The 41466-nt window shown below is 48.5% G+C and carries 42 protein-coding genes, 2 tRNA genes, 1 rRNA gene and 1 pseudogene; 1 reads left to right on the forward strand and 45 read right to left on the reverse strand.

What is annotated here, in order from left to right:
- Positions 1 to 366: 366 nt before the first annotated feature.
- From lysS to metG, 35 genes and pseudogenes are all read right to left on the reverse strand, one after another.
- Entirely contained in the window at positions 367 to 1848 is a 1482-nt protein-coding gene (gene lysS / locus KNQ09_RS16975) for a lysine--tRNA ligase (RefSeq protein ID WP_214772669.1), read from the reverse strand.
- A 162-nt stretch (positions 1849 to 2010) separates the two neighbouring features.
- Positions 2011 to 3003, reverse strand: a complete 993-nt coding sequence (gene dusB / locus KNQ09_RS16980; RefSeq protein ID WP_023466575.1) for a tRNA dihydrouridine synthase DusB — start codon at positions 3001 to 3003, stop codon at positions 2011 to 2013.
- On the reverse strand, positions 3003 to 3518 hold the full coding sequence (gene folK / locus KNQ09_RS16985; protein ID WP_214859119.1) for a 2-amino-4-hydroxy-6-hydroxymethyldihydropteridine diphosphokinase: 516 nt from the start codon (positions 3516 to 3518) through the stop codon (positions 3003 to 3005). The genes dusB and folK overlap by 1 nt, the downstream gene beginning before the upstream one ends.
- Positions 3515 to 3886, reverse strand: a complete 372-nt coding sequence (gene folB, locus KNQ09_RS16990; RefSeq protein WP_023466572.1) for a dihydroneopterin aldolase — start codon at positions 3884 to 3886, stop codon at positions 3515 to 3517. Before folB ends, folK begins: the two co-directional genes overlap by 4 nt.
- Before the next feature lie 2 nt (positions 3887 to 3888).
- The gene (folP, locus tag KNQ09_RS16995; protein WP_214859120.1) at positions 3889 to 4674 is read right to left on the reverse strand and encodes a dihydropteroate synthase; all 786 of its coding nucleotides are present in this window, start codon (positions 4672 to 4674) and stop codon (positions 3889 to 3891) included.
- On the reverse strand, positions 4671 to 5510 hold the full coding sequence (locus KNQ09_RS17000) for an aminotransferase class IV (RefSeq protein WP_214859121.1): 840 nt from the start codon (positions 5508 to 5510) through the stop codon (positions 4671 to 4673). Before KNQ09_RS17000 ends, folP begins: the two co-directional genes overlap by 4 nt.
- Positions 5494 to 6075, reverse strand: a complete 582-nt coding sequence (locus KNQ09_RS17005; RefSeq protein WP_214859122.1) for an anthranilate synthase component II — start codon at positions 6073 to 6075, stop codon at positions 5494 to 5496. The genes KNQ09_RS17000 and KNQ09_RS17005 overlap by 17 nt, the downstream gene beginning before the upstream one ends.
- Positions 6072 to 7457, reverse strand: coding sequence for an anthranilate synthase component I family protein (locus KNQ09_RS17010; protein ID WP_214772659.1), 1386 nt, complete (start codon positions 7455 to 7457; stop codon positions 6072 to 6074). Before KNQ09_RS17010 ends, KNQ09_RS17005 begins: the two co-directional genes overlap by 4 nt.
- 87 nt (positions 7458 to 7544) lie before the next feature.
- Positions 7545 to 8489: a cysteine synthase A gene (gene cysK / locus KNQ09_RS17015; protein ID WP_023466565.1), complete on the reverse strand. Its 945-nt coding sequence runs from the start codon at positions 8487 to 8489 to the stop codon at positions 7545 to 7547.
- A gap of 80 nt (positions 8490 to 8569) precedes the next feature.
- Complete coding sequence (locus tag KNQ09_RS17020; protein ID WP_023466564.1) at positions 8570 to 8881, reverse strand: SurA N-terminal domain-containing protein; 312 nt, start codon at positions 8879 to 8881, stop codon at positions 8570 to 8572.
- A gap of 12 nt (positions 8882 to 8893) precedes the next feature.
- A complete protein-coding gene (gene hslO, locus KNQ09_RS17025; RefSeq protein ID WP_023466563.1) occupies positions 8894 to 9817 on the reverse strand; it encodes an Hsp33 family molecular chaperone HslO in 924 nt (307 codons plus the stop codon).
- A 10-nt stretch (positions 9818 to 9827) separates the two neighbouring features.
- On the reverse strand, positions 9828 to 10589 hold the full coding sequence (locus KNQ09_RS17030; RefSeq protein WP_029343061.1) for a type III pantothenate kinase: 762 nt from the start codon (positions 10587 to 10589) through the stop codon (positions 9828 to 9830).
- Between the two features lie 177 nt (positions 10590 to 10766).
- The gene (ftsH, locus tag KNQ09_RS17035; RefSeq protein WP_050677371.1) at positions 10767 to 12770 is read right to left on the reverse strand and encodes an ATP-dependent zinc metalloprotease FtsH; all 2004 of its coding nucleotides are present in this window, start codon (positions 12768 to 12770) and stop codon (positions 10767 to 10769) included.
- Positions 12771 to 12890: 120 nt separating this feature from the next.
- The gene (hpt, locus tag KNQ09_RS17040; RefSeq protein WP_023466560.1) at positions 12891 to 13436 is read right to left on the reverse strand and encodes a hypoxanthine phosphoribosyltransferase; all 546 of its coding nucleotides are present in this window, start codon (positions 13434 to 13436) and stop codon (positions 12891 to 12893) included.
- 33 nt (positions 13437 to 13469) lie between these two features.
- A complete protein-coding gene (tilS, locus tag KNQ09_RS17045; RefSeq protein WP_214859123.1) occupies positions 13470 to 14702 on the reverse strand; it encodes a tRNA lysidine(34) synthetase TilS in 1233 nt (410 codons plus the stop codon).
- Positions 14703 to 14771: 69 nt separating this feature from the next.
- Positions 14772 to 14843 (reverse strand) — tRNA-Glu (locus KNQ09_RS17050).
- 9 nt (positions 14844 to 14852) lie between these two features.
- A tRNA-Met gene (locus tag KNQ09_RS17055) sits at positions 14853 to 14929 on the reverse strand.
- Between the two features lie 153 nt (positions 14930 to 15082).
- Entirely contained in the window at positions 15083 to 15598 is a 516-nt protein-coding gene (locus KNQ09_RS17060) for a S1 domain-containing RNA-binding protein (protein WP_023466558.1), read from the reverse strand.
- Between the two features lie 83 nt (positions 15599 to 15681).
- Entirely contained in the window at positions 15682 to 16059 is a 378-nt protein-coding gene (locus tag KNQ09_RS17065; protein WP_023466557.1) for an FtsB family cell division protein, read from the reverse strand.
- A 66-nt stretch (positions 16060 to 16125) separates the two neighbouring features.
- Entirely contained in the window at positions 16126 to 16398 is a 273-nt protein-coding gene (locus KNQ09_RS17070; protein ID WP_023466556.1) for an RNA-binding S4 domain-containing protein, read from the reverse strand.
- Positions 16395 to 17825, reverse strand: coding sequence for a bifunctional methyltransferase/pyrophosphohydrolase YabN (gene yabN, locus KNQ09_RS17075; protein WP_214859124.1), 1431 nt, complete (start codon positions 17823 to 17825; stop codon positions 16395 to 16397). The genes KNQ09_RS17070 and yabN overlap by 4 nt, the downstream gene beginning before the upstream one ends.
- Positions 17822 to 19369 carry a putative polysaccharide biosynthesis protein gene (locus tag KNQ09_RS17080; protein WP_214859125.1) on the reverse strand — a complete coding sequence of 516 codons (1548 nt, stop codon included), beginning with the start codon at positions 19367 to 19369 and terminating at the stop codon, positions 17822 to 17824. The genes yabN and KNQ09_RS17080 overlap by 4 nt, the downstream gene beginning before the upstream one ends.
- On the reverse strand, positions 19366 to 22881 hold the full coding sequence (gene mfd / locus KNQ09_RS17085; protein ID WP_214859126.1) for a transcription-repair coupling factor: 3516 nt from the start codon (positions 22879 to 22881) through the stop codon (positions 19366 to 19368). Before mfd ends, KNQ09_RS17080 begins: the two co-directional genes overlap by 4 nt.
- Before the next feature lie 56 nt (positions 22882 to 22937).
- The gene (gene pth / locus KNQ09_RS17090) at positions 22938 to 23495 is read right to left on the reverse strand and encodes an aminoacyl-tRNA hydrolase (RefSeq protein WP_023466549.1); all 558 of its coding nucleotides are present in this window, start codon (positions 23493 to 23495) and stop codon (positions 22938 to 22940) included.
- Between the two features lie 88 nt (positions 23496 to 23583).
- Positions 23584 to 24540 carry a ribose-phosphate diphosphokinase gene (locus KNQ09_RS17095; RefSeq protein ID WP_012368955.1) on the reverse strand — a complete coding sequence of 319 codons (957 nt, stop codon included), beginning with the start codon at positions 24538 to 24540 and terminating at the stop codon, positions 23584 to 23586.
- Positions 24541 to 24595: 55 nt separating this feature from the next.
- A complete protein-coding gene (gene glmU / locus KNQ09_RS17100) occupies positions 24596 to 25945 on the reverse strand; it encodes a bifunctional UDP-N-acetylglucosamine diphosphorylase/glucosamine-1-phosphate N-acetyltransferase GlmU (protein ID WP_214859127.1) in 1350 nt (449 codons plus the stop codon).
- Positions 25946 to 26112: 167 nt separating this feature from the next.
- Positions 26113 to 26424, reverse strand: a complete 312-nt coding sequence (gene spoVG / locus KNQ09_RS17105; RefSeq protein ID WP_064301046.1) for a septation regulator SpoVG — start codon at positions 26422 to 26424, stop codon at positions 26113 to 26115.
- 158 nt (positions 26425 to 26582) lie between these two features.
- Positions 26583 to 27422 (reverse strand): pur operon repressor, encoded by an 840-nt coding sequence (gene purR / locus KNQ09_RS17110; RefSeq protein ID WP_023466544.1) that lies wholly within the window; start codon positions 27420 to 27422, stop codon positions 26583 to 26585.
- Between the two features lie 69 nt (positions 27423 to 27491).
- The gene (ispE, locus tag KNQ09_RS17115; RefSeq protein ID WP_023466542.1) at positions 27492 to 28352 is read right to left on the reverse strand and encodes a 4-(cytidine 5'-diphospho)-2-C-methyl-D-erythritol kinase; all 861 of its coding nucleotides are present in this window, start codon (positions 28350 to 28352) and stop codon (positions 27492 to 27494) included.
- A gap of 95 nt (positions 28353 to 28447) precedes the next feature.
- Positions 28448 to 28687, reverse strand: coding sequence for a Veg family protein (locus KNQ09_RS17120; protein ID WP_012368950.1), 240 nt, complete (start codon positions 28685 to 28687; stop codon positions 28448 to 28450).
- 84 nt (positions 28688 to 28771) lie between these two features.
- Positions 28772 to 29505 (reverse strand): annotated as a pseudogene (gene rsmA / locus KNQ09_RS17125) (16S rRNA (adenine(1518)-N(6)/adenine(1519)-N(6))-dimethyltransferase RsmA).
- Positions 29502 to 30059 carry a ribonuclease M5 gene (rnmV, locus tag KNQ09_RS17130; RefSeq protein WP_064301045.1) on the reverse strand — a complete coding sequence of 186 codons (558 nt, stop codon included), beginning with the start codon at positions 30057 to 30059 and terminating at the stop codon, positions 29502 to 29504. Before rnmV ends, rsmA begins: the two are co-directional and overlap by 4 nt.
- 66 nt (positions 30060 to 30125) lie before the next feature.
- Complete coding sequence (locus KNQ09_RS17575) at positions 30126 to 31397, reverse strand: 3D domain-containing protein (RefSeq protein WP_214859128.1); 1272 nt, start codon at positions 31395 to 31397, stop codon at positions 30126 to 30128.
- Positions 31394 to 32161, reverse strand: a complete 768-nt coding sequence (locus tag KNQ09_RS17140) for a TatD family hydrolase (protein ID WP_023466535.1) — start codon at positions 32159 to 32161, stop codon at positions 31394 to 31396. The genes KNQ09_RS17575 and KNQ09_RS17140 overlap by 4 nt, the downstream gene beginning before the upstream one ends.
- A 59-nt stretch (positions 32162 to 32220) precedes the next feature.
- Entirely contained in the window at positions 32221 to 34200 is a 1980-nt protein-coding gene (metG, locus tag KNQ09_RS17145) for a methionine--tRNA ligase (RefSeq protein WP_285801445.1), read from the reverse strand.
- 324 nt (positions 34201 to 34524) lie between these two features.
- Here metG and KNQ09_RS17150 point away from each other — a divergent pair, with 324 nt between their 5' ends.
- Positions 34525 to 34821, forward strand: coding sequence for a transition state genes transcriptional regulator AbrB (locus KNQ09_RS17150; protein WP_023466531.1), 297 nt, complete (start codon positions 34525 to 34527; stop codon positions 34819 to 34821).
- Positions 34822 to 34856: 35 nt separating this feature from the next.
- On the opposite strand, the gene rsmI is transcribed toward KNQ09_RS17150, so the two are convergent.
- The 10 genes from rsmI to rrf form a co-directional block, all read right to left on the reverse strand.
- Entirely contained in the window at positions 34857 to 35714 is an 858-nt protein-coding gene (gene rsmI, locus KNQ09_RS17155; RefSeq protein ID WP_214859130.1) for a 16S rRNA (cytidine(1402)-2'-O)-methyltransferase, read from the reverse strand.
- Positions 35711 to 35965 carry a GIY-YIG nuclease family protein gene (locus tag KNQ09_RS17160; protein WP_023466528.1) on the reverse strand — a complete coding sequence of 85 codons (255 nt, stop codon included), beginning with the start codon at positions 35963 to 35965 and terminating at the stop codon, positions 35711 to 35713. Before KNQ09_RS17160 ends, rsmI begins: the two co-directional genes overlap by 4 nt.
- A complete protein-coding gene (locus KNQ09_RS17165; protein ID WP_064301041.1) occupies positions 35958 to 36695 on the reverse strand; it encodes a tRNA1(Val) (adenine(37)-N6)-methyltransferase in 738 nt (245 codons plus the stop codon). The genes KNQ09_RS17160 and KNQ09_RS17165 overlap by 8 nt, the downstream gene beginning before the upstream one ends.
- Positions 36696 to 36746: 51 nt before the next feature.
- On the reverse strand, positions 36747 to 37097 hold the full coding sequence (yabA, locus tag KNQ09_RS17170; RefSeq protein ID WP_119182633.1) for a DNA replication initiation control protein YabA: 351 nt from the start codon (positions 37095 to 37097) through the stop codon (positions 36747 to 36749).
- An 8-nt stretch (positions 37098 to 37105) separates the two neighbouring features.
- A complete protein-coding gene (locus KNQ09_RS17175; RefSeq protein WP_029343044.1) occupies positions 37106 to 37936 on the reverse strand; it encodes a PSP1 domain-containing protein in 831 nt (276 codons plus the stop codon).
- A gap of 6 nt (positions 37937 to 37942) precedes the next feature.
- Entirely contained in the window at positions 37943 to 38935 is a 993-nt protein-coding gene (locus tag KNQ09_RS17180) for a DNA polymerase (protein ID WP_050677360.1), read from the reverse strand.
- Positions 38935 to 39264, reverse strand: coding sequence for a cyclic-di-AMP receptor (locus tag KNQ09_RS17185; RefSeq protein ID WP_023466519.1), 330 nt, complete (start codon positions 39262 to 39264; stop codon positions 38935 to 38937). Before KNQ09_RS17185 ends, KNQ09_RS17180 begins: the two co-directional genes overlap by 1 nt.
- On the reverse strand, positions 39261 to 39899 hold the full coding sequence (gene tmk / locus KNQ09_RS17190; protein WP_064301040.1) for a dTMP kinase: 639 nt from the start codon (positions 39897 to 39899) through the stop codon (positions 39261 to 39263). Before tmk ends, KNQ09_RS17185 begins: the two co-directional genes overlap by 4 nt.
- Positions 39896 to 41314, reverse strand: a complete 1419-nt coding sequence (locus KNQ09_RS17195; protein ID WP_214859131.1) for an aminotransferase class I/II-fold pyridoxal phosphate-dependent enzyme — start codon at positions 41312 to 41314, stop codon at positions 39896 to 39898. The genes tmk and KNQ09_RS17195 overlap by 4 nt, the downstream gene beginning before the upstream one ends.
- A gap of 69 nt (positions 41315 to 41383) precedes the next feature.
- Positions 41384 to 41466: ribosomal RNA gene (gene rrf / locus KNQ09_RS17655) — 5S ribosomal RNA — on the reverse strand; the annotation flags it as partial.

Raw genomic sequence — 41466 nt, forward strand, 5'->3', positions numbered from 1 at the left:
GTTTTTGTGACCGAAGTCACGATTGACGAAGCTTGCGCTTCATTCGTTTTTGTATTCCGTAGAATACGATTTTTGCCTCATCGTTCAGTTTTCAAAGTTCGTCGTGTCGTTTTCAGCGACTTTAATATCTTAACAAGTTATCAACCCGATTGTCAACAACTTTTTTGATATTTATTTTTGTGTGTCACGACCATTCGCGGCACAAGAAGTAATATACCATGGCTTTTTGAATCGTACAAGCATTTTATTAGAAAAACATTTAAAAACTTTTAATTACCCGTTTTTCGACTCGTTTATCCCTGTGTTGACTTCAAAAAGAATGCTCCGTTCCTTCTATACAGTATAGAAAGAACGGAGCTCCACTCATTAATTTTGTTGGTGACGCATCGTTGGGAAGAGTAATACATCACGAATCGATGGCGCATTCGTCAACAACATGACGAGACGATCGATCCCGATCCCAAGACCACCCGTTGGCGGCATACCGTACTCGAGTGCTTCAATGAAGTCTGTATCCATTTCATGTGCTTCATCGTTTCCTGCTTCTTTTTCGACGAGTTGTGCTTCGAAGCGTTCACGTTGATCGATTGGATCGTTCAATTCCGTGAAGGCATTCGCATGCTCACGACGGACGATGAATAATTCAAAGCGATCCGTAAAGCGTGGATCCTCTGGATTTTTCTTCGCAAGCGGTGACACTTCAACAGGATGACCATAGACGAATGTTGGTTGAACGAGTGTTTCTTCTACTTTTTGTTCGAAGAACTCATTCAAGATATGCCCCGTCGTCATGTGTGACTGAACTTCAACACCGTGTTCATGTGCTAGTTCGAGGGCACGTTCGTTTGAAATCTGTTCAAAGAAGTCAACACCTGTCGCTTCTTTAACGAGATCGACCATGTGTGCTCGTTTCCAACCGACAGATAGATCAATGACGTCTTCTCCGTAAGTGACTTGTGTCGTACCGAGTACTTCTTGTGCGACGTGAGCGATCAGATTCTCTGTTAAGTTCATGATGTCTTTATAATCCGCATACGCTTCATAGAGTTCGATCATCGTAAACTCTGGGTTATGGCGTGTTGAAATTCCTTCATTACGGAACACACGACCGATTTCGTAGACTTTCTCAAGTCCACCGACGATCAAACGTTTCAAATGGAGCTCGATCGCAATCCGCATGTAAAGCGTCATGTCGAGTGCATTATGATGCGTGATGAACGGACGAGCCGATGCTCCACCCGCAATCGTATGCAACATTGGTGTTTCGACTTCCAAGTATCCGAGGTTATCGAGATATTGACGAATTCCACGAATGACTTTACTCCGCGCGATGAATGTCTCACGTGATTCTTGGTTCGTAATAAGGTCGAGGTAACGCTGACGGTAGCGTTGCTCGATATCTTTTAATCCGTGATATTTATCCGGAAGCGGACGTAATGCTTTCGTTAATAACGTAAATGCTGTGACGTGAACAGAAAGTTCACCAACATTCGTCTTGAACACATATCCTTGAATTCCGACGATGTCGCCTAAGTCACATGTCTTATAGATCTCATACGCCTCTTCGCCGACGTCATCTTTACGGACATACAACTGAATTTGACCTTGCACATCCTGAACGTTCGTAAAGCCGACCTTCCCTTTACGACGTGTCGTCATGACACGCCCCGCGATGGCAACTTCCGGTTTCAGTTCAGCCAATTCTTCTTTTGTATGCTCACCAAATGATGCACGAATGCTCTCAGTATCCGTCGAACGTTCAAAACGTGCGCCGAATGGATCGAGACCTTGTTCACGCATGGCGTTCATCTTACCGAGACGCACCTGCATTTGATCGTTCATTTCCATATCCTGACTCACTGTCTTCACTCCTTTTAATAATGGTTCACGACGATTCTCTCGAATAAAAAGCTGTCGGAATGACCGACAGCCCTTTTAGAAAACCGATACGCTCATCTTCAATGCAACTAGCGTACCACAAAACGACTCTGTCCGACTATACTTTACCTGTTAGGCATATGCTACGTCTTCTTCGAGTGTCTGCAAGTACTGCTGTAACAGTTCGACGAGTCCTGCGTGTGTGTCGATATTGAATAACGCATTGCGAACGCGACCGTTCCCCTTCATTCCTTTCAAATACCAGGCGACGTGTGTCCGCATTTCGCGTACGGCGAGTTCTTCTCCCTTTAGCGCGACTAGTCGTGTGGCGTGCAAGAGACAGATATCAATCTTCTCACGCGCCGTCGGTTCTGCTGGAAGCGTTCCTGATTCGAGATACTGGATCGTCTGATACAACATCCACGGGTTCCCGAGAGCTGCCCGTCCAATCATGACACCGTCGACGCCGATCTCATCAATCATCCGTTTCGCATCTTGCGGCGTCTGAACATCTCCATTTCCGATAATTGGGATGTTGACCGCTTTTTTCGCTTCGCCAATGATGTTCCAGTCTGCGACCCCTTCATACTTTTGCGAACGTGTCCGCCCGTGGATGGCAACGGCTTTCGCACCACCCGCTTCTGCCGCTTTGACATTATCAACACAATAGATGTGATGACTGTCCCAGCCGGTCCGCATCTTAACAGTAACGGGTTTATCGATCGCTTGCGTCACCGCATGGACCATTTCATATACCTTATCCGGATCAAGCAACCATTTCGCTCCAGCATCACTTTTCGTGACTTTTGGGACCGGACAGCCCATGTTGATGTCAATGATATCGGCATTCGTGTTCGCTTCGACATATCGTGCCGCTTGAACGAGTGTCTCTTTTGAACCGCCATAGATTTGAAGGCTGAGCGGTTTTTCCCGCTCATCCACGTACAGCATCTGTAGCGTCCGTTCGTTCTCGTACAAGATCCCTTTATCGCTGACCATCTCCGCACAGACGAGTCCCGCACCGAATTCCTTTGCAATTAACCGAAACGCCGGATTACAGACGCCTGCCATCGGTGCCAAGATGACTTGATTCTTCAGTTTGACATCACCAATGTTAAATTCCATTATTGTTCCTCCGCTTCTAAAAGCCCACCTAACCGTCGTACACCGTTTCGTTCTGTCTCTGGTAACTGCTGATACAACTGCTCGACGCTTTGTCCAAGACCGGGTATGACGCATGTTGCTGCGAGTTCACGTAATGGTGCGAGGACGAATGCCCGCTCTTGCATCCGCGGATGCGGAACGGTTAATCCTTCGAGATCAATGCGTTCTTCCTCATATAGCAAAATATCTAAGTCAAGCGTTCGTGGTCCATTTTTGAACAGACGCTCGCGTCCTTCTAGCTGTTCAATTTCCTGCAGTCGTCTAAGTAAGACAGATGCCTCATCCGTCGTTTGAATTGCGACGACCATATTATAGAATAAATCCTGCTCGAGATACCCGACAGGTACCGTCTCATAAATGGAAGAGGCCTGCACATCATGAACAGACGGTAACGCTCTCAGGCGAGTAATCGCTGCTCTTAAGTGAGCCGCCTTATCGCCGATGTTCGAGCCGAGTGCAATGTAAGCTTCCTTCATGCATAGTCCTCCCGAAGGCGATTGATCTCGACCGCCACATGTTCATAATGACCGGCAATCGGCGGATCCGGTTTGATGACCTTGATCGACGCTTCTTGAATTCGTTCGTCTAACGCAAATACTGCTTTTGCAATACGGTCCGCCAAGGCTTCGACGAGTTGGAGCGGTTCTCCTTCGACGACACGTTTCGTCGCTTCATACAATTCGGCGTAATTGACACTTTTCGTCAAATCATCCGTCCGACCGGCTTCTGCCAATGCAAGTCCGATCGATAAGTCGACATTGAAGCGTTGACCGAGTTTTGTCTCTTCTGCGAATACACCGTGGTACCCATAAAAACGCATTCCTGTTACATGAATTCGATCCACCGTTATTCCCCCTTCGTCGCAGCCAACATGATGTCCATCATCTGCGCTGCCCGTTTGACTTCTTTGACGTCATGCACACGCATCCAGTCACATCCTTGTTGAATCCCATAGCAAACCGTCGCAATCGTTCCTTCGAGTCGTTCTTCTGTCGGTAATCCAAGCGCGAGACCAATCATCGATTTACGGGATGTTCCGAGTAAAACCGGATACCCGAAGTCCGTTACGATCGATAGATGACGCATCAGGTACAAGTTCTCTTCATGCGTCTTCATGAATCCAATCCCCGGGTCGAGCCAAATGTGCTCTTCCGCCACGCCTGCCTGTTTTGCTAACCGAATTGATTCCTCAAGGTCAGCTCGAACTTCTGCCAGCATATCTGTCCCATGCGCCGTCTCCCGGTTATGCATCAAAATGATGGGTACTTTATACTGCGCAGCAACGTTGACCATCGAACGATCGCCCCACTTCGAGCCCCAAACATCGTTGATGATGTCCGCTCCCGCTTCAATAGCAGCTTTTGCGACGACAGGTTTGTACGTATCGATCGACACCAGTACGTTCAGCTCTCGTTTGATGCGCTTGATGATCGGTAAAACACGGGCGAGTTCTTCTTCGACTGATACGAACGCTGCACCCGGCCGTGTCGACTCTCCACCGACATCGATCGCATCTGCTCCATCCGCGACGAGCTGACGCGCTTGCCGCATCGCTTGCTCGACATCGACATATTGTCCACCGTCCGAAAAGGAGTCCGGTGTCACGTTCAAGATACCCATGATGTAAGTCATCGTTGTTCTCTCCTTGTCGTCACATGTTCGACGGATTGATCGAACAGCGTCATGATTTGTGCATATCCTGTTCCGTTGATTCCAGGGAAAGGGCGTCCGTCAAGTGACGAAATCGCGACCGCTTCCTGAACGGAATTCGTATAGATGATCTCATCTGCTTCTTCGAGCTGCGGTAAATAAGCCAAGCGTTCTTCGACCGGTACATGTTGCATGAGAAACTGACGGGTAATCCCGTTCAGTGCACCGGTTTCAAGCGGTGACGTATACCATGTACTTCCGTAACGCCAAAAGATGTTTGACGTAACGCCCTCACAGACATGACCTTCCTTCGTTAAAAACAGCCCTTCTGCTTCCGGATTGAACAATTGTCGTTTCGCCACTAGATTGTTCATGTAATGATGTGACTTCAAGCGGTAAGTCGTCTCCGGCGTACTGCGCGGTAAACGAATCGTCTCGAGTGCACGTTCCGCCCGTTTTCGCGGAGCGATTGGTTTCGCATAGATCAACACGGTCGGCGTGTCGTAAGGATCGATTGATAAACCGATCTCGCGTGGACCGGCAGAGACGTTCAACCGAATGTATAAATCGTTCGCCCCATATGCTGCATATAAATCTTGGATCGCTTGCCGTAAGGCTTCCCGGTCATATGCTAGCTGGATTCCGAGTGCGACACAACTCATCCGTAAGCGTTCAATATGATCATCGAACAAAAACGGATGTCCGTTATAGGTCCGAAACGTCTCGAATACACCCATCCCATAGACGAATCCGTGATCGAGCGGGGAGATGCGTACTTCTTCTTCTCGTTTAATGGTTCCGTCATGCCAGAGATACATAATGCGTCAACTCCAAGAAATTTTTTAACATCTGCTTCCCGTCTCGCGTCAAAATCGCTTCCGGATGGAACTGGACACCGAGAATCGGCAACGTCCGGTGACGGAGTGCCATGATCTCTCCACCGGCTTCCGCCGTCACTTCGAGTACTTCCGGGAATGTCTCGCGTTCAACGACGAGCGAGTGGTAACGTGTCACCGGTGTCGCTTGTGGGATCCGTTCAAAGATACCTTGTCCGTCATGCGTCAGTGGCGAGACTTTTCCGTGCATCAATTCCTTCGCGCGGACGACTTTACCACCGAATACTTGCCCAATCGCTTGATGACCTAAGCAGACCCCTAGTATCGGCACCTTCCCAGCAAAATAAGCAATCGCTTCTAAACTGATCCCCGCTTCATTCGGCGTACAAGGACCCGGCGAGATGACCAGATGAGCCGGTTGCAACGCTTCGATTTCCGCAAGCGTAATCGCGTCGTTGCGAAATACCCGGATGTCTTGTCCAAGTTCGCCAAAATACTGGACTAAGTTATACGTAAAGGAATCATAGTTATCAATCAATACAATCATTGCGTTCCCTCCGCTGTTTCTTTGGTCACCCATAACGCTTTGGCTTTACTAAGTGACTCTTCGTATTCACGTGCTGCGTCCGAGTCCGTGACGACTCCAGCACCTGCTTGGACATATGCCATCCCGTCTTTTGCGACGAGTGTCCGGATCAAGATGTTGAAGATTACATCATCCGCCCAACTGATGAAGCCAAGCGATCCGGTGTAGATTCCGCGCCGGACCGGTTCCAGTTCTTCAATGATTTCCATCGTCCGGATTTTTGGTGCTCCAGTGATCGTACCACCTGGGAACATCGCAGCGAGCACCTGACTCCCCGAGTGTTCCGGAGCTACTTCCCCTCTGACGTTTGAGACGATGTGTTGTACGTGCGAGTATTTCTCGATCACCATCAGCTCATCGACATGAACCGTACCATAACGACTGACGCGCCCTAAATCATTTCGCTCTAAATCAACGAGCATCACATGCTCTGCCCGTTCTTTTTCATTATCGAGTAAGGTTTTCGCAAGTCGTAAATCCTCCGCTTCATCCTTCCCGCGCGGTCGTGTTCCGGCAATCGGACGTGTGGCTAACGCATCGCCGATTTTTTCGACGAGCAACTCGGGTGAGGCGGACACGAGTGTTAAATCTTCATCCGCAAAGTAACCCATGTATGGAGAAGGATTGACTTGTCGTAATACATCATACAAATGTTCCGCTGTCGTCCCAAGCGGTTCTTGTTGGCGGACGGACAAATTAACTTGGAAAACGTCACCGTCCTCAATATAGGATTTAATCCGGTGTGCCGCTGTCATGAACGCTTCCTGCCCGAAAGCCCGTTCTCGCTCACCTGATGAACCAGTCGCTGTAAATTGAGGTGCATCCGTCTCGATGCACCAACGCGCGACTTCCGTTTCAAGAACTCGCTCTGCTTCTTCTGCCGTGTCTCGTGTCACGGCAATGAACAACTGCTTCGTTTCCTCATCAAACACGGCGACTTCATCGTACCAGTAAAATGACAGCTCGGGTGTTTGCAGATCATCCGTCGCTCGCTCCGGTAGTTTTTCTAAATAACGGACGGCATCATAACTGACGTATCCGGCAAACCCACCAAAGAATGGTGGCATTCCATCCGGTCGGATCGATTCACGGTCGACGCGGAGCTGTTCGAGTACATCAAACGGATTCGCCGTCGATGTCTCGACTTTTCCATCTGTCTCAATCGTCGTCGTTCCGTCTTTTGTCCGGACGTATCCGACAGGACGAGTCGCCGCCATCGTATACCGGCCGATTCGACCGCTTTCGAGCCAGACGTGTCCCGTTGTGCCATTCGTCTGTTCAACATATCGATTGTAGAATTGTTCTTTCGTCCATGGTACTGCTTTGTATTTCGTCTGTCGCATACGCGTCCCTCACTTCACACTATTCTGCTCTCATTATACGCAAAAAAGTACACGGAAGCCGAATGACTTCCGTGTACGTCCAGTTGATTACTTCGATTGGTCTGCTTCTTCCTCGATTTGATACAGCGGTGTACTTAAGTACCGCTCTCCATTCGAAGGAATGATTGCGAGAACGTTTTTCCCTTTACCGAGACGTTTCGCTGTCTTGAGCGCCGCTGCAATCGCAGCACCTGACGAGATACCACCTAAGACACCATTCGTCTTCGCTGCTCGGCGTGCGTGATCGAATGCTTCTTCCGTCGTGATTTGCTCGACACCATCATAAATCTCTGTATCGAGAATCGACGGCACGAATCCAGCACCGATTCCTTGCAGTTTGTGCGGTCCCGGTTTACCACCTGATAAGACCGGTGAATCCGTTGGTTCGACGGCAATGATTTCAATACCTTGGAAAGCATCACGTAACACTTTACCAGCACCGGTGATCGTTCCACCCGTTCCAATTCCCGCGATGAACGCATCGAGTTGCATGCCTTCGAACGCTTCGACGATTTCAGGACCTGTCGTTTTTTCATGAACGACTGGATTGGCACCGTTATTGAATTGTTGTGGCATGAAGTAACCGTGTTCTTCTGCTTCCGCTGTCGCGCGAGCGATCGCACCCTTCATTCCTTCAGGTCCCGGTGTCAAAATCAATTCTGCACCATAGGCGCGGAGCAACGTCCGGCGCTCCATGCTCATCGTTTCCGGCATGACGAGGATGGCGCGATATCCTTTCGCCGAAGCGACCATCGCTAGTCCGATCCCTGTGTTCCCACTTGTCGGCTCGATGATCGTGTCTCCTTCTTTGAGTTGACCCGCTTCTTCTGCGGCCTCAATCATGGATAGCGCGATCCGGTCTTTTACGCTTGATCCAGGGTTCATGTACTCCAATTTCAGATACACATCTGCATCCTCAGGACCCGTTAGATGATGTAACTTGACGATCGGGGTGCGACCGACTAAATCTAATACTGAATTCGCAATACGCATGACCATTCCTCCTCATTAGTGAACCGCTTGAATTCCAAGTAATCCGATAAACTAATTATCAGCGGATTGGATGAAATCTGTCAATCAAAGCGTTTGACTTCCGGCTTTTTTCCATCCTTCGTCTGGCGTTCGACCGCTTCTTGAATCAAACGATCAATCGTCTGTTTTTCCTGTTCCGTTCGCATCGTCTGATAGACCATCGCGCGCGTGATTTTCTCATCACCGACTTCGGCGACGACATCCTCGAGCGGACCACCGATGCTGTCTTGAACGATTTTAGGAGAATCGACCTTTGGGAGCTCACCCATGAAAGCGTAAGCACCGGTCATGAAATTCGTCAACATTAAGATGAAGATCAACATCCACAAGTACTTAGGTTGTACATTCCCCATATTAGATCCCTCTTATGCTCTTTCGAGTGATTTTTCGCGAAGTTCCTCTAATTCTGGAACATCATAGTGATAATGCTCTGAACAGAAGTGACAAACAGCTTCCGCACCACCATCTTCATCAATCATCGCTTGAATCTCATCTGGTCCAAGAGCGATGATCGCTGTCGCTAATTTGTCACGGTCACACGTACATTCGAATGATACTGGAATCGTATCAAGATGTTCGTAGTCACCGAGAACGAGTTCTAACATTTCTTCTGGTGTTTTTTCCTCACCGACGAGAATCGAGATCGGTTTTAGGGCTCCAACACGTTTTTCGAGTGCTGCAATCGTCTCTTCCGATGCACCTGGCATCAATTGAACGATCAAGCCACCTGCTGCGATGACTGATTCGTCTTCTGGATAAACGAGAACGCCAGCCCCAACGACCGACGGGCTTTGTTCCGATACAGCGAAGTAATACGTGAAGTCTTCGCTGATCTCACCTGTTTGAATCGGCGATTGACCACCGACGAAGTCACGCAACCCGAGGTCTTTGATGACAGAGATGTTTCCGCGACCGACCGCTTCACCGACTTTTAGTTTCGTCAGACCATCTGCATTGACATACGTATCCATCTCGACGCGGGGACGACTCACATATCCACGTACGACACCTTTTGCGTCGGCATCGACGATGATTTTCCCAATCGGTCCATCGCCTTCGACTTTTAATGTGACACGTGTATCGCCTTTTTGCATCGTACCCATCATTGCACCGATCGTCAGTGTCCGACCGAGCGCTGCTGTGACGACAGGTGTCGTCTGGTGGCGCAGTTGTGCTTCATAGACCGTCTTCGTCGAACGGATTGCAAACGCACGGACTTCTCCATTGAAGCCTAACGCCCGTACTAAATAGTCATCTTTTAATTGTGCTAATAATTCTTCACGTTTCATCTTGATTCCCTCACTTATTTCGTTCGTAGATAATCCGTAATCCATCTAACGTCAAGAATGGATCGACGACCTCAATCATCGTGGATTCCTCGCTGATTAATCGGGCTAAGCCGCCGGTCGCAATGACCTTCGCTTCTCCCATTTCTTCTTTCATCCGGTGAACGAGTCCGTCCACCTGTGCCACATATCCGAAATAGGTCCCCGACTGCATCGCATGGATCGTATTCCGTCCGATGGCTGACTGCGGTTTCGCGATTTCGATTCGCGGCAATTTTGCTGCCTTATTATAGAGTGCCTCGGTTGCAACCATCACACCGGGTGAGATGATGCCGCCGTAATACCGTTTTTGTGCATCGATGTAACAATACGTCGTCGCTGTTCCGAAATCGACGATGATCATCGGTCCCTCGTATTTCGCCGTCGCCGCTACTGCGTTGACGATTCGATCGGCTCCCACTTCCCGTGGATTATCGACTTTTAAATCCAGTCCTGTCTTGATTCCTGGTCCAATCAAGAACGGACGGCGTTTAAAGTAACGCACACACATATTTTCTAGTGGAAACACGACGGGGGGTACGACAGATGATAACACGATTCCCTCGATTTCTTCCACGTTTAGCTCTGCGTCACGGAACAACGCTTTGACGAGCATACCGTATTCGTCCGTCGTCCGTGTCCGGTCTGTCGCAATCCGCCAATGCTCAATCAACTCTTGTCCCTGATAGACACCTAAGACGATATTCGTATTTCCGACATCGATGACTAAAATCATTTGCTTATTTCCCCGCTTCTTCTCGATTTTCATGCTTCTATATTCCGTTGTTTCACGATCGGAATAATATACGTTGTGATTATACCATGCTCATATGGTCACACCTACCGATGTGTATTCGCTCGGTCTGCCACAAAAAAGAACGGATTCGATATCAATCGAATCCGTTCCATCCGTTTACACTTGATCGTCGCGACGCGGCGTGTCTGGTGTATCCGTATCTACATTTTTCCCTTCGTCAACGACTGAACCCATTTGCGTTGGAGACTGCGTCGGTTGATCAACAGTTGCATCTGTCGATTCCGGTGCTTTCTCTTCTGCTTTTGGAGTCGTTGCTTCTGGTTCATGTTTTTTGTATTCGCCCGTCTCTAGGAGATGGTGAATTTGTTTTTGATCAAGTGTTTCGACTTCAAGCAACGTCGTTGCAATCAAGTCGAGCTGATCGCGCTTCTCAGTCAGGATATCTTTCGCTTTTTGGTAACAGCGGTTGATGATCGCTTGGATTTCCGTATCGATCTCGTGTGCGATTGCATCCGAGTAGTTCTGTTCGTTTTGGAAATCACGTCCGAGGAAGACGTTGCCACTTTGACCTGATCCAAATTGAAGTGGTCCGAGTTTTTCACTCATCCCGAACTCCATGACCATTTTCCGTGCAAGACCTGTCGCACGCTGGAAGTCATTGCTTGCCCCAGTCGAGACTTCTCCGAAGACGATATCCTCTGCGACACGACCACCGAGCAATCCAGTAATCTTATCTTCGAGTTCCGGCTTCGTCATGAAGTAACGATCTTCTTTTGGCAACATGACGACATATCCACCCGCGTTACCGCGAGGAACAATCGTTACTTTGTGTACTTCATCCGCATCGTCGAGCGTGACACCAATGATCGTATGTCCTGCTTCGTGCCATGCGACAATCTTTTTCTCTTTCGGCGAGATGATCCGGCTCTTCTTCGCTGGTCCTGCGATGACACGGTCAATCGCTTCTTCGAGATCAACGATCGAGACTTTATCACGGTCTGAACGTGCTGCAACAAGTGCTGCTTCATTCAGAAGGTTCTCAAGATCCGCACCTGAGAATCCAGGTGTCCGCTGTGCGATAGCTTTCAAATCAACCGTTGAATCAAGCGGTTTGTTCCGCGCGTGAACTTTCAAGACTGCTTCACGACCGACGACATCTGGACGGTCAACCGTGATTTGACGGTCAAAACGACCTGGACGGAGTAAGGCCGGGTCAAGAATATCAGCACGGTTCGTTGCTGCGATCATGATGATACCTTCGTTTTCACTAAATCCATCCATCTCAACGAGAAGTTGGTTCAATGTCTGCTCACGCTCATCATGTCCACCACCGAGACCTGCGCCCCGTTGACGACCAACAGCATCGATTTCATCGATGAAGATGATACATGGTGCATTTTTCTTCGCGTTTTCGAACAAGTCACGGACACGTGATGCCCCGACACCAACGAACATCTCAACGAAGTCAGAACCTGAAATCGAGAAGAATGGTACGCCAGCTTCACCAGCTGCGGCACGTGCGAGCAACGTCTTACCTGTACCTGGAGGACCTACGAGGAGGACCCCTTTTGGAATACGGGCACCGAGTTTCGCGAATTTACGCGGATCTTTCAAGAATTCAACGACTTCGACGAGTTCTTGTTTTTCTTCGTCTGCGCCGGCTACATCATCAAACGTGATCTTTTTCTTCTCTGTATCATAGAGGCGTGCCTTCGATTTCCCGAAGTTCATGACGCGACCGCCACCACCGCCACCTTGTGCTTGATTAATCAAGAAGAAGAAGAGGATGAAGATGATGATGAATGGAACGATCGTCGTCAGTAACGCGATCCAACCACCATTCGTTTCTGCTGCCTTGAAGTCCAATTTGACTCCTTGGCTTCTGAGTTGCGTATAGAGATCCGTTAGTTCCGTATCAACAGCCGGTACGACCGTCTCATACGTCGAATCTTTTTCACGCAAATCTCCTGTCACATTATACGTCTGCCCTTCATATTGGAAGGTAGCCGTCTTGATTTCACCTTTTTCAACAGACTCGACAAACTGTGTGTAATTGATTTCTTTGCTTTTGTTCACTGGACTCTGCAAGTATTGCAGAAACAAGATCAAAGCTAGAAAAATGACCCCAAACACGAGGGTATTCTTCACTGCTCGGTTCATCTTATGCCTCCTCTCCGCATCCATCTCGTTTTTCTAGTGGATGAATACGAATCCTGGCGCGACAGGGCGCGCTTTGTAATTGGTTTCATCTTATCATGGGACAGACGAGATTAAAAATAATTAGCCGCCGTAGACTGCAGGTTTCAAGACACCTACATACGGAAGGTTACGGTATTTCTCTTCGTAATCCAGACCATAACCGACGACGAATTCGTGTGGAATGACGAAGCCGCTGTAATCTGCGTGCAAGTCATTCTTCCGTCCTGTTGGTTTGTCGAGCAACGTCACGATCTTAACGGACTTCGCTTTCCGGTACTTGAAGAGGTCGACGAGGTAGCCAAGCGTCAATCCGCTGTCGATGATATCTTCGACAATCAAGATGTCGCGTCCTTCTACCGATGTGTTCAAATCTTTTTCAATCTTGACTTCACCTGTTGATGTTGTCCCACCGTGATACGTTGAAACGTCCATGAAGTCCATTTCAAGGTGCATATCCATCTTTTTGACAAGATCAGACATGAACGGCATTGCGCCTTTTAAGACACACACAAGCAACGGAAAACGATCGTGATAATCCGCTGTCAATTCGCCGGCGAGTTCGCCCACTTTATTTTGGATCTCTTCTTCTGAAATCAGTACTTTTTCCATATCGTTCATCAAGGTCATGCTAGGTATTCCTCCTCCATAATAAACACTACATTACCATTCTATCATTAAATAAGATTTTGCGAGGAGTTCAAATGACCCGAATATTGCAATTCGATGTCCAATGACGGCTAAAATCACTCCATTTGCATCGACGACGACCGGAACCTGTTCTCGGAGATAACGTGGAACCTTAGCATCAATCAGAATTCGACTGACTTTTTTCGAACCCACAGCAAGCTGAATCCGATCTCCTGGACGTGGCGGACGCACCGTCAACGGGAACGTAATCGCGTCCAGCGGGATACCTTGGTTTCCGATTGAGAAGCGAACCATTTGTTCACCATAATGATACGTTCCCAAATTCTCCCCTACTTGAAACGGTAAATCGTCATTCATTGACCGTATCACACGATCCTGCATCAAAAAGCCATATGCACGTCGCATCCTCCAGTTTCCATAATACACTTCGTCCGAGCCCTTATCCACCCGAAGCCACATGATGAAGTGACGAATCGTTTCTGAAGAAAACGTTTCTCCCGTTAGTGTCGGCAAGACAAGCCGCTGTAAATCCGTCGGTAATTCTAAAATACGTGCTACCGGAATTCCGTTCGCTTCCTTACACCGGTCGAGATAGGTCGCGACGAATGTCGCCTGCTCACGCATGATTTGCTGTCGCGCATGTGCTGCCGCTGCTGTTGCTTGTTCAAACTCTGGCCGCATTTCTCGAAGTGGCGGCACAATCGTATGCCGGATTTGATTACGCAAATAAGTAGTTTCTGCATTTGACGCATCTTCTCGCCACGGAACTTCATGTTGCAACGCATACTCGCGTAATGTTTGCTTCGATTCATGTAGCAACGGTCGATGCAACCAACCGTTACCAAACGGACGAACGACGGGAATACCATCAACCTGCGCTTCTCCACGAATGAGCTGAATGAGTAGCGTCTCAATTTGATCGTCTTGATGATGGGCGAGAATCAGACGCGAGCGCCCGGTCTCTTCCATGATTCGTTCAAAAAACGCATATCTCTCTTCGCGACAAGCTGCTTGAGAGCTCGTACGTCCTATCCATTCTAAACGCGTCATGAAAAAAGATATCTTTCGGGCCGTTGCCCACTCCTTAATAAAGCGTGCTTCTTCGTCGGACGCCTCTCGTAATCCATGATGCACATGCGCAATCGCGATATCGTAGCCCTCTTTGTACAACCGATCGACGAGTACCATTGAATCACAACCTCCCGAAACACCTACTAAAAGTGGTTCGAACGGCACACCTTCCATAGCGACTTCCCCCTTTCCGTTAAAACCTAAAAAAAGCTATCTCTATATAATAGAGATAGCTTTTGAGAATGACCCGTACGGGATTCGAACCCGTGTTACCGCCGTGAAAGGGCGGTGTCTTAACCGCTTGACCAACGGGCCAAAAAAATATGGTAGCGGCGGAGGGAGTCGAACCCACGACCTCACGGGTATGAACCGTACGCTCTAGCCAGCTGAGCTACACCGCCATATTTTTAACTCGTGCGTCTTAAGCACATTTTCTATAATACGGGCAGGTCAAATGAAAGTCAACGCTTTTTCTAAAAATAATTTCAAAAAAATAAAAGATGGAATGAACGGCGTCATTCCATCTCTATTCTTATAAAGAACAGGTCAGCAAGTTATTGACGTTTTGCGCCGCGTCCGCCACGTTTTGAATCCGTTTGACGTTTCAATGTAGCAAGACGATCTTCACTATCTTTCAGGAAACTAGACATCAGCGTATCGAACGATTGTTCTTTGCGCGGTGGTGGTGTACCACGGCCGCCTTTGTTGAATCCTCCACGGTTACCGCCTCCACGTGGTCCTTTGTTATCGAACGAACGTGGTCCACGATCTTGTCCTGCTGGACGTGGTCCACGGTCGAACTGACGTGCAGGACGAGGACGTTCGCCTTCTGGACGATCGACGGCTTTTTTGATGGAAAGACCGATCTTACCATCGTTTTCAACACTTAAGACTTTGACGGTGATTTCTTGACCAACCGTCAACACATCATTGATGTCTTTAACGTAAGAATCTGCCACTTCACTGATGTGAACAAGACCAGTTTTCCCTGTTGGTAACTCAACGAACGCTCCGAAATTCGTGATGCCTGTTACTTTCCCTTGCACTTTGCTGCCTACTTCAATCGACATAAATTGTATTGCTCCTTTTTAGTTGATTCGTTTCTTATTATACGAGTGATTCATTCTTTTTTCAATCAATCGGCAACCTTCAATTAGTCTTCCGGTGAAAAGTAGAAGATCGTTTCCCCTTTTTTCGAATAGAGCAACTCGCTCCGAGCTAAGTTCGCTACATACTCTTTATCATTGAGACGATTGATTTCTTCCTTCAGACGGGCGGTCTCTTTTTTTGCTTTCGTCTGCTCCTGTTCAGCGACTTGAAACGACTGTTTTTGTTCAGCGATCAATTGTCGTTTTTCCATGTATGACCACCCCATGAGGGAAAAGATGAGCAAAAAGACGGTCAGACACAAGAAAAAGCGATTTTTGAGGCGTCGACGGTTTTCGATGGCATTCTGACTCAACTGCTTCTTACGGTCATTGAGCGGCTTGATCTTTGGCGCTGGACGCCCTGATTCGAGCGGTGTTGGCATATCATCCCTCCTCTTTCTGAGTGGTCATCCCTGACACTCTTTAGTATACTTCCTTTTTCAGGTAAATTACATCGATTCTTCGGAATTCACCTTTTCTTCACGGATGATCTCATACATATCAGACGCTTCTTCTTTTTTGGCATGTTCTTTAATGCTCGAAATCGCAACTGTGACGATCTTGTTTCCGAACCGGATCGTCATCTCATCACCTGCTGCTACCGTGCTACTTGCTTTCGCCACATTACCATTGATCGTGATGCGACCTTGATCGGCTACTTCTTTGGCAAGCGTCCGTCGTTTGATCAGACGCGATACTTTTAAAAATTTATCAAGTCTCATGACTGTTCCTCCTGCTTCGCTTGATGCCAGAGTGAATCTTGCTCTTCAAGCGTCATCTCAACGAGCGGTCGGTCCGCTAGTTGTTCCATTCGCGTAAAGCGACGGATGAATTTATCATTCGTCTGTTGTAGCCCCTCTTCTGCCGAGAGACCAAGATATTTTCCGACGAGCGTCATCGAAAATAGAACGTCTCCGAATTCACCTAGTCGTTCTTCTGGTGTGGCTTCCTTCAATTCACGTAACTCTTCGATTACTTTTTCAAGTGCACCCTCGACGTCACTCCATTCAAAACCGACTTTCGCCACTTTCTTTTGAATATCTTCTGCGCGCATCAAGGCAGGTGCTCCTTTCGTCACGCCATCGAGCAAGGAAGTCCGCTCCGGTTTTTCTTGTGCTTTGATGTCTTGCCAGTTCGAAACGACGTCTGCTGAAGAATCGACAGTCGCTTCCCCGAAGACATGTGGATGGCGACGAATCATCTTATCACTGACACTTCCGATGACGTCTCGAATATCAAAATACCCTTCATCTAGACCAATTTGTGCGTGGAGCATGACCTGTAAGAGGACGTCTCCTAGCTCTTCTATCATTAAGTTATCGTCCTGAAGGTCGATTGCTTCCAGTAATTCGTAAGATTCTTCGATTAAATGACGTTTTAAGGACTCATGCGTCTGCTCTTGATCCCATGGACAACCACCTTCACCGCGTAATCGCGCGATGATTTCTTTTAACGTCGCGAAGTCACGGTTCAACGTCTGCTCATCCGTGACAGGCGGAACATAAACTGTCGTCAAGTTACTAAGCGTCGTCACATGATCGAGTTCATACAACGGCACGCTTTGGACGGTTTGTTTGCTTGTCCCCGCTGCCGTGACAAGAGTGACCAAATGTTCGTCCGGATAACGTTCCATCAGCTGAACCTTTAAATCACCGGCGACGAGCGCATCATAGACTTGTCCAATCAGCAGATGTTGACGGATCTGTGCTTCATCGACGGCAAACGCCGTCGCATCAAGCAACTGGAATCCTTCAATCGGATCCACGCCAAGCGCCGCGAACATCGGATCAAGAAAACTTTGTCCGCCTACAACGTCGATCGCGTCTGTCCGCTCTAATAACTGTTGGACGGTACTCTCAGCGACCAGTGGATGACCTGGGACGGCATAGATGATGTCCGTCGTCTTTGAGAGGCGAAGCAATTCCTCAACGATTTCTGTGTATACGTCTTCAAACCGACTATGTCGTTCGTAAACCGAGTCAAATGATGTAAAGTTCATTCCCTCTGCTGCGAGTTCTGAAACGACTGGATGATCAATTGTCCGTAAATAGACAGGCTGTGTCGTGTTTTTTAATAATCGATAGATGCCAAACGGCAATTGTTCGAGTTCGCCGACGCCAAGGCCGACGATCGTGATTCGGTGTGTCATATACTCCTCCTACGTTGGTACATCTGATATAACTTATCTCCTAAAGGCAATAGCGCCCACTCTTGTTCTGTTAATGCACGGACGCGTAATGCCATACTGCCATAAATGATGGCACCACCGATGACAAGGACGCCGACTTCGAGTGCCGCACCGATTCGTGTCTCAAGCTTAAACAGCTGGAAGAACGTTTCGATCAGATACAGAAACACACTCATGGCGAACACAGGTAAGACCAGTCGTCGGTAGAACGCGTTTCCTGCCGATACGCGACCGAACTTCCGGTTCAATAAAATCCATTGTGCTGTCGCCATGACGGCAAAACCGCCAAATGTCGCCATACCCGCCCCGATCATACCATATCGGGGAATGAAATAGAGATTCAGAACGAGCTTCGCCCCTAATCCGACAAGAACACCAACGAGCGCATATTTTTCAGCATCGACCGACTGGAGACAAGAGATGATCATCATCGCAATCGAAGCGGCAAATGCCGTCGCCGCGAGCCAAATCAACCCTGCTGTTCCCTGGTCATCTTGATATAACGCAATATTGAGCGGACGCATCACACCCATTAGTCCGATTGTCGCTGCAGCGGCAATCAACAGACCGGAACGGAGTAATGTCTCGAGTTGTTGACGCATCATCTGCGGATCATGCTTTCGATATGCGGTTGATAAGGACGGAACACTCGCAAGACTCATCGATGTCGCAAAGAGAATCGCGAATTGCAGTAACGGATACCCACGGTCTAGCACCCCTTTTTCAATTTTCGTCTCCGTCGTATTACCAAGTAGATTGACGAACGTCAATCCATCGATCAATTGCATCAGCAATAAAGCAAGTGAGGCGATACTGACCGCCACCCCGCTTGTCACGAGCACTTTCCCGACTCGTCGTACGTGAATACCTGAAAACACAGGGCGACCGATCTTCCCTTTCGCAAAACGTAATAGGACGAATAACGAAACGATGCTGCCGCCAATCGCTGTCAGATGGGCACTGGCACCAATCCAGTAAGGGTCCGCCTGCATCGAGACGCCGATATAGGTCACGAGCAACAAGAGTCCGACACGGACGGTATTTTCAGAGACTTGGGATACAGCCGTCGGTCGCATCTCGAGATCTGCTTGAAACATGCCTCTAAGAACGGCAATCACCGGTAGTAAATAAAATGTACACGTGACAGCTCGCAACGGAACAACGAGTTTGTCGTCCCCAAACCAGCCCGCGAGTGTCGGGGCAATCCACCATCCGAGCAGACCAAAAAAGACCGTCATCGCAAGTAAGACATAAAAAATCGACCAAAGGACTTCCCGTTTCTCATCTGGGTGGTGAAGCGTCAACTTCGCCACGATGACGGGCAGCGCATAAATTCCAAGCGCTGCCGCTATCGCGAATAAGGGATAGACCGTCTGATAGACATACAATCCGAAATCACCAGCAAGGTTCTGATACGGAATCCGGTAAAAGAAGCTGAGCAGTTTCGAGATATAACTAGAGATCGCAAGCAGTGCTGCGCCTTGCGCAATCGTTCGTCTATTCATCGTGCGACGAGCCGACGATCAAGCTCTGCTAGCAACTGTTCTGCTTGCATCGTCATCTGTTGCGTCGACTGTTTATTCCGGTTCAGGGTCAAGACGAGTTTCTGTTCTTGTTGTCCCATCCCTAGACCACGTCCAAGCGGAACGGTCCATTTAACGAAGTCCGCCACGTCAAGCTGCTGTGTTGCTTGAAGCGACAAGACGATCTCGATTTTCGGATCAGTTTGTTTGACGCGCTCGACACGCGCTCGTTCAGCAAAAATCCGCATCCGCGTTAATTGGATCAAACGAGCAACCTCATCAGGGAACTCACCGAATCGTTCGAGCATCTCTGTTTCAAGTTGTTCGAGACTATCGACGGTATCGACATATTTCAAACGTTTATAAAACTCGATTTTCAGCTCGGAGTCCGTCATGTAGTGTGATGGAATATACGCATCAAGACTGAACGTGAACTCAGGTACGAATTTCTGGACGCGTTTTTTCCCTTTCATCCGTTCTTTGCGTTCTTCAACCGCTTCTGCGAGCATCTGCGAATAAAGATCGAAACCGACGGAGTCGATGAAGCCCGATTGTTGGGAACCGAGTAAGTTCCCGGCACCACGAATCGATAAGTCGCGCATCGCGATCTTAAAGCCGCTACCGAGCTCCGTGAATTCCTTGATCGCCTGTAGACGACTTTCTGCTACTTCCGTCAATCGTTTTTGCGGACGGTACGTAAAGTACGAATAAGCAACGCGACTTGATCGACCAACACGACCGCGCAATTGATACAGCTGCGATAAGCCCATTTGATCCGCGTCATGAACGATCAACGTATTGACGTTCGGAATGTCGATTCCTGTCTCGATGATCGTCGTACTGACAAGAACATCCGCGTCCCCTTCGAAGAACGCGATCAACTGACTCTCGAGTTCGGTTTCCGTCATCCGACCGTGCGCCGTGACAATCCGTGCTTCCGGTACGAGCGCGCGAATCTCTTCTGCCTTTCGCTCGATGCCTTCGACCCGGTTATACAGGAAGAACGCTTGTCCACCCCGCCCAAGTTCTCGTTCAAGTGCTTCTCGCATGACGATTCCGTCGTATTCCATGACATACGTCTGGACCGGATAGCGGTTTTCAGGTGGGGTCTCAAGGACCGAGAGATCGCGGATCCCAATCATCGACATGTGCAATGTCCGTGGAATCGGTGTCGCCGTCAACGTCAAGACGTCAACGTTCGTCTTCAACTGTTTCAGACGCTCTTTGTGTTTCACGCCGAATCGTTGCTCTTCATCAATGATCAACAATCCGATATCAGCGAACTGAACGTCTTTCGACAGCACACGGTGTGTCCCGACGACGACATCGATCGTTCCCTCTTTCAATCCTTGTTTCGTCGCCTTTAATTCTGCTGGCGAACGGAACCGGCTCATGACCGACACACGAATCGGCCATTCACTGAATCGCTCAAGCATCGTTTCGTAGTGTTGTTGCGCAAGGACGGTCGTCGGTACGAGTAACGCGACTTGTTTTCCAGACATGACCGCTTTGAACGCCGCTCGAATCGCAACTTCCGTTTTCCCATACCCGACGTCGCCACATAATAGACGATCCATCGGACGCGGACGTTCCATATCCTTCTTGATTTCAGCAATCGATCGCAATTGATCGACCGTTTCCTCATACGGGAACGAAGCCTCGAATGCTTGCATGTTATCGTCGTCCTCTGGGAACGCAAAACCGACGGCAGCCTCGCGAGCCGCATAAAGCTTGATTAATTCGTCAGCGATATCCTCGACCGATTTTTGGACCTTCGCTTTGACCTTTTTCCATTCCGTTCCACCGAGTTTATAGATCTTCGGCTCTTTTCCTTCAGCGCCGACATACTTTTGAATCAAGTCGATCTGATCGACAGGAACATACAACGAGTCCTCTCCCGCGTAAACGAGATGGAGATAATCCTGATGATTACCGGCTACATCAATCGTCTTGATGCCGTGGTACCGCCCAATCCCGTGATGAATATGGACGACGTAATCGCCTGTCTTCAATTCTTGGTAACTCTTGATCCGTTCAGCGTTCGTCAGCTTCGTCGTTTGCTTCCGGCGACGCGCCGGTTGCTTGAAGACTTCTTCTTCCGTGATGACGACGAGGCGCGCATTCGTCATCTCGAATCCACCATGGATTCCGCCAATCAGAATCGCGGGTTGACCACGAGTGATGCCTTCTTTTGTTACGATCGACGCTTCGACCCCATAGTCGGACAACGTCTGACGCATCCGCTCGGCACGTTCTCGGTTACTCGCTAAGAAGACCATCCACATGTCCGCGCGACGATATCGCTCGACTTCTTGCTTCAGGCGTTCCATCTGACCATGGAACGGTGCAATCGGTTTGATGCTGAAATGGATTGCCGCACTTTCTGGTACTCCACTCCGGCGAGTCGGTAAGAGCGAGAGGTACAACAAGGGCTGTCCTTCAAAGACATGTGCCATCGGAACGGACAGGACGTAATCACTGACACTTTGTCCGCGTTCAATGAGAGACGCCATCCATTCTGCTTCCTCTGCATCCTGGACTTCCGCCGCTTCTTCGACCCGTGCGACTTCATCGACGACCAAGACGCTTCCCCTCACGTCTTGACGTAGCGTCGACGTGTAGAGGATCGGTGCATACTTCGCGAACTGTTTCGGACGATCGCCGTTTTCTAACAACTCGACGTCATAGGCGATTCCCTCTTCAAGTGCCGCGAGGACCTCCGTACTTTGGACGCGCTCTTTCGTCGCCTCATAAAGACGACGGACTTTTTCACCCGCGTCCTTCAACTGATCCTTCGTCGCGAAGTGTTCCGCTGCTGGCATCAAACATGCTTCTGCGACGACACCGAGCGAACGTTGGGTCTCCGCATCGAATGTATAGATCGAGTCGACTTCCTCGTCGAATAGATCGAGCCGGTACGGGCGTTCGACCGTGAGCGGATAAATATCGATGATACTTCCGCGAACAGCAAACTCACCGGGCGTCGTCACGGTCGCTGTCCGTTCGTACCCCGCATCGACTAAATCTTGGACGAAGTCCGGAATCGATAAGATGTCGCCCGGCTTCACTTGTTTGACGTGTGACAGGAATGTCTGTGCATCCGGAACATATCGACGTAAACCGACGAGCGGAATGATCAAAATTCCGTCATCCGTCGTCAGTAAACGATGACGGGTCTCGATCCGCGTCGCCCGCAGTTCTGGACTTGCGCCATAAGAAAGTTCTGCTGCTAACGTCTCATCGACCGGATAGAGCATGACGTCTTCTTCCGGTACGAGTTCAATCAAATCATCGTACAGTTTTTGTGCTTGGAACATATTATGTGTCACGAGTACGAATCGACGTTTCGTCTCCTGATAAATCCCGGCTACGAACAATGCTTTCCCACTGTTCATCAGACCGGTGATCAACTGAGCGTTGACACCGTCCCGGAAACGTTCCCGAACCGTCTTGATTTCAGGAATCGCTAGTAAGAGTTCTTGTAATTGTTTCATCTTCTTCCTCCTAAAACACGACAGCAAAAACGCTTTGGAACCCCAAAGCGTTGCGTTCAGTTATACCGATTCATCAAAGCGAGAAACGGTGTGTCTATGAAGTCCGTCGCTACATCGACAGACGCATTGAGTACGTGTTGCAGACTTCCTTGCTCCGCCTTCGAAAAATTCATTAACACCCAGTCAATGACTTGGATGGGTGCCGGTGGTCGACCGACGCCGAGCTTAAGGCGCTTGATCTCCTGCGTACCGAGGTGCTGGATCAACGACTTGACGCCGTTATGACCGCCTGCACTACCTTTTGAACGCAACCGTAGTTTCTCAAGCGGCAAGTCCAGATCGTCATAGATGACGAGCACATCTTCGACCGCGATTTTATAGAAATCAAGTAACGGTCGCACCGCTTCACCTGATAAGTTCATATACGTCAATGGCTTGACGAGCACGACACGTTCTCCGTTTATCATTCCCGTTCCGAAGAGGGCTTTAAACTTCGATTCTGAAAGCTTGATCCCGTGCTTCTCCGCTAAGGCATCAATCGCAAGAAAACCGATGTTGTGGCGCGTGTTCGCATACTTCGCTCCAGGATTCCCTAATCCGACGATACATTTCATATCGATTCCTCATTTCTATTTAAAAAAGTAAACGAACAAGGGTCCGATTTCAATAAACCGGACCACGTCGTTCGTATGCATCAAGCAATCAGCTGAAGAGCGGGCTGATTGATTTCTGTTCGTGTACACGGATGATTGCTTCTGCAAGCAAGCGTGCCACAGAGATTTGTTTGATTTTGCTTGCACATTCGCGTTGTGTCAAGTCGATCGTGTTCAAGACGACGAGTTCTTCGATCGCTGAGTTCTCGATTCGCTCCATTGCTGGACCCGAAAGAACAGGGTGTGTACAACATGCATAGACTTGTTTCGCTCCGTTTTCGATCAAAGCGTTCGCTGCAAGTGTGATCGTACCCGCTGTATCGATGATGTCATCGATGATGATGGCAATCTTGCCATCGACTTGACCGACGATATTCATGACTTCTGCGACGTTCGGTTTCGGACGGCGTTTGTCGATGATCGCGATCGGTGCTTTTAATTGTTCTGCTAATTTACGTGCCCGTGTGACACCGCCATGGTCTGGAGAAACGATGACGAGTTCGTTTGGATCGATGTTCTTTTTCTCGAAGTATGAAGCGAGAAGCGGTACACCCATCAATTGATCTACTGGAATATCGAAGAACCCTTGGATTTGTGCTGCATGGAGATCCATCGTCACGACGCGTGTCGCCCCTGCTACTTCAAGCAAGTTCGCAACGAGTTTCGCCGTGATTGGCTCACGTGAACGTGCTTTGCGGTCTTGACGCGCATAACCGTAATATGGAATGACGACGTTGATTGTCCGTGCAGACGCCCGTTTCAGTGCATCGATCATGATGAGAAGTTCCATCAGGTTTTCGTTGACTGGTTGGCTTGTCGATTGAATGATGTAAATATCATCCCCTCGGACACTTTCTTCGATGTTCATCGAAATTTCGCCATCACTGAAGTGTTTGACTGAACTTTCGCTGACCGGGATTCCGATGACTTTAGCGATTTCCTCTGCCAGTGGTTTGTTCGAGTTGAGTGCGAAAATACGAATTTCATGTTCTAAGACAGTAGACATGTGTAGGTGGCCTCCATTTGTTTGGGTTTAGACGAGTAGAGCGACAAGTAATGAATTAACGATAATCGGGTTTCGTCGTTTGACGTTCCCGTGCGATCGCGAGACCGTTTTCCGGCACATCATCCGTGACGGTTGATCCGGCAGCAACAAGGGCATTCTTGCCGACCGTGACCGGTGCGATCAAGTTGACGTTACAGCCGATGAAGGCATCGTCCTCAATGATCGTCTGGAATTTATTTTTCCCATCGTAGTTGACCGTGATTGATCCACAACCGAGGTTGACGTTCTCTCCGATCGTCGCATCTCCGACATAGCTCAGGTGGGCTGATTTGCTACCTTCGCCAAATGTTGATTTTTTGATCTCAACGAAGTTTCCGACGCGTGTGTTCGCACCGAGAACCGCTTGCTGACGTAAATGCGCGAATGGACCGACTTGTGCCGCCGGACCAATCTTGCTATCCGTGACGACGGATTGACGAACAATGGCACCATCTGCCACTTCACTATTGCGGATATCCGAATTCGGACCAATCGTACATTCTGAACCAATGACCGTGTGACCGAGTAATTGCGTTCCCGGATAAAGAACAGTATCTGAACCAATCGTGACGTCCGGTCCGATATACGTCGAAGACGGGTCAACGAATGTGACACCCTGACGCATCCAGTACTCGTTCGTCCGCTTACGCATCGATGTTTCCGCTTGCGCAAGTGCGACGCGATCGTTGACACCGATTGTCTCTTCGAACGTAGGTGCCGCGTACGCTGCGATTGTTTCGCCTGCTGCTTTTGCAATCTCAATCACATCTGGTAAGTAATACTCACCTTGCGCGTTATCGTTCTTGACCTGCTTCAGCGTCGCGAACAACATCTCGTTATCAAATACATACGTACCGGTATTGATTTCCCGAAGTGCAAGCTCTTCTGCATTCGCATCCTTATGCTCAACGATTTTCGAGACGTTTCCATCTTCGCCACGCACGATTCGTCCGTAACCTGTCGGATCGTCAGCGAGTGCCGTCAAGACAGTCACTTTTGCGTTCGTATCCGTATGATGTTGTAACAATGAAGACAGTGTCTCGCTCGTCAAGAGTGGTGTATCGCCACAGACGACGAGTGTTGCTCCCTGTTCGTTCCCGAGTACGGGTTCTGCCATTTGAACAGCATGACCTGTGCCAAGCTGCTCACTTTGAAGTGCGTATTCCACCGATGTGCCAAGCACTTCTTTGACGGATTCCGCACCGTGACCGACGATGACGACCTGTCGCTTGACGCCGAGCGTCGCTAATTGATCGACGACGTGCTGTACCATAGGTTTCCCAGCGACTGGGTGAAGTACTTTGTAAAGCTTCGATTTCATCCGAGTTCCTTTACCCGCTGCTAGAATTACCGCGAAATGATTCATCCTTGTCGCTCCTCCACGTAAATTAGTGTTGATTTCGTTCTGAAATAGTACACTCGTTCCAACTATAACGAAAATGGCATCGTTATTCAATGATGGGACGAAGCGGAATCGAGGAAAAAACGAGAAAAAAGACAGGTTTTCCCAAGAAGAGAAAACCTGTCTTTTTCTTATGCTTGATCTGTAGTTTGGGCAGAAGAGACTTCGTAACCGAGACCTTCTTCTTGATCCTCACGTGCCGCATAGGCTTCGAGTACTGAATCTTCGACCTTTTTTCGCATTAATGCATTGATTGGATGAGCGACATCCCGGAAGATACCTTCTTGCGTTCGTTTGCTTGGCATGGCGACGAAGAGACCACTGTTCCCTTCGATCACACGCAAATCATGTACCACGAATTCGTGGTCGAGCGTAATAGAGGCAAGTGCTTTCATTCGACCCTCTGCCACGACGCGACGAATTTTAACGTCCGTAACGTTCATTTTGTCCGCACCCCTTTAACCGTTGTCACAACTCTTCGTTGTCTACTTCTACTTACGGCTTAAAACAAACAAAGGTTTAGTCTTTCCCAATCTTTTTACGCATAATTTCCAAAAGTTTGATAATTACAGTATAGTTACAATCCATGCGGCTGTCAATTTCAGGTAGTCTCTGCTTCCGAGAAATAGTGATCGACGTTTCCACGCTTGACTTGAATTTGACCAAGATCGACGTCGACGTCCGCTAATTTCATTAAGCTGACGTATTCGTTGACCATCTTCTTCTCGGCACCCTCTGCCTCGATCAAGACACCCACACCTGCGACCTTTGCTTCGAACTCGCTCAAGAGACTCATCATTCCGCGAATCGTTCCGCCGGCTTTCATGAAGTCATCGATCAATAAGACGTTCGCCCCACGTGGTAAACTCCGGCGCGCAAGTGCCATCGTCCGAATCGCTTTTGAAGAACCTGAGACATAGTTGATACTGACCGTTGAACCTTCTGTCACGCGACTATCCGAACGCACGATGACGAACGGCACACCCAGTTGCTCAGCGACCGCATAAGCAAGTGGAATCCCTTTCGTCGCGATTGTCATGACGACATCGACTTTCTTTTGGCTAAAGACAGATGCAAAAACTTGCCCCATTTGTTTGACCATCTTCGGATCCCCGAGTAAGTCCGTCAAATAAAGGTATCCCCCTGGCAACAGTCGATCTGGACGTGCGACACGCTCACATAGATCGTCGATGAACGGTAACGCCTTCTTACTGCTCCACGTCGGGATGAACATGACGCCACCCGCAGCACCTGGTACCGTGACGAGACGACCCGTTCCCTCATGCTCTAACATCTCGCTGACGATATCTAAATCTTCACTGATCGACGATTTCGCCGATTTATAGCGTTCTGCAAAAATCGTCAATGAGACGAGATGATGGGGATGGTCAAGCAAGTACCGCGTCATGTCGACCAATCGACCACTTCTCCGAATTTTCATTTGTTTTGTTCCACCTCTCCGTAATTCCGAATATTCAATAGTGAATATATCATTTTCATACGGATATTATCAATGGTTTTCGCCTAAAAGACGAACGACGTAGACTTCGTTACAAAAGCCGCGTAATCCATTATAGAGACGTTGTGCCCGATTCTCGTGTTCCGTCAACGCAAAGACCGTCGGACCACTTCCGCTCATCAAGACGCCTTCTGCGCCACAACTCGCCATGAATTCCTTGATCTGCTCGACTTCCGGGTGCATCGGCAACGTGACCGATTCGAGAACATTACCGAGTGACTGGCAAATGCCTTGGAAATCTTGCGCCTTCACCGCATCGATCATCGCTTCGACGTTCGGACGTTTTGCCGTGTTCAAGTCAAGGGCACCATAGACGTCAGCCGTCGAGACACCAATCGTCGGTTTAGCAAGAACGACCCAGCATGGGGGTGGTGAGACAAGTTTTTCTAGCTTCTCTCCGCGACCCGTTGCAATCGCCGTTCCTCCCATGACACAAAATGGGACGTCAGAGCCAACCGCTGCCCCGACTTCCGCCAACTCTTCAAGCGTCAAACCGAGTTGCCATAACTCGTTCAAACCACGTAATGTCGCTGCTGCGTCACTAGAACCACCTGCAAGTCCCGCTGCGACCGGGATGTGTTTTTCTAAGAAGATTTCGACCCCTGTCTTGACGTCGTATTTTTCTTTTAAGATCGCTGCTGCTTTATACGCAAGATTACGTTCGTCGTTCGGAACGTAAGCATGCTGGGCATTCATTCGAATTTCTCCTGACGGCAGCTCCGTCAATTCTAGACGGTCTGCCAAATCGACTGTCGTCATCACCATATGTACATCGTGATAGCCGTCCGGGCGCTTTGCTGTCGCATCCAGGACTAGGTTGATCTTGGCCGGAGCCTTTACAATAATCGTCATCGTGCCGTTCCTCCTCTAGTTCGTTTCCTGTAGGAATTGTATCAACCTTTCCACAAAAAAAGAAGCGAACATTTTGTCCGCTTCGGAAGGTAAGTTTACGAATTCGCAAATTCGATTTGTACGGAGTCTGTTAGCACGTCGGCGTAGCTATAAGAAACTCGCTCGACATTGTGGCGCTCTGCGTCTAGCTTGACTACAAACACCGAAGGATACGTCTCAACGAGCGTTCCGATTCGGGTTACGACCTTTTTACGACCGCCGCTTGCTTTTAGCGTCAGTCTTTCACCAACATGTGTTTCGAAAACATGTCTGATTTCGTTCAACGTCTTTGGCATACGCTTCACCTCACTAATATTTATTATAGCATATTAAATAAATATTAGAAAGGGGAAATATTATATCTGTTCTAATCGTATCCGTCAACGTTTTTTAATTGGCAAAAGTGCATCCGCTAACTGTGCGAATTCCTGCAGGCTGAGCGTTTCTCCGCGACGACGTGGTTCGATTCCAGCTTCCAACAATGCCGCTTCGACCGCCGCCTTTTCCGTCTTCCCGAAGTGTGTCGTCAAGTTGTTCAAAATCGTTTTCCGGCGTTGTGCAAAACTTGCTCGGACGATTTCGAAGAATAATGCCTCATCCTGTGTCTGTACCGCCGGCTCTTTTCGAATGTTCAAACGGATGACTGCTGAATCGACATTTGGTGCCGGAATGAAGACTTGTTTTGGAACCGTGAAGCAGACTTCAGCTTCCGCATAATACTGAATCGCGATCGATAGAGAACCGTATGCTTTCGTGCCCGGTTTTGCACCGATTCGTTCAGCGACTTCCTTTTGAATCATCATGACGAGCGTCCGAAACGGTGCTTTCGCTTCGAGAATCCTCATGATGATTGGTGTCGTGACGTAATACGGGAGGTTCGCGACGACGGCAATATCAGTGATGCCTTCTTGCGTGAACTCTTCTGCGACGATCGTCGAAAGATCAAGTTCAAGAGCATCGCCGTGAATGACCTTTGTATGAGGATACGGTGAAAGTGTATCGTCAAGAATCGGTAGCAACCGCTGATCGATTTCAAGAGCGACGATTTTTTAAACGAAAAGCCATGTTTCGCTAAAATTTCCTTCGTCCGGTGCAATGTAGCAATGTCTTTCAAACTTCTTCCTCCTCTAATTGTTTCAACGCCGCTTCCCATTCCGCCCGCGTGATCCGAATCGATGCGACGCGTTTGACGAGTTGTTTTGCATTTGGTTCACCAATCGCAAGAATCTGACCGAGACGACGACGACGGATCGAGGCTGCTGGTCCACCAATCAAATCGGCTGCTAGAATCATTTCACGTGTCACTTCAGCAATCGGTGCTTCTTCCGTCTCATAGACAGCAGCGAGCGCCTCTTCGATTGCGGCAGGTGAGGCATGTTCTACACCGATTTTCCCTCGTTTATCTTTTGCTTGAGCACGCGGAAGATAGGCATGTTTACAGCCTGGTACGCGCTCATTGATTCGGGCACGGATACGATCTCCTGGAAAATCAGGATCCGTGAAAATGATGACACCGCGTCGTTCCAGTGCCTTCTCGATGCGTTGCATCGTTTGTTCATTAACGGCTGAGCCGTTCGTTTCAATTGTATCGACATCAAAGACTTCTTGTAATCGTGTCGTATCATCTCGTCCTTCGACGACGATGACTTCTTTTAAGCGTTTCCGCATGATCTCTCCACCTTCTTCAAACACTCTCGTAATTGTACCTGTTTCCACGAAAAAAACAAGGAAGCGTCACGTGTCCGCTTCCGTTGCACTAGGAATGACCCAAACTTGCAGTTGTTTTCGACCGAACGTCTTCGCTGTTTGTTCTCCGTCGACCAAGACATCGATCTTATTGCCTTTGATGGCGCCACCGGTATCGAGAGCGATCGCAAGCCCCACTCCTTCGACGTAGACTTTCGTTCCGAGCGGAATGACTTTCGGATCAACCGCGATGATCGGCATCCCTTGATAGGTGATCGTATCCGTCACGTCATACCCGGTCGCGGTCAAGGCACGTCCGTTGTACAAACGACTGCCGTTCGAAGCTGGGTCGTTCGTATACGCCGTCGCTTCGACCATCAAACTCTTCGCACTCGAAAAATCAAGGTCTGCATCGGCTTTTGGTGTTTCCGTTAGTGGATTCGTCGCCTGTTCTTCGTTAAAGACGGGTGCTTCAGTAGGCGTCTCGATTGGTTTTGTCCCGACTTTGACGACTTGTTTGACAGGTGTCTGTGTCACTTGATCACCAATCAGTTTTTTCTCTTTACTGAGACCGTCAGCGAGCGTTAATTGATACTTTTTCGTTCGGACACCTGGACGACCAGATGCCGTCACGAGTTGTTCGCCTTCCGGTAAAGTTGGATCCTCGACTTCTTCGATCTCAAACGGCACGAGCTGTTCCTGCGTCAACGTCGCACGACGTGTCGTGTTGACCGTGATCAACGTCCCTTCCGTCACGCGGGTATCGGGATCCGGAGCGACCCGGTCTTCCTTTTGCAGATGGATCCCTTCCCGTGCTAACAATTCCCGAACTGACGTCTCATACGTGTAGATTTGTCGGGCTTTTCCACCAACGACGAGATCAACGGGAAAAGCTTCCCGGTACCGCACCGTCATTCCGTTCGTCAACACAGCGTCAGACGACGGATAAATATCATCGGTATCCGCTTTTTTGATGCCGCGTTCTGCAAGCAAATCCTTCACTTGGCGTGCTTGCGTTCGAACGCGACGGGACTCACCGTAGCCCATGATCAGCGTGATTTCTTTCGCCCGCTGAATGACGATCAATCGTTTTTCCGGCAGGTCGGCACTGAGTGCCGGTTCAATCACATCATTGTCACGCGTCGTAATACCGGCTTCTTCAAGTGCTCCATAAACAGAGTCAGCTGTCGTTTCAATTTGTTGTTCTTGACCATCAATCAAGACAGTCACGGTTTGTGGATGATCCATCATCCCATAGACGAGTGCAGCCGCAAGTAGTAGGCTGCACCCGATCGTAATGAACGTCAACGAACGCATCATGGCAAACGGAAGACCCGTTTTGCATTTTCCGTCGTCGCTGCTTCGACGTCAGCGTACATCATGCCACGGAGCTGCGCGATCTCTTCGGCGACGAATCGGACGTAAGCCGGTTCGTTGCGTTTACCGCGGTGCGGTGTTGGTGTCAGGTACGGACAATCCGTCTCAACGAGTAGACGATCGAGCGGGACTTCCTGCGCAACACGTTTCGGCATCTTCGCATTCTTGAACGTAACGGGACCTCCGAGTGAAATGTAGAAGTTCATCGCCAGGCATCGTGGTAATAATTCAGCACTCATGCTGTAGCTATGCAGAATCCCGCCGACTTCTTTTGCATCCTCTTCTTCAAGGATCCGTAACGTATCTTCTGTCGCTTCCCGGTTATGGATGACGATTGGTTTCTTTTTCTGCTTCGCGAGACGGATCTGTTTGCGGAAAGCTTCCTGCTGCACATCTTTCGGTGACGTGTCCCAGTGATAGTCGAGTCCGATTTCTCCGAGCGCAACGACTTTTTCGTGATCCATCAACCGTTCGACCTTTTGGTACGCTTCCTCATCAAAATCAATCGAGTCGACGGGATGCCAGCCGATGACCGCATAAAGATCATCGTACGCTTCAACGAGTTCCATCGCACGATCAATCGTCTTGTGATCAAATCCGACGACGATCATCGGTGAGACACCGTTCGCGCGTGCCCGCTCGATCGTCTCGTGGACGTCGTCCGCAAATTGGTCTGCATTCAAGTGAGTGTGTGTATCGATTAACATAGCTGTTCGACTCCTTCTTTAAAAAAATGCCTGTGACATGAAGTCCACAGGCATCGGTTTTATTTTACGCTTGCGCCGTTCGCCATCGTTGACGGGACCGTCGCTAGTTCAAGTTTTCCTGCTTTTTCAGCAGCAAGGACCATTCCTTGTGAGAGTTCGCCACGTAACGTGACCGGTTTTAAGTTCGCTACGACGATGACTTTTCGTCCGACTAAATCTTCCGGCTCATACCACTGAGCGATACCAGAGACGATTTGGCGTGTTTCTTTGCCCATATCGACTTGTAGCTTCAATAGTTTTTTCGCCTTTTTGATTTTTTCAGCCGTCACGACTTCACCGACACGTAATTCGATCTGGTCAAAGACATCGATCGTCGTTTCTGGACGAATATCTTCGTCTTCTTCTTCAACTTCTTCTTCCTCAACACGTGCTGCAGAAGCTTGACGCATCATGTCGACGATTGCTTCGACTTCTTCTTTGACGTCGAGACGTGGGAAAATCGGTGTCGCTGTACCGACTTTTGTTCCTGGTGTGATGTCTGCGAATTTCTCGAGCGCTGCCCAGTCCATCGCTTGTCCAGAGAGACCCAGTTGCGCGAAGATCTCTTTGGGTGAACGCGTCATGAACGGTTGCAACATGATCGCTACGTGACGTAAGATGCCGACGAGGTGCACCATGACAGAACCGAGTTCCGCCGTTTTGGATTCGTCTTTTGCAAGCACCCACGGTTGTGTCTCATCAATATATTTATTGGCACGGCTGATCAATTGCCAAATGTTTGACAACACGACAGAGAATTCCATATGTTCCATCGATGCTTCGACTTTCGTGACCGTTTCTTTCGCAAGATCCGACAGTGTCGCATCAAACGGTGTCACGTTACCTGTATAGGCTGGGATCTCACCATCAAAGTATTTCGTGACCATCGCGATCGTCCGGTTGAGTAAGTTCCCGAGATCGTTCGCTAAATCATAGTTCATTCGCTCAACGAATGCTTCAGGTGTGAACATACCGTCCGAACCGAATGGCACTTCCCGTAAGAGGTAGTAACGAAGAGCATCGAGACCGTAGCGATCCGTCAATGGAATCGGATCAACGACGTTTCCTTTTGATTTCGACATTTTTCCGTCTTTCATCAACAACCAACCATGTGCGAAGACTTTCTTCGGTAATGGGAGGTCAAGCGCCATCAAGAGTGCCGGCCAGATGATCGTGTGGAAACGAACGATTTCTTTTCCGACGAGATGTACATCTGCTGGCCAGTACTTATCGAAGTTACCGTGATCGTCCGTACCATATCCGAGTGACGAGATGTAGTTCGTCAACGCATCGATCCAGACATAGACGACGTGTTTTGGATTCGACGGGACTTGTACACCCCAGTTGAATGTCGTCCGTGAGACCGCTAAGTCTTGAAGACCTGGTTTAATGAAGTTATTGATCATTTCATGTTTACGTGATTCTGGCAAGATGAATGACGGATTCGCTTCAAAGTACTCAAGTAGACGGTCCGCGTACTTGCTGATCCGGAAGAAGTAACATTCTTCGCGAACGAGTTCGACCGGGTGTCCACTGTCAGGGCTCTTCCCGTCGACGAGTTGTGATTCCGTATAGTACGTCTCATCCGGAATCGAATACCAACCTTCGTATTCACCTAAATAGATATCGCCCGATTCAAGAAGTGTCTCGAACACTTTTTCGACGACTTTCTTGTGACGTGGTTCTGTCGTCCGGATATAATCATCGTACGAAATGTCGAGACGATCCCATAAGACTTTAATCTGTTCGACGACACCGTCGACGAATGCCTGTTCCGAAATCCCTGCTTCTGCTGCTTTTTCCTGGATCTTTTGACCGTGCTCATCGCTACCTGTCAAATACCGGACGTCGAATCCTTGAAGTCGTTTGTACCGTGCCATCGCATCTCCAGCCACCGTCGTGTACGCGTGACCGATATGTAGTTTTGCACTTGGATAATAAATCGGGGTCGTGATATAAAATGTCTTTGCCATGTTATTCCTCCGTTCTCTGATTTCCATCTTCATTATAGGCTATTATACGCTGTTACGGGACTGATGTCGAAACTCACTTTTTGTCGAATCGAAACATTTTTTGACATCAGACATCAAATTACAAAAAAACACACTCTATAGTTTCATTTCCTTTAAAAAGGGAAAATGTATTAATAAATCGTTTCAAATATGGTGTTTTTGAGAAATAAATGACATTTTGATTTCAAGCTATTCAGATTGGTTGACTACTTTTGGAAAGTCTAGTATTCTACATTCTATAGAAACGATGTCGAATTTTGACGATTTTTCAAAAGAAAAAGAGATCCATGACATCAAAGGAGGAACAACAAAATGAAATCAACAGGTATTGTACGTAAAGTAGACGAGCTCGGTCGTGTCGTAATTCCAATCGAATTACGCCGTACACTTCAAATTGCAGAAAAGGATGCCCTCGAGATTTATGTCGACAACGAACAGATCATCCTTAAAAAATATAAACCAAACATGACTTGCCAAGTAACAGGAGAAGTATCAGAAGATAACTTCAAATTGGCTGATGGTAAATTGATTCTTTCACCAGATGGCGCACAACGCGTTCTCGTTGAATTAAAAGATTTCCTCGATCGTCATTACGCAAGCAACGAATAAACAAAAAAGGAAGCTCCTGACGGGGCTTCCTTTTTTTAATCTGCTTCGTGAAACGCAAGGTATAGTTCCTGACGATCCAGTCCCCGTTCCTTTGCGACACGCTTCAACGCCGCGTTCGGCTTTTCGCCTTCTTCGATGTACCGACGGATTTGTTCGAGTGGATCACTGTCTTGAATGACCACATCCGGTCGTTCTTCGTTTGACCCTTCGACAAGAACGACGAACTCACCTCGAACGTCTTCTGCTGCCCAAGCACGTAATTCACTCACGCTTCCCCGAATGTACTCCTCGTACCGTTTTGTTAATTCCCGGGCTAACGTCACCTGGCGATCGCCGAGTACTTCCTCGATCCCTTGCAACATCTCTTTCAATCGATGTGGTGCTTCATAAAAGACGAGCGTTCCGATTTCGTATTTCAATTGCTCTAACGCTTCGCGACGTTCTTTTTTCTTCCGTGGCAAAAAGCCGTAATATAAAAAGCGTTCCGTCGACAGACCAGACGCGACCAGAGCTGTTAACGCAGCGTTCGCACCCGGAAGAACGATGACAGGGATGTCTGCTGCAATCGCTTGGCGGATCAAGTCGCTTCCCGGGTCCGAGATACCTGGCATGCCGGCGTCGGAGACGAGGGCGATTTGTTTTCCTGCCTCTAAGTCAGCGAGGAGTCGTTCGCCGCTTGTTTGTTTATTGTGTTCATGGTAACTGACAAGCTTCGTCTCAATCGAAAAATGTCGAAACAGTTTCATCGTCTGCCGGGTATCTTCTGCTGCGACGATATCGGATTCCTGTAAGATCCGGACGGCCCGATACGTCATGTCTTCTAAATTTCCGATTGGTGTCGGGACGATATAGAGACCGGCTCCTTGCTGTTGATAGCTACTCGTCGCTTTCATGAGGTTCCTCCTTGAATCAACCGTTCTTTTTGTGAACGGGTTAATTGTTTAATCGCATATTCCCGCTTCATTGCCTCTGACTTCGTCGCAAAAACCTCCTGATGAACGAGGACGACCGGTAGACGGGCACGTGTATACTTCGCACCCTTACCTGCGTTATGTGTCGCGATGCGTTGCGTGACGTCTACCGCGTAACCCGTATAATACGTATCATCTTGGCAACGAACGATATAGACTGCATGCTCAGACATTGAACAGTTCCTTCATCTGAGCCGCATACGAGTTGTTCGCTTCATAGACGATGAACGGGGGAAGCACCTTCAGTCCAGGTTTTGCATCCTTGATCCCCTCGATCAACAGCATGTTTGCTTCCTTCCCTGCTTTCGGATAAATCAGCTGCATCCGTTTCGGTTCCAAGCGATACGTCCGCATCAAGGTAACGATATCGAGCAGTCGTTCCGGTCGATGAACGAACGCTGCCTTTCCGCCTTGTTTCAACAAATCAGATGCACCTCGAATACAGTCTTCGAGTGTACAGAGGACTTCATGTCTTGCAATCGTATAATGTTCACTTTGGTTTTGGTTCGATGTCTCGTTTGCTAAAAAATAAGGGGGATTACAGGTGACAGCATCATAGATGCCGTATCCAAGACGCGTACCCGCCTCTTTGACGTCCCCTTCAATCATCTCAATCCGGTCGTTCAGTTCATTCAAGGTGACGCTCCGTCGTGCCATCTCCGCTAGTCGCGGCTGGATTTCAAGACCCGTGATCTGCCCTTTCGTCCGGTAGGATAAAAAGAGTGGAATTGCACCGTTTCCTGAACAGAGATCGGCAATCCGTCCCTGTTGAATCGGGACCCACGCAAATCGTGCGAGCAGTGCCGCGTCGAGTGAATACGAGAAGACGGATGGACTTTGAATGATCTTCCCTTCCTGTCCTAAGAGATAATCAAGTCGTTCGTCTGGTAATAGTTCAAACATGTCGTGCCTTCCTTTCCGAAAAAAAGACTGACTCATGTAGAAGTCAGCCTCTCAATGTTTCGTTAACATGGATAAGCAAAAGAGACAATCGCCGTCTTTTCGTACTTGTCCATAATGCAAGTTACAGATGTGGAACCCTTCCTGGTACAATCGTCCGAGATTATCGTAGCCCGCACCGACGCCCGCTTCCGCTTCTTCCGCTTCCGTGACCGGCTGTTGTTCATCGCGTTCGACTTTTTCCCGAAGATGATGATTCTCCAGATACAGATGTTGGTTCTCTTCCATCATGTAAGCCAGCTGATCCTTTAACACGCTCAGATGCTCAGTCAGCAAATGAATCTGTTGCTCAATCGCATCGACACGCGTAATGATTTCTTTTTTATCGACTCTCTCCACGCGTATGCACCCCGTTATTCTTTTGGTCGTTTTGGTTTTACGGCACCAACGGATAATAGTTCTTCCATTGAATACGTCAAGACGCGGGAACGATCCTTCAGTTCGATTTGAACGACTTGATCGAGGATGTTCAAACCAACGACGCGTCCTTCGCCTTCAGGTACTGTCAAACGTTTTCCGTAGTCCGGCAAATCACGGCGCATTTCTTCATACGTATCGTTCTCGTATTTCAGGCAGCACATCAAACGACCACATACTCCTGAAATCTTCGTCGGATTCAACGACAGGTTTTGATCTTTTGCCATCTTGATCGAAACCGGTTCGAACTCACCGAGGAAAGATGAACAACATAAGACACGACCACACGGACCGATGCCTCCCAGTAACTTCGCTTCATCCCGAACACCGATTTGACGGAGTTCGATACGCGTCCGGAAGACTGCCGCTAAATCTTTGACGAGCTCACGGAAATCAACACGTCCTTCTGCCGTGAAGTAGAAGATGACCTTATTGCGATCAAACGTGTACTCGACATCGACCAATTTCATATCGAGTTTATGTTCACGGATTTTTTCGACACATACCGCATGCGCATCAAGCGCTGCGACTTTATTTTCGCGGACGATCATTGCATCCTTATCGTCAGCAATCCGAAGAATGGATTTCAGTGGCAACACCACATCTTCTTCGTCCATTTGTTTATCGGCGATGACCACTTCGCCATATTCAATGCCCCGTACCGTCTCAACGATGACTGCTTGTCCTCGTGATAATGACTCTTGTCCAGGTGCAAAATAATAAATTTTGCCCGCTTCTTTAAAGCGAACGCCTACTACTTCTAGCATGTCGCTCTACCCTTTCTGTAAGTCAAACATGAGACGCTCAACTGTTAATTGGGGATTAACATTCGCTTCGACCCGTCTTACTGCGGCAAGCACAGCTTGCAACCAGCGGGTGATCGTCGTCTGGCTCTTGGACCCCATCTGTTCAAGTTGGGGTTTACTATTCGTATAGGTCATACCTTCCCACGCCGGATTCAGTTTCAGACGTAAGACATCCTCAAAGAAACAGGTGACGAGTTCAAGACCGATTCGGACATCCTGACGGTTCTTGAATTGTCCCATCCATTTCTCTTGTACGAACAGTGGTAAATCAGCCGGACGATTCGCTAATTCCTCCATCAATTGTAACACTGACGCTCGCGCATTTACAAACCAGTCTTCGAGTAATGCTTCTTCTGCATCCTCGACTTTTGGATAGACACGCGCTGCCAATTGCGTCAACTCGTGGTCCCGTCCCGTTTTTTCAGATAAAACCTCGCCAATCATTTGACGATCCGCCGGACGAAAACTTAATAACTGTCCCCGCGATCGAATCGTCGGTAAAAGGAGCTGGGGTTGATTCGTCAACAATAATGCCACTTTTCCTTCTCCTGGTTCCTCAAAGAACTTCAGCAAACTGTTTGCTGCCTGGGGAGTCATCTTATGGGACTGGGTAATGACATAAATCTGACGATCGCCTTCGAGTCCTCGGAGTGAGAGATCATGCATCAATTGTTGAATCTGTTCTTTTTTGATGGTCGCGCCATCTGGTTCGATTTCATAATAATCGACCAAGTTGCCACTTTCCATTCGCCGACAGCTACGACAGACACCACATGGCTCTACATCAACCGGGGCCTCACAAAAAAGGCTTTTCGCGAACAAGTGAGCCGCTTCAAGTAGAAGCGGCTCATAGTCTCCGGTGAAGATATAAGCGTGATTGATTCGATCGTTTCGTAACGAATTTTGAAGAATCGTCGAAATGACCGATTGTGTCTGTTCCAATTCATGAAACGTCTGCATCAGAATTGATGAAACCCTTCGATTGGTAAGACGAAGACCGTTGCCCCGCCTACCTGGACTTCAACAGGGTACGGGATATACGAATCGGCATGACCACCCATTGGTGAGATTGGAGAAACCATCTGTTCGCGGCTTGAACAGTTCTTTTTGATCAATCGCAACAAATCATCGAGACGCTCACTCTGTACACCAATCATGAACGTCGTGTTCCCTTCTTTAAGAAAACCACCTGTCGTTGCTAGTTTCGTTGCTCGGAAATCATGCTCGACAAGTGCTTCCGCCAAACGTAAGCTATCTTTATCTTGAACGATCGTAATGACCATTTTCATGAGAATCTCTCCTTTTCTTCTAAATACGTAATGACATCTTCCACTAAGTCCTGATGAATCGCTTCAATCGATCGATTGGCTTGTACGATCTGCACCCGTTCCGGATCCGATATTGCAATCTGTTGGAAACCTTCATAGACGCGGGCACGAAACGCATCATCTCGCTGCTCGATTCGATCAAGTGCTCCCCGGTCCATCATTCGTTTTTTAGAATCCGTTACCGTTAAATCAAATAAATACGTTCGGTCTGGCGCTAACCCACCTGTTGCAGAATCATTGATTTGACGCACGAGATCAATCGGATGTCCAAGACCATACCCTTGATACGCAAGTGACGCATCAACGAATCGGTCACATAAAACGATTGTGCCTGCCTCTAACGCCGGTCGAATCAATTCCTCGACATGCTGGGCACGAGACGCTGCATACAACAGAATTTCTGTCATCTCTTTCATCTCTTCAAAATCAGGATTCAAAATCAACGAACGAATTTCGTTCCCGACGCGTGTGCCACCTGGCTCACGGGTCGTCATGACGTTATAGCCTTTTTCTTTTAACACATCACTAAGCAATTGTAGTTGTGTCGTTTTACCGGCACCATCTGGTCCTTCGACAGTAATGAACGTACCTTTCATCCTTCAAACCCTTCCTCTATGACGCGTAACGCTCCTCGTTGCAATTGTTCGCCCCCTTGCAAATGAACGGCTACGGTTTGATAATGTCGTAAACGTAGTACCTGTTCCGCCGTAATGCGTTCGCCTCTGACAATCAACGGAATGCCTGGCGGGTACGGAATAATCGTTTCGAGTGAAACATGACCGATACACTCATCCAGCTGACGGAACGTACCTGTTGCTTGTTCTAACTGTTCATAAGAACAAGCTAAAGCAGATACCTGTATTTTACCCATAATTGGTTGCTCGATATACCTTTTCAAAGGAATTCCTTCTGATTTCATCATTTGAATGGCTCGTTCGACACGATGGACCCAGTCAGCCTGCTCAGACTTAGCTAGCGGATGAAGTGGCAAAATACAGACGACGTGATCTCCTAAAGCAAATTCTGCATCGAGTTGAACAGCTCGTAACGCGTGCAGCAACGCATCTCCTGAATATCCCTCATACGTTAATGTCATCCGTGACCAATCATCGAATCGAAGGACCGTCATATGATCGAACCGTTGAAGTGCTTCGATGAATGCATCATGACTAGCCTGAATATCTGACATACCTTTAACTGTCCATTGTTCACGATAGGAACGGGCATAGTCTAATGAAGCCAGCAGTAAATATGAAGGACTCGAAGTCTGAAACGCTTGAAGCGCTCGCTGTAACTTTCTTCTCATCTTTTCCGAAAATCGCTCATGCATCCATGCTCCCATCGTCAGTGCTGGAAGTGTTTTATGAGCAGACTGAACAACAGCAGTTGCTCCTAATTCAAATGCAGAGCGTACACCAAATGCTTCACCGAAGTGTGCGCCATGTGCTTCATCCACTAATAAAGGGAGCCCGTGCGACGCTGTGAGCTGAACGAGTGACGTGATATCAGCTGCTTCCCCGTAATAGGTCGGTGAAGTGATAAACACGCCGACTCCTCCTGGGTATTTCGTAAACGCTTCCTTTAATGTTTCACGTGAAACATGTCCACTGATTCCCGTTTCCTCATGGATGTCTGGTTCAAGAAAGATCGGTTCGATCCCCAGCCATTCTAACGCATTGAACACCGATTTATGGGAATTACGCTGTACATAAACACGCTCTCCTCTTGTTGCTGTAGCGGCAAGCATCGCCCAGTTCCCAACGGTCGAACCATTCACAAGGAAATGACTCGCTTTTGCACCGTAGACTTTTTGCAGCAAAGCTATCGCGTCTGCAATGGCCTCTTCCGGATGATGAAAATCATCTAGACCAGGTAATTCTGTGACGTCCCATTTAAAGAAGTCAGGAAGAGGTGTCAATGTTCCATTCTTATGACCAGGAACATGCCATGAGATGGGCGTTCGATCTAAATGGCGTTGAAGTGCATGTACAATAGGAAGTTCGTGTTTCATGAAAAAACTCCTTTTCCTCTAAAATGATTACACAAAAAGACCGACCTGCAATCTGCAGATCGGTCAAGTGCCTGGCAACGTCCTATCCTCACAGGGGGAAGCCCCCAACTACTTTCGGCGTTCAAGTGCTTAACTTCCGTGTTCGGCATGGG

Origin of the sequence: Exiguobacterium sp. s191, from assembly GCF_018618955.1 — a bacterium.
GTDB lineage: Bacteria > Bacillota > Bacilli > Exiguobacteriales > Exiguobacteriaceae > Exiguobacterium_A > Exiguobacterium_A abrahamii.

Coding starts and splice junctions, on each gene's coding strand:
- rsmI (WP_214859130.1), bottom strand. CDS start 35,714: ATGAAAGCGACGAGTAGCTATCAACAGCAAGGAGCCGGTCTCTATATC.
- KNQ09_RS17070 (WP_023466556.1), bottom strand. CDS start 16,398: ATGAGACTTGATAAATTTTTAAAAGTATCGCGTCTGATCAAACGACGG.
- folP (WP_214859120.1), bottom strand. CDS start 4,674: ATGACTTACATCATGGGTATCTTGAACGTGACACCGGACTCCTTTTCG.
- KNQ09_RS17185 (WP_023466519.1), bottom strand. CDS start 39,264: ATGAAAATGGTCATTACGATCGTTCAAGATAAAGATAGCTTACGTTTG.
- yabN (WP_214859124.1), bottom strand. CDS start 17,825: ATGACACACCGAATCACGATCGTCGGCCTTGGCGTCGGCGAACTCGAA.
- dusB (WP_023466575.1), bottom strand. CDS start 3,003: ATGGAATTTAACATTGGTGATGTCAAACTGAAGAATCAAGTCATCTTG.
- KNQ09_RS17060 (WP_023466558.1), bottom strand. CDS start 15,598: ATGTCGATTGAAGTAGGCAGCAAAGTGCAAGGGAAAGTAACAGGCATC.
- KNQ09_RS17140 (WP_023466535.1), bottom strand. CDS start 32,161: ATGTTAATCGATACACACACTCACTTGAATGCAGACCAATTTGCGGAC.
- KNQ09_RS17120 (WP_012368950.1), bottom strand. CDS start 28,687: ATGCCAAAGACGTTGAACGAAATCAGACATGTTTTCGAAACACATGTT.
- KNQ09_RS17575 (WP_214859128.1), bottom strand. CDS start 31,397: ATGATGCGTTCGTTGACGTTCATTACGATCGGGTGCAGCCTACTACTT.
- KNQ09_RS17030 (WP_029343061.1), bottom strand. CDS start 10,589: ATGATTTTAGTCATCGATGTCGGAAATACGAATATCGTCTTAGGTGTC.
- lysS (WP_214772669.1), bottom strand. CDS start 1,848: ATGGAAATGAACGATCAAATGCAGGTGCGTCTCGGTAAGATGAACGCC.
- KNQ09_RS17080 (WP_214859125.1), bottom strand. CDS start 19,369: ATGAATAGACGAACGATTGCGCAAGGCGCAGCACTGCTTGCGATCTCT.
- KNQ09_RS17180 (WP_050677360.1), bottom strand. CDS start 38,935: ATGCAGACGTTTCATGAATTGGAACAGACACAATCGGTCATTTCGACG.
- KNQ09_RS17005 (WP_214859122.1), bottom strand. CDS start 6,075: ATGATTGTATTGATTGATAACTATGATTCCTTTACGTATAACTTAGTC.
- glmU (WP_214859127.1), bottom strand. CDS start 25,945: ATGAATCATTTCGCGGTAATTCTAGCAGCGGGTAAAGGAACTCGGATG.
- KNQ09_RS17020 (WP_023466564.1), bottom strand. CDS start 8,881: ATGGGGAATGTACAACCTAAGTACTTGTGGATGTTGATCTTCATCTTA.
- KNQ09_RS17160 (WP_023466528.1), bottom strand. CDS start 35,965: ATGTCTGAGCATGCAGTCTATATCGTTCGTTGCCAAGATGATACGTAT.
- hpt (WP_023466560.1), bottom strand. CDS start 13,436: ATGACCTTGATGAACGATATGGAAAAAGTACTGATTTCAGAAGAAGAG.
- pth (WP_023466549.1), bottom strand. CDS start 23,495: ATGAAATGTATCGTCGGATTAGGGAATCCTGGAGCGAAGTATGCGAAC.
- metG (WP_285801445.1), bottom strand. CDS start 34,200: ATGGAAATCAGAGAACGGAGGAATAACATGGCAAAGACATTTTATATC.
- folK (WP_214859119.1), bottom strand. CDS start 3,518: ATGAAGGAAGCTTACATTGCACTCGGCTCGAACATCGGCGATAAGGCG.
- KNQ09_RS17010 (WP_214772659.1), bottom strand. CDS start 7,457: ATGCGACAGACGAAATACAAAGCAGTACCATGGACGAAAGAACAATTC.
- rnmV (WP_064301045.1), bottom strand. CDS start 30,059: ATGCGGAAACGCTTAAAAGAAGTCATCGTCGTCGAAGGACGAGATGAT.
- KNQ09_RS17000 (WP_214859121.1), bottom strand. CDS start 5,510: ATGTATCTCTGGCATGACGGAACCATTAAACGAGAAGAAGAAGTACGC.
- KNQ09_RS17150 (WP_023466531.1), top strand. CDS start 34,525: ATGAAATCAACAGGTATTGTACGTAAAGTAGACGAGCTCGGTCGTGTC.
- KNQ09_RS17165 (WP_064301041.1), bottom strand. CDS start 36,695: ATGTTTGAACTATTACCAGACGAACGACTTGATTATCTCTTAGGACAG.
- ispE (WP_023466542.1), bottom strand. CDS start 28,352: ATGACGATTATTGTAAAGGCTCCGGCCAAGATCAACCTAGTCCTGGAT.
- KNQ09_RS17095 (WP_012368955.1), bottom strand. CDS start 24,540: ATGTCTACTGTCTTAGAACATGAAATTCGTATTTTCGCACTCAACTCG.
- purR (WP_023466544.1), bottom strand. CDS start 27,422: ATGAAAATTCGGAGAAGTGGTCGATTGGTCGACATGACGCGGTACTTG.
- cysK (WP_023466565.1), bottom strand. CDS start 8,489: ATGCGTATTGCGAATTCAGTATTAGATTTAGTCGGTCGCACCCCGATC.
- hslO (WP_023466563.1), bottom strand. CDS start 9,817: ATGAAACGTGAAGAATTATTAGCACAATTAAAAGATGACTATTTAGTA.
- ftsH (WP_050677371.1), bottom strand. CDS start 12,770: ATGAACCGAGCAGTGAAGAATACCCTCGTGTTTGGGGTCATTTTTCTA.
- KNQ09_RS17195 (WP_214859131.1), bottom strand. CDS start 41,314: ATGAAACACGAACTTCCTATTGTACATGCACTTCAACGCCATTTAGAT.
- spoVG (WP_064301046.1), bottom strand. CDS start 26,424: ATGAACGTTACGGACGTTAAAATTCGTCGCGTCGTGGCAGAGGGTCGA.
- tilS (WP_214859123.1), bottom strand. CDS start 14,702: ATGGAAGGTGTGCCGTTCGAACCACTTTTAGTAGGTGTTTCGGGAGGT.
- tmk (WP_064301040.1), bottom strand. CDS start 39,899: ATGAAAGGTACGTTCATTACTGTCGAAGGACCAGATGGTGCCGGTAAA.
- KNQ09_RS17175 (WP_029343044.1), bottom strand. CDS start 37,936: ATGCTAGAAGTAGTAGGCGTTCGCTTTAAAGAAGCGGGCAAAATTTAT.
- KNQ09_RS17065 (WP_023466557.1), bottom strand. CDS start 16,059: ATGCCAACACCGCTCGAATCAGGGCGTCCAGCGCCAAAGATCAAGCCG.
- mfd (WP_214859126.1), bottom strand. CDS start 22,881: ATGAAACAATTACAAGAACTCTTACTAGCGATTCCTGAAATCAAGACG.